Genomic DNA, 46,904 nt, shown 5'->3' on the forward strand with positions numbered 1-46,904 from the left:
GCGGCGGCTCCCGCCTGCTTGAACGCCCCGCCGAGACGGTCGAGCGTGTCGACGGTCGCCGGCGCGAGCCGCGTCGCGGCGAGATCGCGCATGCCGTCGCCCGACCCGCCGCTCGCGATCGCCTGCTCCTCGCGCGGCTCGGTCGGCGGCGCCAGCCCCGGCAGCGGCGCGATGTCGGCGTAAGCGTGCGCCACCCGCATGAACTTGTGCCAGGTCTCGGCCGGGAGCGAGCCGCCCGTCAGCTCCTTGGTCGGCGAGAAGTCGTCATTGCCGAACCAGACGGCGCAGGAATAATTGCCGGTGAAGCCGATGAACCAGGCGTCGCGATAACCCTGGGTGGTGCCGGTCTTTCCGGCCGCATTGATGCCCTGCAGCCGCGCGCGGCGGCCGGTGCCCGCCTGCACGACCGTGTGCAGCATGTCCACCATCTCCAGCTCGACCTTGTCGTCGAGCACCTTCTTCGGCTTCGGCTCCTTCGCCGCGTCGTAGACGACGTCGCCGGCGGGCGTGGTGATCTCGAGGATCCCGTGCGGCTGGACCCGGTAGCCGCCATTCGCGAAGGCGGAATAGGCGGTCGCCATGTCGAGCACCGTCACCTCGGACGTGCCGAGCGGCAGCGAGCGCGTCACCCGGACCGGGGAGGCGATGCCGAGCCGCGCCGCCATGTCGGCGACGGGCTGCCGGCCGAACGTGGTGGAGAGCCGGACCGGCACGGTGTTGATGGAGCGGGCGAGCGCCTGCCGGAGCGTCACCCGGCCGGCATAGCGGCGGCCGTAATTCTGGGGCGACCAGTTGCCGATCGAGATCGGCGCGTCGACGATGACGCTGTCCGGGGTCCAGCCGTTCTCCATCGCGGTCGCATAGACGAAGGGCTTGAACGAGGAGCCCGGCTGCCGGAGCGCGTTGGTGGCGCGGTTGAAGGTCGAGGTGCCGTAGTCGCGCCCGCCCACCATGGCGCGCACGGCGCCGTCGACATCCATCGCCACGAGCGCGGCCTGCTTCACGCGGAGCGCGTCGCCGCGCTCGCGCAGGGAGGATTCCACGGCCGCTTCTGCGGCGCGCTGCATCCTCATGTCTATGCTGGTGCGCGCGACGAGCACCTTGTCGGGGCCGGGCGCGAGGCGCTTCGCCTCCTCGAATGCCCAGTCGAGGAAATAGTCGGGACTTGCCACCTGGGCGCGCTCGACCGGCGTCGCGGGATTGCGTCGCGCGCTGACGACCTGGCCCTCGGCCATGTAGCCGGCATCGACGAGATTGGTGAGGACGTCGTTCGCCCGCGCGCGCGCCGCCGGCAGGTTGATGTGCGGGGCGAACTTGGTCGGTGCCTTGAAGAGGCCGGCGATCATCGCCGATTCGGCGAGATCGAGATCCTGCACCTCCTTGCCGAAATAGAACTGGGCGGCCGCCGTCACGCCGAACGTGCCGCCGCCCATATAGGCGCGGTCGAGATAGAGCTTGAGGATCTCCCGCTTGGTGAGGTTCGCCTCCAGCCAGAGCGCGAGATATGCCTCCTTGATCTTGCGCTGGAGCGTGCGCTCGTTGGAGAGGAACAGGTTCTTGGCGAGCTGCTGGGTGATGGAGGAGCCGCCCTGCACCACGCCGCCGGCCTTGGCGTTCTCGATGATGGCGCGGAAGGTCCCGACGAAATCGATGCCGAAATGGGTGAAGAAGCGCCGGTCCTCGGTCGCCAGCACCGCCTCGATCAGGTGGTCCGGCAGCTCGTCGAGCGAGACGAGATCGTCCTGGAGCACGCCGCGCCGGCCGATCTCGTTGCCGTAGCGGTCGAGAAAGGTGACGGCGTAATCGTCCCGCGCGAGCCAGTCGGAGCGGATCGAATCGAAGGCGGGCAGCGCGAAGGCGAGGAGGACGAGCGCGCCGGCGGTGCCGAGCGTGACGGATTCGGAGGCGACCTCCGCGAGCACGCGGGGAAAGCCCGTGAAGCGGAACCGGCGCATCGAGGCGACGAAGCGCTCGTAATAATCGCCCGCGCCCTGGCCCGCCTCGAACAGGGTCGAGTCGATCCAGGAATCGATGGCGAGCAGCCGGAACCAGACCTCTCGGCTCGCCAGCTTCCGGAACGGATTACGCATCTCGGAGCCTTGCACAGCGGGGCGCCGCCCTCAATCTATAGCAATTGGTGCAATGCGGTGTCGAAAGCAAGGTACCCGCGCGATCTCGAAGGGCCGTGGCTTGATGGATGACGAGCCGTTCTGGCGCAGCAAGCCGCTCGAATCCATGACCGCGGGGGAATGGGAATCGCTCTGCGACGGGTGCGGCCGCTGCTGCCTCAACAAGCTGGAGGACTGGGACACCGGCGAGATCGCCTGGACGGATGTCGCCTGCCGGCTTCTCGACGGGACGACCTGCCGCTGCAAGAGCTACGAGACGCGGCAGGCGGAGATCCCGGACTGCATCCAGCTCACGCCCGAGGAGGTGCGCACCATCACCTGGCTGCCGCCGACCTGCGGCTACCGGCTGGTGAAGGAGGGCCGCGACCTCTATTGGTGGCACCCGCTCGTCTCCGGCGACCCGGAGACGGTGCATGAGGCGGGCATCTCGGTGCGCGGGCGGACCGTGAGCGAGGAGGCCGTCCCGGAGGAGGCACTCGAGACGCGGATCGTGCGCTGGCCGGGCCGGCGGCCGAAGGCCCCGCGCCGCGCCTAGCGCCGCCTCGCCTTCCTCTCCGTCGTCATCGCCGGAACTTGATCCGGCGTCGCCTTCTTCATCGTCACCGCCACCCCTCCGTCGTCATCGCCGGACCTGGCGGGGTTCATCCGGCCGCGCCTCTCCCCTGTCGTCATCGCCGGACTTGACGGGTTCATCCGGCCGCGCCACCCCTCCGTCGTCATCGCCGGACCTGATCCGGCGATCCAGAGAGCGGCGAGGCGGAGCGGACGCCGCTGGATGCCCGGGTCGAGCCCGGGCAGGACGACAGAACAAGCGGCAGGGGCCGGAACAGAACAAGCGGCAGGGGCCGGAACGGGACGAGCGGCGGGGCCCCGAAAAAGAGAGCGGCAGCGCGCCGCATCTCGCCTGAGGGCGCGGTGGCCTGCCGGGAGAACGCGCCGGCGCAGCGGCGGCCGGCGGGGTGCGTCAAAAGCGGATTCACAGCTTCAAGTTGACAGCCGCTAGGCGCTCGCTAGTTTGTGCGCAGGCCCGGGGTGCTCGTCCGATCTGGGCGGGCTGAGATGAGACCCGTCGACTTGATCTGGGTAATGCCAGCGAAAGGAACGCCGCGTTGATCGACGACATCTGGAATTCGCTCCGCGAGGTCCGCGCCAAGGCGCCGCTGGTGCTCAACATCACGAACTACGTGGTGATGAACAGCACCGCCAATGCGCTCCTCGCCGTCGGCGCGTCGCCGATCATGGCGCATTCCACGGAGGAGGTGGAGGATCTCGTCGCCGTGACCGGCGCGCTCGTCGTCAATATCGGCACGCTCTCCCCGCCTTGGGTGGCGGCGATGCGGCTCGCGGCGCGCAAGGCGGCGGCGGTCGGGACGCCCTGGGTGCTCGATCCGGTCGGGGTCGGCGCGACCGCCTACCGGAACGGGGCTGCGGCCGGGCTCGCGGCCTTCCATCCGGCCGCCGTCAGGGGCAACGCCTCGGAGATCCTCGCGCTCGCCGGCGCCTCGGGCGCGGCCACGAAGGGCGTCGATTCGACGGTCCGGACCGAGGCGAGCATCGAGGCTGCGGCGAAGCTGACGGATGCAACCGGAAGTGTCGTCGCCGTGACCGGCAGGACCGACTACGTGATCTTCGGCGACCTCCGGCGCGCGATCCATAACGGCCATCCGATGATGGCGCGCGTGACGGGCCTCGGCTGCACGGCGACGGCGCTCATCGGCGCCTTCCTGGCCGCGGTGCGGGATCCGTTCGAAGCCTGCTTCCATGCCCTGGTCGTGATCGGGATCGCCGGAGAGGTCGCGGCCGAGCGGGCGGCCGGCCCCGGCTCGCTCCAGATGCATCTCCTCGACGCGCTCTACGCCTTCGACCGCGAGACGCTCGCGCGGCGCATCCGGATCGACTGACGCCGTGGCGCGGCCGTTCGATCCGACGCTCTGCCTCGTCCTCGGGCCGGCCGATGTCGGCCGCCGCGACCCGTGCGAGGTCGCCGCGGCGGCGATCCGCGGCGGCGTCACGCTGGTGCAGCTCCGCTGGAAGCATGCGCCCGAAGCCGACATCCGCGCGCTCGCCGCGCGCCTGCGGGCGGTGACGGCGCCGGCCGGAGTGCCGCTCATCCTCAACGACCGGCCGGAGCTCGTCGCCGAGGCGGGCGCGGACGGCGTCCATGTCGGCCAGGCCGACATGCCGGCCGTCGAGGCGCGGCGGCGCCTCGGGCCGGACGCGATCCTCGGGCTCTCGATCGAGACGCTTGCCCAGGCGGCCGCGCTCGATCCCGCCGGCATCGACTATGTCGGGCTCGGCCCGGTCTTCGCGACCGGCAGCAAGCCGGACCATGCGGTCCCGCTCGGGATCTCCGGCTTCGCTGAGGCGCGGACGGTGCTCGAAATCCCCGTCATCGCCATCGGCGGGATGAGCGCGGAGAACGCGGCCGCCATGCGGGCGGCCGGCGCGGACGGGCTCGCCGTCATCTCCGCGATCTGCGGCGCGCCCGATCCCGAAGCGGCCGCCCGGCGGCTCGTCGCGCGGTTCGGCCACGGGAGGGACGGCGGCGCTTCAGCCTGAGTGCCGCTGCCCCTGCCGCCCGAGAAGCCGGCCGACCCGTTCGGCAAGCCCTTTCGCGTCGAACGGCGCGCGCACCTTCGCGTCATTGTCGAAATAGATGTAGACGTCCCGGCGCGGCAGAGCCGGGGCGGGCCGCCCGCTCGCGCGCTCGTTCGCGGCCGGCTCGCCGCCGCGTGCCCAGCGCACGGCCCGCTCCGCCCAGAGATCGAGCGCGGCGTCGTCGTAGCCGCTCGCATAGAGCACCTCGGAGCCGTGCAGGCGGCAATAGACGAAATCGGCGGTGACGTCGAAGAGCCGGGGCCAGCCGACAGCGTCCGATACGACGAGCGCGACGCCGTGGCTGCGCAGGAGCGCGACGAATTCCTCGCAGGCGAATTCCGTGTTGCGGATTTCGAGCGCGTGGCGGAGTGGCCGCCGCGGTGCTGGCTCGAGCCAGGTCCGCCCGGCGACGCGATGGTCGTGGTGCGTTGCGAGCGCGCGCGCCGCGTCGGTGTCGCGCGGCAGGAGCTGCAGGAAGGCCTCGAGGCGCAGGGGGTCGAAGCGGAAATCGGGCGGCAGCTGCCAGAGCAGCGGCCCGAGCTTCGGGCCGAGCCGCAGGAGCCCCGAGGCGAGGAAGTTCGCGAGCGGCGCCTCCGCGTCGCGCAGGCGCTTGGCATGCGTGATGAAGCGGGGCCCCTTCACCGAGAAGACGAAGTCCTCCGGCGTCGCGGCCGCCCACCGGGCGAAGCAGTCCGGCGTCTGCAGGCGATAGAAGGTGCCGTTGATCTCGATCGACCCGAAGGTCCGGCCGGCAAAGGCGAGCTCCTCCTTCTGCGGGAGGCCGGCCGGATAGAACACGCCCCGCCAGGGCGGATAGGTCCAGCCCGAGATGCCGATCCTGACATTGCCGGCGCCGTTCCCGTGCCGTCTTCCGGCCGCCGGTCCGGTAGCCATTCCGCATCCTCCCAATCGGCGCTCCGCCTGGCCGAGGGCGACGGCCGCGGGCCAGGCGAACGACGCTCTTGCAAGGCGCGTTCCGCGCCGGCATCTAGGCTCGGTATGACGCTCACCGTGGACATCGACCAGCAGCTCGGCGGCTTCCGCCTCTGTTCGGCCTTCACGAGCGAGGGCGGGCTGACGGCCCTCTTCGGCCGCTCGGGCGCGGGAAAGACAAGCATCGTCAAGGCGATCGCAGGCCTGATGCGGGTCGGCCGCGGCCGCATCGTGCTCGACGGGAGGGTGCTCGTCGATACCGCGCGCGGCATCTTCGTGCCGCCGCACCGGCGCGAGGTCGGCTACGTCTTCCAGGACGCGCGCCTCTTTCCCCACCTCACCGTCCGCGGAAACCTGCTGTTCGGGCGCTGGTTCGGCCGCCGTTCCGGGCCGGACCAGCAGGTCGACCGGGTCGTCGACCTGCTCGGCCTCGGCGCCCTTCTCGAGCGCCGCCCGGCCGGGCTTTCCGGCGGCGAGCGCCAGCGCGTGGCGATCGGCCGTGCCCTGCTGTCGCGCCCGCGCATCCTGCTGATGGACGAGCCGCTCGCCGCCATCGACGAGGGCCGGAAGGGCGAGATCCTGCCTTTCATCGAGCGCCTCCGCGACGAGATCGGGCTCCCGATCGTCTATGTGAGCCACTCGATCCCCGAGGTCGTCCGCCTCGCCAACACGATCGCGATCGTCTCGGACGGGGCGGTGCAGGCCTACGGGCCGGCGACCGAGATCCTCGGCCGGCCGGATCTCTTTCCGCTCGTCGGCCGCTACGAGGCCGGCAGCGTGCTCGTCGGCCGCGTCCTCGGCCATGACGAGGCGGAGCAGCTGACCCGGCTGCAGGTCCGGGGCGGCGATCTGCTGGTGGCGCGCTTCGATGCTCCCGTGGGAAGTTCCGTGCGGGTCCACATCCGCGCCCGCGACGTGATACTGGCGACGGAGCGGCCGAGCCACATCAGCACGCTCAACATCCTCACCGGCGTGATTTCCGGCATCGCCGAGGCCGAAGGGCCGGCGGTCGAGGTGGCCGTCGACTGCTCGGGCGAGCGTCTCCTCGCCCGCATCACGCGCCGCTCCCTCCGGCTTCTCGATCTGGCGCCCGGCCGTCCCGTCTTCGCGGTGATGAAGTCGGTCGCGGTCGGCCGCCGCGACCTCGGCGTCGCCCCGCCCGAGAGCTAGGCCCTCAGTTCTCCCGGTCCTCGGCCGGCCGCTCCGGTTCGGGGCGGCTCCGCGGCGGAAGGACGGCCGCCGCCACGGCGGGAATGCCGATGCCGCTCCACTTGCGGGACGGATCGTCGGCCGTCCCGCGCCCGCGCCGCCTAGCGGGGCCTTCGCCGCCCTGCGCCGCCTTCTCTTCCTTCGCAATCATGGTGCCGTCGCCCGAAGGCGCTCCTCTTGCACGAAGCGCGCAAGCGGCGACGTCAGGCCGCCGCCCGCTCGTCCGCTTCCGGTAAGGCGACGAAGTCGAGGTCGGAGCGCAGCCGCTCGAGGACCTCGATCGACGATCGGGCGAAATCCCTGAGACTCGGGTCGATCGCCGCCTCGTCGCGGAATTCGAAGCCGTCGTCGGTCTCGCGGATCGAGACGAGCTTCGTCTCGTCGTCTTCACGGAGCCGCACGATGGCGCATTCCGATCGGTCGCTGCCGTCCTCGGCCGGGTCCGGCAGCACGAAGACGAGTTCGCCTCCGGCCGCCTCCGCCGCGTATCGAACCGCCTCCGTCCAGGCGCGGCCCTCGGTGTCCGCGATCTCGAGCGCCATCTCCAACTCCAGTGTCGCCATGGACCACTCCGCTCTCCGCTGTGCCGGGGGCTCGCCGCCCGGCAATTCCATGACGGGCATATAACGTGCCCCATGGGGCGACAGTTCGATCCGATTCCGGTTTTTCTCTGACCCGCTGCTCCGCTTGCGCGCCGCCGCGGAACGGCTTGAAATGGCCACAACCACAAGAACCGCCGGCGCGGCGACGCCGGACGGCACCCGGGAGGCGCGCAATGCGGGGTTTGATGCAGGATTGGCCGCTGCTCTGCCACAGGCTGATCGACCATGCGGCGATCTACCATTCCGGGCGGGAGATCGTCTCCCGCTCGGTCGAGGGACCGATCCACAGAACCAACTACGCGCGGCTGCGGGAACGCGCGCTCGCCTGTGCGAAGCGGCTCGACGCCGGCGGGATCCGCGCCGGCGACCGCGTCGCGACGCTTGCCTGGAACACCTGGCGGCACATGGAGGTCTGGTACGGCCTGCTCGGCATCGGCGCGCTCTATCACACCGTCAACCCGCGCCTCTTCGAGGAGCAGATCGCCTGGATCGTGAACGATGCGGAGGACCGGATCGTGATGGCCGACCTCACCTTCGTGCCGCTCCTCGAGAAGCTGCGGGACCGGCTGCGGAGCGTCGAGCGCTTCGTGGTCCTGACCGACGCCGCCCATATGCCCGAGACCGCGCTCGATGCCGTGCCCTACGAGGAATGGCTTGCGGAAGCCGATTCCGACTTCGCCTGGCGCGCGCTCGAGGAGAATGCGGCCGCCGGCCTCTGTTACACGTCGGGGACGACCGGCCACCCGAAGGGCGTCGTCTATTCGCACCGCTCGAACGTCCTCCATGCGCTCACCTGCAACGCGCCGGACATGCTGGGCGTGAAGAGCGGCGACCGCGTCATGCCGGTCGTCCCGATGTTCCACGCCAACGCCTGGTCGCTGGCCTTCACCGGGCCGATGTCGGGCGCGGCGATGGTCATGCCCGGCCCGAAGATGGACGGCGCCTCGCTCTACGAGCTCCTCGATGCCGAGCGGGTCACGTTCACGGCCGCGGTGCCGACCGTCTGGCTGATGCTCCTGCGACATCTCGAAGAGACCGGCCGCGGGCTGCCCCATCTCCGGCGCGTGGTGATCGGCGGCTCCGCCTGCCCGCGCTCGATGACTGAGCGCTTCCAGGAGCGCTACGGCGTCGAGGTCGTCCATGCCTGGGGCATGACGGAGATGAGCCCGCTCGGGACGCTCTGCTCGCTGCTCCCGGAGCACGAGGGGCTGTCGGCGGAGGAGCGGCTCGACATCCAGGTCAAGCAGGGGCGGCCGCCCTTCGGCGTGGAGATGAAGATCACCGACGACGAGGGACGGCCGCTTCCCTGGGACGGCAGGACCTTCGGCCGCCTCAAGGTCCGCGGGCCGGCCGTGGCCCGGGCCTATTTCAAGGCCGAGGACGAACAGATCCTGGATCCCGAGGGCTTCTTCGACACCGGCGACGTCGCGCATGTCGACGCCAACGGCTTCATGCAGATCACGGACAGGGCGAAGGACGTGATCAAGTCCGGCGGCGAGTGGATCTCCACCATCGAGCTGGAAAATCTCGCGGTCGGCCATCCCGACGTGGCGGAGGCGGCCGTCATCGGCGTGCCCCACCCGAAATGGGACGAGCGGCCGCTCCTGGTGGTCGTCGCCAGGAAGGAGGCGCAGCCGACGCGCGATTCGCTGCTCGACTTCATCCGGCCGCAGGTCGCCGGCTGGTGGGTTCCGGACGACGTCGTGTTCGTGGAGGAGATTCCGCACACTGCGACCGGAAAGATCCAGAAGAGCGCCCTTCGCGCGGCCTTCAGGGACTACCGGTTGCCAACGGCCTGACGCTCCTCCAAATCTCCCGTTCGGCCTCGGAGGTGGTGAATGGGAGTGCTCGTCGACGCCCGCCGGTCGCGCGCGGCTGTCCTGTCGCGTCGACTGGGTGCGGTCGCGCTGCCCGTCCTCGCCCTCGGCGCGCTCGGCCACAGGCTCGGCGTGGTCGGCTCTGACGAACTGATCATCGTGATCGTCCTGGGCTTCGTGCTCGCGACGGCCGCGTTTGCAGCGGGCGTCTATGCGATCGCGGACATCTGGGTGTCGGGTGCGGAGGGCGTCGGGCATGCGATCGCCGGCATCGTCTACGCCATGCCGGCGCTCGCCCTTCTCGGCCTTTCCCTCTATGCGACCGCCGTCTACCCGGCGCTCGGGGACATCTCGACCGACTGGTCCGACCCGCCGCAGTTCACGGCGACCCCCGATTCGCTGCCGAGCGACGACATGGCCGCCTATGCGGACGAGCAGAACGCCGGCTATCCCGGCCTGACGGCCCGGCTCTACGGGGTCGATGTCGACCGGGTCTTCCGGGCGGTGGGGGATCTCGTCGAAGACCGGAACTGGGAGATCGTCGCCAGCGTCCCGCCCGACCAGGACGGGGCGCCGGGCACGCTCGAGGCGATCGCCCGCACCCCGATCTTCGCGTTCCTCGACGACGTCGCGATCCGGGTGGAGTCCACTGCCGAGGGGACGCGCGTCGACATGCGTTCCCGATCCCGGATCGGCGACGACGATCTCGGCCAGAACGCCCGTCGCATCCGCGCCTTCCTGGCGGATCTCGACACGGCTCTCGCGGGCCAGATCGAGCCCGCCGACCCCGAAAGTCCCGCGCCGTCCGACTGAGTGCGCGACCGAGTGCGCTCAGCCCGGCGCGAGCGCGTATCGGGCGGCGAGGTCGGGCGCCGCGCCGCAGGCGACGAGCCCGCGCGCGACGAGGTCCTGCAGGTGGGCGAGCGTCGACAGGCCGGCGGCGCCGTGGAGCCGCGGATCGACGTCCCGGTAGATCGCAGCGACGATCTCCGGAACCGTCTCGTCGCCCTTGGCGAGGCGGTCGAGGATCGCCCGCTCGCGCATGCGGCGGTGCGCCTTGAGGCCGCGGAGATGGCTGTGGGCGTTGCCGACCGCGCCGCCATGGCCGGGAAGGTAGCGGCTCTCGGGGCGGGCGAGGAGGACGTCGAGCGAGGCCATGTAGTCGCGCATCGACCCGTCCGGGGGCGCGACGACGGTGGTCGCCCAGCCCATGACATGGTCGCCGGAGAAGAGGATGTCGGTTCCGAGAAGCGCGAAGGCGAGATGGTTGTCGGCGTGGCCGGGCGTTGCCACCGCCTGCAGCCGGAACCCTTCGCCTTCGATGATCTCGCCGTCGCCGACCGGGCGGGTCGGGACGAAGGCCGTGTCGCCGGCGGCGTCGAGCCGGCCCGATCCCCCGACCGGATGGGCGCCCGGCGCCGGCCTGTGCGGCCCCGCGCCGTAGCTGGCGGCTCCCGTCTCCGCGGCGAGCGCGGCGGCGTTCGGCGAATGGTCGCGATGCGTGTGCGTCACGAGGATCCGGGTGATGGTCTCGCCGGACAGCGCGGCGCGCAGCGCGTGGAGATGGCCGGGATCGGCGGGTCCGGGATCGATTACCGCGACGCGGCCTTCGCCGACCACGTAGGTGTTGGTGCCGGCGAACGTGAAGGCGCTCGGGTTCGCCACCGTCATCCGCCGGATGCCGGGCGCGATCTCGACGAGCCTCCCGTAGGCGGGATCGAAGTCCCTGCTGAACTCGAGCGTCATCGCGATGGCGCTCCTCGGCGCTTGCGGCTCCTTCCGGGCCATGTATAGGCTGCGGCCCACTCACGGAAGGGAGATCGCTGATGAAAGCAGTCGCGTCGAGCGCAACCATGATCGAGCGGGTGGTGCCCGAGGAGGGTTCCGCTCGCCTCGCAGCCCAGATCGGGCTGGTGTTTTTCGGAACCCTGATCCTCTGGGCGTCCGCCAAGATCAGCGTTCCGTTCTGGCCGGTGCCGATGACGCTGCAGACCGGCGCGGTCGCCCTCCTTGCGGCGGTCTATGGCTGGCGGCTCGGTACGGCGACGGTGGTCGCCTACCTGCTCGAGGGCGCGCTCGGAATGCCGGTCTTCACCGGTTCGCCGGAGAAGGGCATCGGCCTCCTCTACATGATGGGCCCGACCGGCGGCTATCTCCTCGGCATGGTGTTCCAGGCGGCGGTGGTCGGCTTCCTCGCCGAGCGCCTCGCCGCGCGCGACCCGATCCGCCTGTTCGGAGCCATGCTCGTCGGCGAGGTGGTGCTCTTTGCCTGCGGCCTCGCGTGGCTCGGCACCCTGATCGGCTGGGACAAGCCGGTCCTGCAGCTCGGCCTCTATCCGTTCGTGCTCGGCGACCTCGTCAAGATCGCGCTCGCGGCGGGGCTCGCCTCGGCGGCGGGAAGGCTCGTCAGGCGCTGACAGATCCGAGGGCGTCGACCGGACGGCCGGCGCCCTCGATCCAGCCCTCCACGATCCCGTGGCAGGTCACCTTGGTCGGCATCGGGTAGCGCTCGTCGACCACGACATCGACGAGGTCGGGACGGACGTCGATGCAGATTTGGCGCGCATAGGGGCAGCGCGGGTGGAAGGGGCAGCCGCTCGGCGGATCGAACGGTGAGGGGAGTTCGCCCTCGAGCTTGATCTGCTCGCGCTGCTGGTCCGGATCGGCGACCGGCGTCGCCGAGAGCAGGGCCCGCGTATAGGGATGCTGCGGGGCCTCGAAGATCGCCTCCACCGGCGCGATCTCCGCCGGCCGGCCGAGATACATGACGAGCACCTCGTCGGCGACGAACCGCACCACCGAGAGATCGTGGCTGATGAAGACGTAGGTCAGGCCGAGCTCGTCCTGCAGGTCGGCGAGAAGGTTCAGGATCTGCGCCTGGATCGAGACGTCGAGCGCGGAGACCGGCTCGTCGAGCACGACGATCCGCGGCCGGAGCATCAGCGCGCGGGCGATCGCGATGCGCTGGCGCTGCCCGCCGGAGAACATGTGCGGATACCGGCCGTAATGCTCCGGGCGGAGCCCGACGCGGCGCAGCATGTCGAGCGCGCGCTGCCGGCGCTCGCCGGCCGGAAGCCGCGTGTTGATGACGAGCGGCTCCTCGAGGATCGTCCCGATCTTCTGGCGCGGATTGAGCGACCCGTAGGGATTCTGGAACACGATCTGGACGGTCCGCCGCAGGTCGCGGAGGTCGGACCGGCCGGCATGCGCGAGGTCCTTTCCCGCGATCCTGAGCGTTCCGCCGGACGGCGGCTCGATCATCGTGATGAGGCGCGCGAGCGTCGACTTCCCGCAACCCGATTCCCCGACGATCGCGAGCGTCCTGCCCTCTTCGAGCGCGAAGCTCGCGCCGGCGACGGCGTGCACCTCGGCGGGCGGGCGGAAGGCGCCGCGGCTGACGCCGTAGACGCGCGTGACGTTCTCGGCCTCGAGAAGGGCGGTCATGCGGCGGCTCTCTCCGTGTTGCGCGGATAGTGGCAGAGCGCCTCGCCGAGGGCCGGCGGCTGGCGGGGCGGATCCACCGTGCGGCAGAGGTCGGTCGCGAAGGCGCAGCGCGGGTTGAAGAGGCATGCCTCGGGCCGGTCGCCCTGGCCGGGAACGACGCCCGGGATCGCCGGCAGCCGGTCGCCGGTGGCGCGGTCTGGCAGCGCGTCGAGGAGCGCCACGGTGTAGGGATGATGCGGCGCGTGGAAGAGGCCGCGCACCTGCTGCCGCTCGACCTGCTGGCCGGCATATTGGACGACGACGCGGTGCGCCGTGCCGGCGACGACGCCCATGTCATGCGTGATGAGCACGAGGGCCATCCCGGTCTCCGCCTGCAGGCGCACCAGCAGGTCCAGGATCTGCGCCTGGATGGTGACGTCGAGCGCCGTCGTCGGCTCGTCGGCGATGAGGAGCTTCGGGCGGCAGGCGATCGCCATGGCGATCATGACGCGCTGGCTCATGCCGCCGGAAAGCTGGTGCGGGAAGGCGGCGAGCCGCTTCTCCGGGTCGGGCAGGCCCACCTCGCGCAGGAGCTCCACGCTCCGCTGCCGGCGCTCAGCCCGGTCGAGGCCGAGATGCGTCTTCAGCGCCTCTCCGATCTGGAAGCCGACGGTGAAGCACGGATTGAGGCTGGCGATCGGCTCCTGGAAGATCATCGTGATGTCCTTGCCGATCACCCGGCGCCGCTCGCGCCCCGACATCGATCTGAGATCGTGGCCGCCGAAGGCGAGCCGGTCGGCGGTCACATTCGCCGTCTTCGGCAGGAGACCCATCGCCGCCAGCATCGCGACCGACTTTCCGGAGCCCGATTCGCCGACGATCGCCACCACCTCGCTCGGATCGACGGCGAGGTCGATGCCGTCGACCGCCTTGAAGGGCCCGGCGGCGGTGGCGAAAGTGACGGTAAGGTTGCGGATCTCTAGCAGCGGCATGGCTGTCCTATGCATGGCCCGGCCGGACCAGTATAGGCAATAGGCAGGTCTCTTGCCGGATGAACCGCGTGGCCCTGGGCATGGAATCGAACGATAGGTTGCGCTCGGCCCGGGAGGGGGCGGGCGGACCGGAACCGGCCCCGGTTCCCGCGGGGCGGGCATCCGGCTCCCGGACGCCCGGGATCGCGGTTCTGATCCCGTGCTTCAACGAGGCCGCGTCGATCGCAGGCGTGGTCGAGGACTTCCGGGGAGCGTTCCCCGACGCGGCGATCTATGTCTACGACAACAATTCGAGCGACGGTACGGCCATCCTCGCCGCCCGTGCCGGTGCGATCGTCAGGCGCGAGCGGCTCCAGGGCAAGGGCAACGTCGTCCGCAGGATGTTCGCCGACATCGAGGCGGACATCTATCTCCTCGTCGACGGCGACGGCACCTATGACGCCGCCGACGGGCCGTCGATGGTGCAGGCGCTGGTGTCGGAGCGCCTCGATCTGGTGAACGGGCGCCGCGCGGCGCTGACGGGCGAGGCCTACAGGCTCGGGCACCAGTTCGGAAACCGGGCGCTCACCGGCATGGTGCGGGCGATCTTCGGCAAGCGCTTCCAGGACATGCTCTCCGGCTACAAGGTGTTCTCGCGCCGCTACGTGAAGAGCTTCCCGGGCCTCTCCCGCGGGTTCGAGATCGAGACCGAGCTCACGATCCACGCCCTCGAGCTCGACATGGGGGTCGCCGAGCTGCCGGTCTCCTATCGCGAGCGGCCGCAGGATTCCCCGAGCAAGCTCAACACGATCCGGGACGGCTTCCGGATCACCTACACGATCCTGCGGCTGGTGCGCGCCGAGCGGCCGCTCTCCTTCTTCCTCGTGCTCTTCCTGCTGCTTGCGGCGCTCTCCGTCGGATTGGCCGCGCCGCTCGCCGTCACCTATCTCGCCACCGGCCTCGTCCCGCGCCTTCCGACCGCGATCCTCGCCACCGGGACGATGCTTCTCGGGTTCCTCTGCCTCTTTGCGGGGCTCATCGTCGCCACCGTCACCCGCGGGCGGCGCGAGGCCAAGCGGATGCGCTATCTCTCGATCCCCGCCCCGGGGGCCCGCGCGCCGTCATGAGCGGAGCCGGATGCAGGACGGAGTTCCACCGGCTTCTGCGCTTCTCGGTGGTCGGGACCGGCGGCTTCCTCGTCGACGTCGCGGTGCTCCAGCTCTGCCTGTCGCTCGGGCTCGATCCCTATTCCGGGCGCGCGGTCTCGTTCCTGGCGGCGGTGACGTTCACCTGGGCGCTCAACCGCGCCTACACGTTCGATCCGTCCGGGCGGCCGATCGCGGTCGAGTGGGTCTCCTTCGTGGCGGCCTGCAGCGCCGGCGGCGCCGTCAACTACGCCGTCTACGCCGTCCTGGTGGCGAGCCTCGCGGCGCCGCCCGGCCTCGCCGTTGCCGCCGGCTCGCTCGCCGGGCTCGCCGTCAACTTCCTCGCAGCGCGGCGGATCGTCTTCCGGTAGCCCTCAGCTCCGCTTGAGCTTCGGGTCGAGCGCGTCGCGCAGCCCGTCGCCGACGAGGTTGATCGCGAGCACCGTGATCAGGATGGCGAGGCCGGGGAAGGTCACCACCCACCAGGCGCGCAGGATGAACTCGCGCGCTTCGGCGAGCATCGTGCCCCATTCCGGCGTCGGCGGCTGCGCCCCCATGCCGAGGAAGCCGAGCGCGGCCGCGTCGAGGATGGCGTTCGAGAAGGAAAGCGTCGCCTGCACGATGAGCGGCGCGAGACAGTTCGGCAGGATCGTCTTCAGCATCAGCCGGATCGGTCCGGCGCCCGCCACCCGGGCCGATACCACGTAGTCCTTCCCGATCTCCGTCATCACCGCGGCGCGCGTGAGCCGGACGAAATGCGGCTGGAGGACGAGCGCGATGGCGATCATGGCATTGAGGAGGCCGGGGCCGAGCACGGCGACGAGCACGAGGGCGAGGAGCAGAGAGGGGAACGCCAGGATCACGTCCATGATCCGCATGATCACGGTGTCCACCCAGCCGCGGAAGAAGCCCGCGACGAGACCGATCAGGATGCCGCCGGTGAGCGCGATCACGACCACGACGACGCCGATGAAGAGCGAGAAGCGGGCGCCGTAGACCAGGCGGGAGAGAATGTCCCGGCCGACCGGGTCGGTGCCGAGCGGGAAGGCGGCGCGTCCGGCATCCGTCCAGGCCGGCGGCAGCAGGATCGCGTCGCGGAACTGGTCGTTCGGCCCGTGCGGCGCGATGAGCGGGGCGGCGAGCGCCGCCAGCACGAGGAGGCAGATGACGGCGAGGCCGATGAGAGCGCCGCGGTTCTCCGAGAAGTAGTGCCAGAATTCCGCAAGCATTGCGCGGCGGGCGCGCCGCTCGGATTCGACGACCGCGTTGTCTGCCGCGACGTCCGCCATGCGCCCTCAGAGATGCCGGATGCGGGGGTTGATCAGCCCGTAGAGCAGATCGACCGTTAGGTTGACGAGCATGATGATCCCCGCGATCACCAGGAGCCCTCCCTGGATCACCGGATAGTCGCGCCGGAACACGGAATCGACCATCCACTTTCCGATGCCGGGCCACGAAAAGATGGACTCGGTCAGGATGGCGCCGGCGAGGAGCACGCCTGTCTGCAGGCCGATCGTCGTGATCACGGGGATGAGCGCGTTCCGCAAAGCGTGGACGGAGACGACCCGGAACGGCGAGAGGCCCTTGGCGCGCGCGGTGCGGACATAGTCCTCCCCGAGCACTTCGAGCATGGCGGAGCGGGTCTGGCGGGCGATCACGGCGAGCGGGATCGTCGCGAGCACGATCGCCGGCAGGACGAGGTGGCTCAGGGCCGACCGGAAGGCGCCCGCCTGTCCGGAGATGAGCGAGTCGATCAGCATGAATCCCGTCACCTGCGGGAAGTAGTAGAGAAGCGAGATCCGGCCCGAGACGGGGGTCCAGCCGAGCACGCCCGAGAACAGGATGATGAGGAGCAGGCCCCACCAGAAGATCGGCATCGAATAGCCGACGAGGGCGATGCCCATGACGATCTGGTCGAACCAGGATCCCCGCTTCACGCCGGCGATCACGCCGGCGGGAATGCCGACCAGCACGGCGATCAGGATGGCGCAGATCGACAGCTCCAGCGTCGCCGGAAAGAGGGTGAAGAACTCCTGCAGAACGGGCCGCTTGGTCACGATCGACTGGCCGAGATCGCCCGTCAGAATGCCGCCGAGATAATCGAGATACTGCACGACGAGCGGCCGGTCGTAGCCGAGCGCGTGCATGATCTGGGCATGGCGTTCCGGCGACATCACCCGCTCGCCGGACATCAGCATCACCGGATCGCCCGGAAGCAGCCGGATGAACGAGAACGCGATGACCGAGACCCCGATGAAGGTCGGGACGAGGACCAGGACTCTTCCGAGCAGGAACCGGAGCATGAGAATGTTTCGAACGGAACGGCCGGCGGATCAAGCCGCCGGCCGCCGGGGAGGGGGCGGGGGTGCGGTCCCGCTCCCCTCCCGACCGCTCACTCGGAGATGTCGACGCCGTCGAAGCGGTGGTAGCCGAGCGGATCCTGGACGAAGCCGCTGACCTTCTTGCTCATGGGCATGAAGACGAGGGAGTGGTCGATGGTCGCCCACGGCGCCTCGCGCTTGAAGACGACCTGCGCCTCCTCGTAGAGCTTCGTGCGCTCGGCCTGGTCGGCGGTCGCCTTCGCCTTCGAGACGAGGTCGTCGAATTCCTCGTTGCACCATTGCGCGCGGTTGTTGCCGCCGACCGCGTCGCAGCCGAGGAGCGTGTCGAGGAAGTTGTCCGGGTCGCCGTTGTCGCCGGTCCAGCCGAGCATGACGGCGCCGTCGCGGTCCTTCGCCTTGGAGCGGTCGAGATATTCCGCCCATTCGTAGGTCACGATCTCGGCCTTGACCCCGACCTCGGCGAAATCGGCCTGGATCAGCTCGGCCGCGCGCCGCGCGTTCAGCATGTAGGGCCGGGCGACCGGCATCGCCCATACCTTCATCGAGAGGTTCTGGACGCCGGCATCCTGCAGCATCTTCTTGGCCGCTTTCGGATCGTAGGCATCGTCCTGCACGGCGTCGTTGTAGGACCACATGGTCGGCGGGATCGGGTTCTTGGCGACGGTGGCCGCGCCCTGGAACACGGCGTCGACGATCGCCTGCTTGTTGATCGCCATGTTGAGCGCCTTGCGGACGGCCACGTTGTCGAACGGCGCCTGCGTGGTGTTGTAGGCGAGATAGGCGACGTTCAGCCCCTCCTGCTCCATCACCTGCAGGTTCGGGTCCGCCTTGAGCCCCTCGACGTCGGCCGCGTTCGGGTAGGGCATGATGTGGCACTCGCCCGCCTTCAGCTTCTGCGCGCGCACGGCGGCATCGGTCGTGATCGCGAAGACGAGATCGTCGATCTTCTCCTTGCCGCCCCAGTAATCGGCATTGGCCTTGTAGCGGATCACCGCGTCAGGCTGATAGGCCACGAACTGGAACGGCCCGGTGCCGAGCGGCACCTGGTTGAGCTGTTCCATCTTGCCGTCCGCCGCGAGCTTGTCGGCGTATTCCTTCGACATGATGGAGGCGAAGTCCATGCCGAGATCGGCGAGGAACGGCGCTTCCGGATGGGTCAGCGTGAACTTCACCGTCATGTCGTCGACCTTCTCGATCGACTTGATGAGATCCGGGAAGCCCATGCCGGCGAAATATTCCCAGCTCGCGCCCGGCACGTACTGGTTCCACGGATTGTCGGCCTTCAGCTGCCGCTCGAACGAGAAGATCACGTCGTCGGCGTTCAGCTCGCGGCTCGGCGTGAAGAACTCGGTGGTCTGGAACTTCACGCCCGGGCGCAGGTGGAAGGTGTATTCGAGCCCGTCGTCGGAGACATCGTAGCTCTCGGCGAGGCCGGGTTCGAGCTCGGTCGAGCCGTGCTTGAACTCGAGGAGCCGGTTGTAGACGGTGCGCGAGGCGGCATCGAAGGTCGTGCCGGCAGTATAGAGCGCAGGATCGAAGCCTTCCGGGCTCGCCTCGGAGCAGTAGACGAGCGTCTTGGCCGAGGCTGCGCCGGCGAGGAGCGCGACGAGGCTTGCGCCGAGAAGCGCGGATTTCAGCGTTCGCTGGAACGTCATGGGGGGACACCTCCCGTCCGGGATTTCAGCGAGAGCAGGCACCCCGCCGGCTCTCCTGCCCCTAAACTAAGGCCGGAAGCCGGTGGGAAATCAATGGGAGGTGGCGGCAAAGCGCCGGCTATCGCGTTTCCGGAAGGTTTCCGCGTTTCAGCCGTGTTTCGTCCGTGTTTCGAGTGGGGCGAAGGGGCGGGACGGCCGCCGCCACCCCGCCCCTTCGCCGCGTCTCTCTCCCCCTCGCCGCAGAGACTACGACCGGCCGCCCGCCGGCACGGCCACCCACGACGCCGGCCGGGGCCGCCGCGGGCTAGGGCGTCGGCGGCACCGGGCCCACGACGCCGGCCATCGTCAGCAGATCGGCCATCCGGAACGCGCCGCCGTCCGGCCGCCATTTCGGGTGCTGGCGCAGATAGGAGCTGCGGTCGCCTTGGAGCAGCCCGACGAAGACCTCCGCGACGATCCGGCCGCCGACCTCGCCGAGACGCTCGCCGCCCGTCTGCACGGCCGCCTCGCGGAGGATGTAGAACCAGAGCGGCGTCTCCTCGGCGAGCCGGGGGTCGACCGCGCCTATGTCGGCGAGATCGGCCGCGCTCAGCGGATCGAGCCCGAGATAGCGGGCGACCGCCTGCCCCGACGGCAGCCCGAAGGCGAGCCCGCGCATCAGGTTGCGCTGCGCGAGCGATTGCGGCTCGCCCGCCGGGATGCCCGGCAGGTCGAAGAGCCCGCCGGAGAGCACGGTGTCGATCTTCTTGCTGTGGGCGAGATTGCCGTCCCCGAAGTCGAAGAAGCTCTGCCAGTCGACGAAGCGCCTGGCGGCGCGGCGGCCCCCGCGCAGATCGTTCGGGTCGGCGGGATTCTCTCCCGGCGGGAGGGGATCGTTGAAGATCGGCGCCGCGAACGGCCCGCCGTCCGGCGGTCCGAAATTCGCCCGGTAGCCGGGCCGCACCAGGCTGTGGCCGAAACGGTAGGTGGCGACCGAGAATTCCGCCGGGATGAAGGGCAGGTTGTCCCAGTCGAACACCTCGCAGGGGCGGGAGAGCACCGCCTCGACCGGTCCCGCGCCGACGATCAGCGGCAGGAATTCGTGCAGGATGATCCACTGATAGTGCCACCGCACCAGCCGCTGCGCCTCCTCGAAGCGGCGGTCGGAACCGCGGATCGTGTCCGGCACGGCGGCGAGCGTCGCATTGTGGAACTTGAGGATGGCGAGGTGGAGCTGCGAGATGATCAGGTTCTCGTCGTTCCGGGGGTCGCCGAGGATCGCCGTGTTCTGGCCGTTGCGGGGCACGTCGAAGCGGGGCGTCCCGTCATTGCTCGCCGCCTCCGAGCCGGGGATCGCCTCGACCAGCATCGTGGTGCGGCCGTCCTCGACGGTCTGGTCGTAGAGGTGCGGGGACGCTCCCGGCCCCGAGCCGTAGACGCTGTCGAGCTCGAAGGCGGGCGTCCGGAAATTGGTGATGGCCTCGGGATCCTGCTGGCGCTCCAGGCTCGACGTCGGATCGAAGGTGATGTCGTGGTCGAGGAACTGGCCGAGAAACGTGATGCCCGAAGGCATCGCCGGGTTGTCGGGATTTGCGGCTCCCCCGCCGTCCATGATGCCGCCCTTCTCGCCCACCTCGGAGAGGGCCGCCTTCATGGTCGGATCCTGGAAGTCGCCCTGCGGCGGCAGGGTCGGGAACAGGCGCCCGAACCGGCCCGAATTGTAGTAGCGCGATTGCGGCGGGTTCATGCCGCGGGTGAAGACCATTCCGTGTCGCAAGGTACCCTCCCTCCCGTCTGCAACAAGGGCGGGTAAGATACGCCTAATGCAACTAAAAATAAATGATCTGTCCGATTGCACGCGCCGCGTGTGGCGGCGGGGCGGCCCGGAATGTCAGAGCCAGCGGCGGCGCTTGAAGTACCAATAGGGCAGGATGGCGGATGCGATCATGAGCAGGAGCGCGAACGGATAGCCGAGCCGCCAGCCGAGTTCCGGCATGAGCTCGAAGTTCATGCCGTAGATCGACGCGATGAGCGTCGGCGGCAGGAAGATCACCGCCACGACGGAGAAGATCTTGATGATCGCGTTCTGCTCGATGTTGAGGAGGCCGAGCGTGGCGTCGAGCAGGAAGTTGATCTTCTGCGCCAGGAAGGTCGCGTGATCGGAGAGCGGCGCGATGTCCCGCGCGACGGTGTCGAGACGGGCCCGCAGCGAATCGGTGACCTGGGGGACCGTCGCGGCGGCGGCGAAATGGGTCAGCCGGCCGAGGCTCACCAGCGCCTCGCGCACCTTCGAGGTGAGATCGCCCTTGCGGCCGATCTGCCGCAGGACCTCTTCGAAGTCCGGCCGGTCCTGCGCGCGGATGCTGGTGTGCTCGAAGATCGTCCGCGACAGGCCGTCAACCTCCGAGGCGACGACTTCCAGCACGTCGGCCAGGCGGTTCACGATCGCGTCGAGGAGACCGACGAAGGCGGTCTCCACGCCCGTCTGCCCCGCGCCCGGCCGGGCCGCCATTCCGGCGAAGATCTCGAACGCCTTCGGCGCGGCGTGGCGGACGGTGATGAGCCGCTCGGGCGAGAGGATGAAGGTGACCGGCGTCCCGACGGGCATGGAGGTCTCCGTGCCCGCGAGGACGGTCGCCGTCATGTAGAGCGTGTCGTTCTCGTGATAGAGCCGGGAGGAGACCTCGATCTCGGCCATCTCCTCGGGCGTCGGCACATTGATCCCGAGCGTGCCTTCGAGAACGGCCTCGTCCTGCTGCGTCGGCGCGAGGAGGTCGATCCAGACCGCCCGCCGGATCGTCTCCGGCGAGACCTCGCAGGGAACGAGGGTATCGGGTCCGCAGGTGTAGAGCCGGATCATCCGGCCCTTTTCCTCGAAACGGAAGCCGCCGTCGAGTGGCCCGGAGAGGCCGCGTTCCGGGCCGGCACAGGGGGCGCCCCGGGCGTTCCCGCGCAGGCTTGCAGGGCATCGGAACTGTCGTTATATGACCGCTCCGGTTGGCGGAGTGTAGCGCAGCCTGGTAGCGCACCTCGTTCGGGACGAGGGGGTCGCAGGTTCAAATCCTGCCACTCCGACCATTCGGATCGCCTTGGCCGTTTCCCGAGAACGGCCCCCCAGGGACAGTCGAATTCGCGCCGTCGCGGCGCATCCTTCCGCAAGGAATGCGCATTCCTGCCTGTCCGGTCCCGCCCTGTCCTTCGACTTCGATCCGTCGACCGGGAACAGTCATCCCCGCCCGGCGGCGCGTTGCGGAAACATTCAATTAAGTAGAATCCGAGCGGATCCGTAGACGCACTGTTTGCCAGCGCCGTACGCTCGCCATGCCGGACTAGTATACGGCTTCGGCGATCCGGACGGACTGAAGACATGGCGATACGGGAACCGGCAGGCCGCGACCTGCCGGGTGCAATTGTGCTCGGCGGGGCGCTCGGAAGTCTCGCGGCCGCGCGGTCGCTCGGGCGGCGCGGCATTCCCGTGGCCTTCCTGACCCACGACAACGTGCTGCCGCGATTCTCGCGCTACGTGGTGCGCTTCGCCTCCTGGCCCGGCCCGGAGGATCCGGCGGCGGAGGCCTTCCTGCTCGGCCTTGCCGCGCGCGAGAAGCTCCGGGGCTGGGTCGTGATCCCGGGCGGCGACGCGGAGATGCGCTTCGTCGCGGAGCACCACGCGCGCCTCTCGACGGCGTTCCGGCTGGTGACCCGCCCCTGGGACATCATGCGCTGGGCCTACGACAAGCAGCTCACCTATGCGCGCGCCGCCGCCGCGGGCCTCGACTTTCCGCGGAGCTTCTATCCGCGCGACCGGAGCGAGATCGAGGGGCTGCCCTGCCGGTTCCCGGCCATCCTGAAGCCGAGGAAGCGGGAGGTCCGGAACGCCTTCACGCTCGCCAAGGCGTGGCGGGCGGACGACCGCGAGCGGCTGCTCTCCCTCTACGACAAGGCGGTCGCGCTCGTCGGCCCGGAGGCGATCGTCGTCCAGGAGCTCGTCCCGGGCGACGGTTCGACGCAGTTCTCCTATGCGGGCCTCTGGCGGAACGGCGCGCCGGTCGCCTCCATGGTCGCGGTGCGCCGCCGGCAATATCCGATCGAGTTCGGCTACACGAGCACGCTCGTCCGCTCGGCGGAGGAGCCGGAGGTGACGGCCGCGGCCGAGCGGTTCCTCCGCCCGCTCGGCTATCACGGGCTGGTCGAGATCGAGTTCAAGCGCGACGGGCGCGACGCGCGCTTCAAGCTGCTCGACGTCAATGCGCGGATCTGGAACTGGCTCTCGCTCGGCGCCGCGGCGGGCGTGGATTTCGCCTATCTCGCCTGGCAGCTCGGGGTCGGGCTCCCGGTCGAGCCGGCGCAGGGGATTGCCGGGACGAGCTGGGTGCACGTGCCGCGCGACATCGCCGCCGGCCTCTACGAAGTGGCGGCCGGGTGGACGCGCCTCGGCGATTGGCTCGGCAGCTATCGCGGGCGCGTCGAGCCCGCGGTCTTCGCCTGGGACGATCCGCTCCCGGCCGTGATGGAGCTTCCGCTCGTCTGCTACCGGGTCCTGACGCGGCGCGCGCCGGCGGCAATCGCAAACCGGTTCGGCATGCGCTTCCGCGCCGCCCCGCCGGACACGCTCTCCGCGCCGCGCGAGTGAACGGGCCGGCCGGGTGGCCTCAGCTCACCCGGTTGGCCGCGATCGTGAGGTGGGGGAAGGCGCCGGCCGCCGCCGCAGCGAGATCGGGCGTGACCGCATCGGCCCAGCGCATGCCGAGAATGCCGCCCTGCGTCGCCCCGGAGACGAGATTGTTCGCGACGAGCGCCGCGCCGGCGCCTTCCACGACGCTGACGGCGATGCCGATCCGCACGCGCCGGATCGTGTTGCCGGTCGCGGTCACGTCGCGGAGATAGGGCCCCCAGCCGAGCTGCAGCCCGAGCCAGGCGTTCTCGACCACATTGCCGGTGATCGCCATGTCGGCTTCTGCCGAAATTCCCGCCCCGGATGGCTCGCCGCCGTTCGGCAGCCGCGTGTGGCCGCGGATGTTGCGGACGACGTTGCCCGAGCAGGTCCCGAGCCTGCCGCCATATTCGAGGAAGTTCGCGAACGAGATGCCGACGGCGGCATCGTCCACGAGATTGTTCGCGACGATCGCGCCCTCGAAGGCGAATTCGACATAGAGCGCGGTCTCGCCGGAGCGGGTCAGGATGTTGCCGGTGACCTGCAGGTTGTCGGACGAGAAGCAGCGGATTGCGGAGAAGTCGCAATCGTCGACGCGGTTGTCGGCGACGACGACGCCGTTCGCCTTGGCGAGGTTGATGCCGTTGCCATGCTGGCCGGTGCCGCCGGACCGGGCGCGGATCCGGCTCACCCGGTTGCCGCGCACGATCGTGTCGTCCGCCCCCGCATCGAGCCGCTGGACGAGGATGCCGCCGTCGCCGCAATCGGCGACGACGTTGCCGGCGACGGTGAGGCCGCGCGAATCGACGAGGTCGATCCCGGCGGCGCGCACCGCGCCGACGCGCGTGCCCTCGATGCGCCCGGCGCAGCCCGTCAGCGCTATGCCCGCGCCGGCGCTCGCCGCGACGTCGCAATCGTCGATGGCGAGGTCGCCCACGTCCCGGCAGTCGACGAGCGCCTTCACGTCGCCGCCGAGCGGCCGGTCGCCGCCTTCGATCGAAAGCCCCTGCAGCCGGCATCGCCTGGTATGCGCGGCCCTGAGCATGTGGCGGCCGCCGCCGAACACCAGCCGGGTCTCGCCCGGAATGCCGATGATGTGGGCGCTCGGGGTGAGGTCGATCTCGGCGATCTCGTAGCGGCCCGGCGGCATGAAGACCGGCCGGCCGGTGGCCTCCGCCCGCACCAGCGCGTCGCGCAGCGCCGCGCTCTGGTCGCGGCCGGCATTGGGCCTGACGGCCTCGCCGGGGTCGAACGTGCCCCTGATGTCGGCGATCCTCGAGCCGGCGCTGCTCGCGCCCGCCGCCGCGGGACCGAGGCACAATCCGGCGACGAGCGCGCGTCGGCTGAGATGAACGGACATTGCCGTGTGATGCCGCATCCGGCGCGCGGATGCATGCGCCGGATTAGGACATCGTTAACCGCCGCGGTTCTGCCCGCGCGCGCCGAGCAGGGAGGCGACCGCCTCCTCGACTGCGGCCGGCGCGGTCGTGCGTCCGTCCGCCACCGCCTGCTCGAGCCCGCGGAGCGCCGCCCTCTGCGCGGGCGGGACGAGCGCCTGCCGCATCCGCTCGTCGAGAAGGCTTCGGAACCAGCGCACGGACTGCTCGGCGCGGCGTGCCGCGAGCGAGCCGTCGGCGCGCCGGCGCGCGGCGATGTCCCGGATCGCCGCCCAGAACGCCTCGATGCCGATGCCCGCGAGGCCGGACAAGGTGAGGACCGGCGGCGCCTCGCCGGTCCGGGAGAACAGGATGCGGAGTGCCGCCCGGTACTCGGCGGCGGCCGCACCGGCGCGCGCGGCGTTCTCGCCCTCCGCCTTGTTGATGGCGATGAGGTCGGCGAGCTCCAGGAGGCCCTTCTTGATGCCCTGCAGCTCGTCGCCGGCGCCCGGGAGCATGAGCGCCACGAACACGTCGACCATGTCGGCGACCACGGTCTCGGACTGGCCGACCCCGACTGTCTCCACCACCACGACGTCGAAGCCCGCGGCCTCGCAGAGGAGAAGCGCCTCGCGGGTCTTGCTCGCGACGCCGCCGAGCGTGCCGGCCGCGGGCGAAGGGCGGATGAAGGCGTTCGGGTCGACGGCGAGCTTCGCCATCCGCGTTTTGTCGCCGAGGATCGAGCCGCCGGTCCGGCGCGAGGAGGGATCGACCGCGAGCACGGCCAGGCGGTGGCCGGCGCCGGTCAGCATGGTGCCGAAGGCTTCGACGAGCGTGGACTTGCCGACCCCCGGCACGCCGGTCAGGCCGATGCGGACAGCCTGCCCCGTCCGGGGGAGCAGCCGCTCGAGGAGCGATGCTGCCGCGATCCTGTGGTCCGCGCGGCGCGATTCGACGAGGGTGATCGCGCGTGCGAGCGCGGCACGCGAACCGGCCGCCACGCCTTCCGCAAGCGCGCCGACATCGGGTCCGGTCGGGGCCGGCCCGGCCGGATCGCGCCTATCCCGCATCGGTCGCCGCCGCTCCGTCCCGGCGCCTCACGGTGAGCCTTATGCCGTTCGCGGAGCGGAGCGTCAGCCGCCCGATCGGCTCCGGCACATGGCCTTCGACGGGCGCGAAGCGGAAGTCGCGGCAGAGCGCGGCGATGATCAGCACCGCCTCCTGCATGGCGAAGGACGCGCCGAGGCAGACGCGCGGTCCGGCGCTGAAGGGAAGATAGGCGCAGCGCACCGATTCCTTCGTCTCCGCCCGCTGGAACCGGTCCGGATCGAACACGTCGGGCCGGTCCCAGAGCCGCCGGTGCCGGTGCAGCATCCAGGGCGCGATCATGACGACGGAGCGCGGCGGCAGGACCTTGTCCCGCATCGTCTCGCGGCGCGTCGCGTCGCGCCCGTAGAGATAGACGGGTGGATAGAGCCGGAGCGTCTCGCGGAAGACGTCGCGCGCGAAGCGCAGCTTCCGCATGTCGGAAAATTCCGGCTTGCGGTCGCCGAAGGCGGCGGCGGCCTCGCGATGGAGCCTGTCCTGCACGTCCGGCCGCATGGCGATCAGGTAGAGCGCCCAGGCGAGCGCCGAGGCCGAGGTCTCGTGGCCGGCCAGGAACAGCACACCGACCTCGTCGACGAGCTCCCTGCGGCTGAACCGCTTGCCGGTCTCCGGATCCTGCGCATCGAGGAGGGAGGCCAGGATGTCGCGCCCGGGCACCGGAGCGCCGGCCGCCCTTGCGGCAAGGCGCTCGTCGATCGCCTGCTCCAGCAGCCTGCGGATCACGCGGCCGGCGCGGGCGGCGCGCCAATAGCCCGGGAAGATCAGCGCCGGCAGCCCCGCCATCGCCCAGAGGCCCTGGACATAGGCGAGTTCCTGGAACTTTCCGAACGAGCGGAAGATGAGCTCGGCCTCGTGCCGCTGGAACGGACGCGAGAAGATCGTCCGGAAGATGATGTCGGCGGTCACGTGCGTGGTCTCGACGTCGATCGCGACCGGCTCTCCCGGCGCGGCACGGCCAAGCCTGTCGGCCATCGCGTCGACCGCGTCGCGCATGAGCGTGAAGACGTCCTGCACGCGTGCGGCCTCGAAGGCGGGGTTCAGCATCCGGCGCTGCCTTCGCCAGGCCTCGCCGTTGGCGATGAAGATGCCGTTCCCGATCAGCGAATCGAGCATCCTGCCCATCGAGTCGCTCTTCGGGAAATGCTCGGCGTCGGTGACGAGGACGCGGTCTATGAGCTCGGCCTCATTGACGAAGTAGACGCTGCGGAGCGGCGTCCAGATCCGGCCCATGCGCATCCCGTAGCTGCGCTCGTAGACGACGGAAAGCGCCGAATGGCGGACCTTGCCGAGGCGCGCCAGGAGCGAGAGCTTCCTTTCCTGGGCCGGCGGCTTGGGCGGGCAGAACTCGGTCATCGGCGGAAGAGCTTCAGCCCGGCATAGTCCTTGACCCCCTGCCGGTGCGCGTACCGCCCCGGCAGCGTCAGCGGGCCGGCCGTGATCGCGAAGAAGTCGTACTCGCCCCGCCGGTCGCCCGCCATCAGATACTGGAAATGCATGCGCGCCCAGTCGCGCTTGATGCGCGCATAGGTCTTCGCCTCGATGATCTCGGCCATCCGCATGTTGAGGAGCTTCGGCCAGGCTTCGCGCCCGTCCGGCCGGACGAAGGAGGGATCGAAGATCCGCACCGGATCGACCATCGCGTAGCAGGCGCCGTCGGTCGGCGCGGAAAAGTCGAGCCAGGGCACGTCGCTCGATGCGAGCTCGCGGACCTCGCGGCGGAACCGCTCGGCTTCCGGCATCAGGCTCAGCATGGAGACCGTCGTGCCGAGCGTGAGCACCGCCAGCCGGGTGTCCTTCCCGGCGATGCCGGGATCGATCCGCAAGGCTCGGGCCGCGGCCGAAACGGCGAGCGGCGTGCCGAGGCTGTGCCCGACGACGAGCACCTCGTCGGCGTCGCCGGAATTCACCGCCTCCACGATCATTCGCGCGAAGGCGTCCCGGCGGTCCTCCAGCCCGGCCACCCGGTCCCGTGCATCGCGCACCGTGAACGCGTAGATGCGGCCGAGCCAGTAGACGTTGAGCCGCTTCTCGTAGCGGTGTCCGAGCACGAGCACGGCCGCCACCGCGGCGAGCGAGGCGGCCCACCGCAGAGGTTCGGGCGTCCCGAAGGCGGCGAGTGCCGTCCAGATGCACCAGGCTGCGAGCACGGCCAGCGCGACCTGGAGCAGGATGTAGAGGGCCGCGAGCGAGCCTGTGATCGCGAGCGGCCAGCTGATCCTGCCCGAGCGGCCGATGACGCCCGTGCGCATCATCGTCCAGTAGGCCCAGAGGGAATCGAGCCAGATCCGGACCTGGCTGCGCGGCCAGTGCGCCCGTATGATGTCGTCCCAGCGCAGGAAGTCGTAGCGGGTCTCCGTCGGCATCCCGCCGATCTCGGCCTTGACCGTCCAGGTCTGGACCAGCGGGTCCGTCGTCTTCCTTCGTCCGACCTCGATCCGCTCGCCGGTGGCTTCCGCGCGTCGCGCGGCTTCGGATCGGTACAGCCGGTGATAGAAGGCGGGTCCGCGCGGATCGAACCCGCTCAGATAGAGAACGTGCCGCCGCCGGACGCGGGCAAGCGTCGTCTCGGCGCTGTCCGGATCGCGGTCCGGGGCGACGACGGCGCGCTCGTTCATTGCGACCGGCACGGGAAGGGCGGCATCATGCCCTTCGCTTACCAGAACGGCACACGCTCACAAAGCCGGGTGGGGCGCCGCTCCGGCGGACAGGGCAGGTGGTCCGGCGCCGTTCCTACAGGAAGCGCACGGGGCTCCCGAGCTCGACGCCGGGGAACACGGTCTCCGCGACCACCTGCGGGCTCACTTCGAACATGTCCCGGATCAGCCAGCCGAGATAGCGCCTGACGTCGTCCGTCGGCATCAGGTCGCGGTCGTCGAGAAGATTGCCCTCGGCGAGCCCGGGCCAGCGCGTCGTCAGAACTTTGCCGCCCGCGCCGCCGGCAATCGCACCGCCGGCGACGATCATGGCGCCGCCGGTGCCGTGGTCGGTCCCCAGATTGCCGTTGAGGCGGACCGTCCGCCCGAACTCGCTGACGGCCACCACCGTGGTGCGCGCCCAATCGGGGCCGAGCCTGTCGCGCAGGGCCGTGACGGCGACGTTGAGGCTCTTCAGCGGCGCGCGGATGGTGACGTCCTGGCCGATATGGGTGTCCCATGCCGGCAGCGAGAAGACGGCGATCCGCGACGAATCGGCGAGCGCGCGCCCGGCGAGGTCGGCAAGCGCCTGCAGGCCCCTGACCCGGTCCGCCTCCTCGCTTCCGCCTTCATCGTCCGCCGCCGCCATCGCCTCCGCGAAGGCTCCGGAGAAGGTCGCGTCGTCGTGGTAGAGCGCCTGCAGCCAGCGCGCGTTCTCCTGGACGGTCGAGACCCGCGTGTTGGGGCGCCAGCTTCGGACCGGCGCCTCCCCGCTGAGGATCAGCGAGGGCAGATCGGAGACGTCGAGCGCGGTCGCCTGGCCCTCCGGGAGCTTGGTCAGGAGCCGGTTCAGCCAGCCGTCGTTCTCGGGCCGCCCCTCGCCGCCGGTCTCGAGAATGTCCTGCCCCTCGAAATGCGACCGGCTGCGGTAGGGGGTCGATACCGAATGCACGATCGCCATCTCGCCCTTCCGGTAGAGGGCGGCGAGATCCGCGAGTTCCTCGCGCACGCCGAAATGTCCGTCGAGGTCGATCAGCCCGTTGTCCGGCGTGCGCGCGCGGTCGCCGCGCAAGGCATGGAAGGCCGGGTCGCCGTAGGGCTGGATCGCCTCGAGCGAATCCATCGCGCCGCGGAGGATGATCACGACCAGCCGGTTGTCGGTCGCCGCCTGGGCGAGCGTCAGCTTCGGCGAGGCGACGGTGATCCCGCATCCGAACAGGCCACCGAGCACGGTCCTGCGTGTGATCATGGCCTATCTCCTGTTGAAGGCAGGGCTGGCGAGGGCGAGGAAGATGCCCTGCTCCCGCGTCGGCGCGGTCGCGATCACGCGCAGCATCTCGTCGGAAGCCGACGATCCGAGCGTCTCCTTGGCGAAGGTCACCGGGTCCCGGTTGCGGCCGAGCTGGTGGGCCGCATAGAGCAGCCAGTTGAGGCGTGTCGTCAGCATCAGGCCGTTCAGCCATTGCGCGTTGGTGTCCGGCCAGCCGTCCGGCTGGCTCGCCATCCAGAGCGGCTGCAGCATGCTGCGCATCCCGGCGACCGTCCAGGGATTGTCGCGCGGCCCGTCCGGAACCGGGTCGGCGAGCTTCGCAGGATCCGGGTCGAGCGCCCTCAGCGTGGAGATGACCAGGTCGAAGGGCGACTTCACCTTCGAGCCGAAGGCGGTCCAGGCCTCCTCCAACCCGACGAGCGCCTCGTAGACCGGCATGAGCGCGCCGTCATGCTCGATGAACGCCTTCTCGAGGGCGGCGACCGTCTGCTCGGGCGGGTCGTCGGCTACGAAATGCCGCGCGAGCTTGGTCGCGACGAAGCGGGCGGTCGCGGGATGCCGCGCTATGTCGCGGAGCGCCGTCTCGGCATCCTCCGGCGAGGCTTCCGGTCCGGAATAGGTCTTGCCGAGAACGGTCTTCGGTCCGGGCTCGGCCGCCGCGATCGCGAAGCGGGCGAGGCCCGTGTCCCGTGCCACGGTCCAGCCGCTCAGGACGAGCGCGAGCTGCACGACGTCGTTCTGGTTGTAGCCGCCCTCCACGCCGAGGCTGTGCAGCTCGAGAATCTCGCGGGCGAGGTTCTCGTTGTAGCCGCGGCCGGTCCTGCGTCCCGCCCGCGAGTTCGGTCCGATCGAGGTCACCTGGTTCAGGTAGTACATCATGATCGGGTGCAGGCTGGTCGCCACCAGCATGTCGGCGAAGGAGCCCTTGACGTGGGGGCGGATCGCCTCGACCTGGTAGGGGCCGACCCAGCCGGCAAGCGGCACCTTCGCGCTCACCGTGAAGTGGTTGGTCCAGAACGCGACCAGCCGCTCGAAGAACGGGGAGGGGCTCTCCACGACGGCGGTGACGTAGGTATGCTGCTCTTCCGTGCGCGCGGCGGTCAGCTTGAGGCGCGCGGCCATCTGCGCTTCCGGATTGTCCTTCTGGCCCTGCACCTCGCGGATGAAGGCGAGGATGCGCTCCGGGCTCCTCATGCCGGCGAGCGCTTCCGGAACGGGCTCGGCGTCCGCGAGCTGCCGCATCAGCGAGGCCGCGCCCGGCGGCGGCACGACGCCGGGCGAAAGGCCGTAGCCGAATCGGATCGCGGCGACATCGGGCATGCTCACCATGAGCGGCTCCCACTCTCCGGGCGCGCAGTCTGGCCCCCCGGCACGCGGACCATTCCGCAGCGCAGCAAAGCAATGCTGTTTGGCCGAAATGTGGTCGTGGCCGGCGCCCGGGAGCCGTTTGCGGCGGCGGGCCGGCAGCCCTGTCCGCCAGGGAGCCTCCGGCCGTCCGCCGGGCCGGCTTCGCGGCTCAGAGATCGCGTGTCTGCGGCCGGCCCTCGCCCGTGAAGCGCACGCCGGCCTCCAGCCCGTTCTGCCAGGCGAGCTCGGCCGGAACGATGCGGCGCTCGCCCGGGATGAAGATTTCGAAGGCGGAAGGAAGCTGCGTGAAGGCGCCGAACTTGAGCCGCGCGCCGTGGCCGCTCATGTCGCGGATCAGGCAGTCCAGCACCAGCCGGTCGGAAAGGACGATCCGTCCGGCCTTCAGCGTGCGGTGCCGCTCCTCCTCCCGTCCGTTCGCGTCTTCGCGTCCGTTCACGTCGAAACCTCCTGCCGCCACGAGCGCGCGGGCCCGAACCGTGCGGGGCGATCCTGATCCGGAGGGGTTAACGGACGGCAAAATCGATGAAATTCCAGCGCCGTGCGCGCCGGCGACGCGCCCGGGCCCGTCCTCCTGCCGCTACCGGTAGAAATAGTCCACGAGCCCCATCGGCACGATCGGCACGTAGGTCACGAGCAGCAGCACCGCGGTCAGCACCGCGATGAACCAGACGTTCACCCGCGATACCTCCCAGATGTCGGCCTTGGCGATGGAGCAGGCGGTGATGAGGACGCTCGCGACCGGCGGCGTCTGCTGCCCGATCGCGAGGTTCAGCGTGACGATGAGGCCGAAATGGACCGGATCGATCCCGACCGCGGTGATGAGCGGGATGACGATCGGGATGACCAGGATGATCGCCGCGGCGGAATGCAGGAAGAAGCCGATCACCAGGAAGAAGAGGTTGAGGAGCGCGAGGATGACGTATTTGTTCTCGGTCATCCCGAGGATCGCCTGCGCGAGCTGCTGCGGCAGCCGCATCTCCGTCAGGTAGACGCCGACAAGCGCGGAGGCCGCGACGAGGAGCATGACGACGGCGGTCTGGACGGCGCCGTCGAGGATCGCCTGGCGCAGGAAGCGGAGGTCGAGCTCGCGGTAGACGACGCCGCCGATCAGGAGCGCGGCCACGACCGCGAGGCCCGCGCCCTCCGTCGCGGTGACGAAGCCGCCGAAGATCGAGCCGAGGATGATGACCGGCATCACGAAGGCCCAGATCGCCTCCTTGAAGGTCCGCCAGACGCGCCGGAGGTTGAAGATCTCCTCGACCGGCCAGCCGTAGCGCCGGGCGAAATAGTAGCAGAGCAGCATCATCGAGAAGCCGCCGATGACGCCCGGAACGATGCCTGCCACGAAGAGCTGAACGATCGAGGCGTTCGCCATCACGCCGTAGAGGATCATCGGGATGGAGGGCGGGATGATGATCGCGAGCGAGGCCGCCGAGGAGGTGACGGCGGCCGCGAAGGCGCGCGGATAGCCGCGCTTCTGCATCGAGGGGATGAGGATCGTCCCGACCGCGGCGACGTCGGCCACCGCCGATCCGGAGATCTCGGCGAAGAACATCGAGACGCCGATATTGATCATCGCCAGGCCGCCGCGGACGAAGCCGAAGAGGGCCGAGGCGAAGGCGATCAGCCGCCGCGAGATGCCGGACGCGTTCATGATCGCGCCGGCGAGGATGAAGAGCGGGATCGCCAGCAGCGGGAAGCTGCGCGACCCGTCATACATGACCAGCGCGACATTCGGGAGGATGTCGAGGCCCTGCGTCGCCACCATCGCCACCACGGCGACGGCGCCGAGCGCGACGGCGATCGGCACGTTGATCATGATGAGGGCGAACAGTCCGAGGAGCATCAAGGCGAGCGTCACGGCCGCGCCCTCCCGGCCTGGCCGCGCAGGAGCGCTTCGACATCCGCGCCGTACTCTTCCCTGGCGGTCGCGACGGCATGCTCGACCTCCTCGTGCTCGACCGAGATCCCGGCCCTGAGCTTGGCGAAGTAGCCGGGCATCGACAGGAGCTCCGCCACGATGAAGAGCACCGCGCCGATCGGGATCACGGACTGCGTGAGCTGGACCGGAACCCAGGTCAGCGAGACGAGGGTCGAGCCCTCGAGCACGTCGAGGACGACCATCCCGGTCCAGGCGAGGATCGCGAAGAAGGCGAGGACGATGATCTCGGCGAGCGCCGCGAGAGCAAGCCGGGGTCCTGGCGAAAGCGCCATCAGCACGCCGTCGAACCCGATATGCCCGCGCTTCAGGGCGGCGAGCGCGCTCGCGTAGTAGGTCAGCCAGGCGAGGAGCACGGAGGCGACCTCGTCGTACCAGCTCGGCGAGAAGCCGAGCGTCCGGGTGACGACGGCGTAGACGACGATGGCCGTGAGCGCGACCACGATCACGCCGGCGACGATCTCGAGCACGAGTTCGAGGGCACGCGAAGCCCAGTTGACGAACGTCATCGGGTATCCTGCGGCTGGAAGTGCTCCCGCCGGGGCGGGAGCACGCGGATCATCCGGGCGTCAGCGGCGCTTCACGAGCTCTTGCCGAGCGCGAGCGCCTTGTCGATGAGGTCCTTGCCGCCGCTCACCTCCTTGGCGAATTCGTCGTAGACGGGCTGCGAGGCCTTGATGAAGGCATCCTTGTCGACCTCGTTCACCTTGACGCCGGCATCCTCGATGACCTTCGCGAGGTCGCGGTCGAGCTCCGCCGCCTTCTCGTAGACGAAGGCCTGCGTCTCGCGCGCGGCGTCCTCGAGCGCCTTCTGCACGTCGGCATCGAGCTTTCCGAACTTGTTCTTGCCGACGACGACATAGGCCGGCGTGTAGACGTGGCCGGTCATCGAGAGGTACTTCTGCACCTCCTGGAACTTGGCACTCGCGATCTGCGCGAGGGGGTTCTCCTGGCCGTCGATGACGCCGGTCTGGAGCGCCACGAAGACTTCCGAGAAGGCCATCGGGGTCGGATTGGCGCCGTAGCTCTGGAACATCTTCACGCGCCAGACGCCCTTCGGCACCCGGAGCTTGATGCCCTGCAGGTCCTCCGGCGTGTTGATCGGGTGTTTGTTGTTGGTGATCTGCCGGAAGCCGTTCTCCCACACGGCGAGGATCTTGTAGCCCTTCTCCTCGGCCGCGGGGGCGAGCGTCGGCCACACGATCTCCTGCTCGATGCGCTTCATGTGGTCCCGGTCCTTGACCAGATAGGGCATCTCGAAGACGCCGAAGGCCGGAACGACGGAGGACATGACGGTGGAGGGCAGGGCGAAGTCGACCGTGCCGAGCTTCAGCTTCTGGAGGAGCTCGTCGTCGCCGCCGAGCTGGCTCGACCCGTAGACGACCACCTTCGCCTTGTCGCCGAGCTTGGCATTCGCGATCTCGGCGAACTTGTTCGCGGATGCCTCGAAGAGCGAGCCCGGCTCGCCGACATGGCCGAACTTCAGCTCGGTCTGCGCCAGCGCCGGTGAGAAGAAGCCCGCGGCGAGCACGATCCCCGCGAGCCGTAGCGTGAGTCTCATCGTCTTTCCTCCCGTTTCGGGTTCAGGTCCCGCCGGCTTTCCGCCGGTCTGGTTCAACTCCTATTCGGCGGCCTCCTTGCGAGCGTCGCCCGCGCCCGCCGTCGCGGCGAGGTGATCGAGCGCGGCCTGCACGCCGCCGCGGCGGTGGGGCACGCCGGCGAGCGCGAGCCCCATCTCCACGCCGGAAAGCGTGCCGGCGAGCATGAGGTCGTTGAAGTCGCCGAGATGCCCGATCCGGAACACCCGGTCGGCGATCTTGGAGAGGCCGTTGCCGAGCGACATGTTGAAGGTCTCGGCCACGATCCGCCGGAACCGGTCGGCGCTGTGCCCCTCGGGCATCAGGACGGCCGTCAGCGAGCCGGAATGGTTGCGCGGCTCGCGGCAGAACACGTCGAGGCCCCAGGCGGCGACCGCGCGGCGCGTCGCCTCGGCATGGCGCGCGTGCCGCGCGAAGACGGCGTCGAGCCCCTCCTCGTGGAGCATGTCGATCGCCTCGGCGAGCCCGTAGAGGAGGTTGGTGGCCGGGGTGTAGGGGAAGAAGCCCTTCTCGTTCGCCGGCAGCATCTCCTCCCACGACCAGAAGGACCGCGGCAGCCGCGCCGTCCTGGAGGCGGCAAGGGCCTTCGCGCTCACCGCGTTGAAGGAGAGGCCGGGCGGCAGCATCAGGCCCTTCTGCGAGCCGCCAACGGTGACGTCGACGCCCCATTCGTCCTGCCGGAAATCGATCGAGGCGAGCGAGGAGATCGTGTCGACCATCAGGAGCGCCGGATGGCCGGCGGCGTCGATGGCGGCCCGGACCTCGGCGATCGACGCGGTGCAGCCGGTCGAGGTCTCGTTGTGGACGACGCAGACGGCCTTGATGCGGTGTTCCCGGTCCTCCCTCAGGCGCTCCTCGATCGCGCCCGGGTGGACGCCGGTCCGCCAGTCGCCCTGCAGGAACTCCGGCTCGAGCCCGAGCCGGAGAGCGAGCCCGCGCCAGAGCGTGGCGAAATGGCCCGTCTCGTACATCAGCACCGCATCGCCGGGCGAGAGCGTGTTCACGAGCGCGGCTTCCCACGCGCCGGTGCCGGAAGCGGGATAGATGAACACCGGGCCGGAGCACTTGAAGATCGTCTTCATGCCCGCAAGCACGCGCAGCCCGAGCGCGCCGAACGCGGGGCTGCGATGATCCATCGTCGGCATATCCATGGCCCGCAGGATCCGGTCCGGCACGTTGGTCGGTCCGGGGATCTGCAGGAAGTGCCGTCCGGGCATGCGCATCGGGAGCTCCGTCGTCGGCCGCGCCAGGCGCGCCGCTGCATCGCTTGCAACTGAATTATGAATTCATTATTCGAGTCAAGCGCGATCTAGGGGAGCCGATGGCCGTTCACTCCTTCCACCCCGCGCTCGAGCGCAGGCTCCGCAACGCGCTTCAGGGCGAGGTCCTGTTCGATCCCTTTTCGCGCGGGCGCTACGCGACGGACGCGTCGTTCTACCAGGTGATGCCGCTCGGGGTGGCGGCGGTCCGGGGCGAGACGGACCTCGCGGCAGCCCTCGCGATCGCCCGGGAGGAGGGGGTGACCGTGCTGGCGCGCGGCGGCGGCACCTCGCAATGCGGCCAGACCGTCAACGAATCGCTCGTTCTCGACACCTCGAAGCACTTCGACCGGATCCTGGAGCTCGACGTCGCCGGGCGCCGCTGCACAGTCGAGCCGGGCATCGTTCTCGACGAGCTCAACCGCGCCCTGAAGCCGCACGGCCTCTGGTTCCCGGTCGACGTGTCGACCTCGTCGCGGGCGACGATCGGCGGCATGGCCGGCAACAATTCCTGCGGCACGCGCTCGATCCGATACGGCATGATGCGCGACAACGTGATCGCGATCGACGCGCTGACCGCCGACGGGCGCGCGCTCCGATTTGCCGAAGCGCCGCGCGAGACGATCCTGCGCAACGAGCCGGGTGTGGACGGCGGGCTCTTCCGCGACCTCCTCGCCCTCGGCGCGGAGAACGCGGACGAGATCAAGGCAAGGTTTCCGCAGGTGATCCGCCGGGTCGGCGGCTACAATGTCGACGCGCTCGTGCCGAACGGGCCCACGAACAATCTCTCCCATGTCCTCGTCGGCTCGGAAGGCACGCTCGCGCTTTCGACGCGGATCGAGCTGAAGCTTTCGCCGCTGCTTCCGCCGAAGCTCGTCGGCGCCTGCCATTTCGCGCGCTTCTACGATGCCATGGACGCGGCCCGGCACCTCGTCACGCTCGGGCCGACGGCGGTCGAGCTCGTCGACCGCACCATGATCGAGCTCGCCCGCGACATCCCGATGTTCCGCCCGACCGTGGAGCGCTTCGTGACGGGCGAGCCGGAGGCCGTGCTGCTGGTCGAGTTCGCGGAGGAGGAGCCTGGCGAGAATCGCCGCCGCCTCGCCCGCCTCGGCGAGATGATGGGCGACCTCGGCTACGGCTTCGACCGCGAGGGACGGCATTGGGGCGGCGTGGTGGAGATCGAGTCGCCCGCGCTGCAGGCCGCGATCACCGACGTGCGCCAGTCCGGCCTCAACATCATGATGTCGATGAAGGATGCGCGGAAGCCGGTCTCCTTCGTCGAGGATTGCGCGGTGCCGCTCGAGCACCTTGCCGACTATACCGAGCGGCTGACCGCCATCTTCGAGAAGCACGGCACGCGCGGCACCTGGTACGCCCACGCCTCGGTCGGCTGCCTGCATGTCCGCCCCGTCCTGAACCTCAAGCTCGACAAGGACGTGAAGGCGATGCGCGCGATCGCCGAGGAGGCGTTCCAGGCGGTGCGCGACTACAAGGGCTCGCATTCCGGCGAGCACGGCGACGGCATCGTGCGCTCCGAGTTCCACGAGATGATGTTTGGCCGGCGGATGGTCGAGATCTTCGGCGCGGTGAAGGACCGCTTCGACCCGGCCGGCGTCCTCAATCCGGGCAAGATCGTGCGCGCGCCGCGCATGGACGACCGGAGCCTCTTCCGCTACGGGCCGGGCTACCAGCCCGCCGGCATGATGCCCGTTCTCGACTGGTCGGACTGGAGCGGGCCGGCGGCCGGCCTCCAGGGCGCCGTCGAGATGTGCAACAACAACGGCGCCTGCCGGAAGCTCGAGGGCGCCGTCATGTGCCCGTCCTACCGGGTGACGCGGAACGAGCGCGACGTCACCCGCGGCCGGGCGAACAGCCTGAGGCTCGCCCTTTCCGGCCAGCTCGGCCCGGATGCCTTCGCCTCCGACGCGATGATGGAGACGCTGAAGCTTTGCGTCTCCTGCAAGGGCTGCCGGCGCGAATGCCCGACCGGCGTCGACATGGCGAAGATGAAGATCGAGGTGCTGGCGGCGCGCGCGGCGGAGCGCGGGATCGGCCTGCGCGAGCGGCTCGTCGCCTGGCTGCCCCGCTATGCGCCCGCCGCCTCGAGGCTCCGCCTCCTCATGAACCTCAGGGACCGCATTCCGGGTTTGCCCCACGCTTCGGAACGGATCGCCGGCTTCGCCGCAAGGCGGCCGCTGCCGGTCTGGCGCGCCGACCGGTTCGACCGGATCGGCGAGAGCCTCGGGCCGGAATCCGGCCGCGAGGTCGTCCTCCTGCCGGACACCTTCAACGTCTGGTTCGAGCCGGAAAACCTGCGCGCCGCGCTCGGCGTGCTGCAGGCCGGCGGATACCGGGTCCATGTCGCCGGTCCGGCAAGCGGTCGGCCGCTCTGCTGCGGCCGCACCTTCCTGTCCGCCGGGCTCGTGGAGGAGGCGCGCGCCGAGGCCCGCCGGCTCGTCGCCGCCGTGCTCCCCTTCGCGCGCCGCGGCGTGCCGGTCGTCGGGCTCGAGCCGAGCTGCATCCTGTCGCTCCGCGACGAGCTCGGATCCATGCTGCCCGGCCCGGACGCAAGGACGCTCGGCGCCCATGCGCTGCTTTTCGAGGAATTCCTCGCGCGCGAGGCGGAGGAGGGCAGGCTCGACCTTGCGCTCGCGCCGCTCCCCGCAAGCGCCTATCTCCACGGCCACTGCCACCAGAAGGCATTCGGCACCATGGCCGCCGTCGAGACCGCGCTGAGGCTCGTCCCCGATCTGCAGGTGAAGACGATCGCGTCCTCCTGCTGCGGCATGGCCGGAGCGTTCGGCTATCAGGCCGAGACGTACGAAATCTCGATGGCCATGGCCGAGCTCGGCCTGCTGCCGGCGGTCCGGAAGGCGGAGCCGGACGCCCTGATCGTCGCCGACGGCACCTCCTGCCGCTACCAGATCGAGCACGGCGCGGGCCGCCCCGCCGTCCATGTCGCCCGCGTGCTGGAACGGTCCTTGCTTGCCGCGGCGGCGGGGAGGGCATGACCATGAACGCTCCGGAAGCCGAGTTCATCCCGCGCCGCTCGCTGCACGACGAACTCACCGCGCGCGTCCGCGCCCTCATCACCGAAGGTGCGCTGGCGCCGGGCGAAAAGATACCCGAGAAGGAGCTCTGCGAGCGCTTCGGCGTCTCGCGCACGCCGCTGCGGGAGGCCCTCAAGGTCCTCGCCTCGGAGGGGATCGTCACGCTCCGGCCCAATCGCGGGGCGCGCGTGAGCGCGCTCACCGCCGCCGAGCTGGAGGAGGTCTTCCCGGTGATGGGCGCGCTCGAGGCGCTTTCCGGCGAGATCGCCTGCCGCCACATCAGCGACGCGGAGATCGCGGAGATCCGCGCGCTCCACGCCCGCATGGTGGAGCACTGGCGCGCCGGCGAGCGCGAGCCCTATTTCCGGCTCAACCAGGCGATCCACGAGGCGATCCTGGAGGCGACCCGGAACGAGACGCTGAAATCCATGTATCGCGGCCTCGCCGGGCGGCTGATGAAGGCGCGCTACATCGCCAACATGTCGCCCGAGCGCTGGGCGGCGGCCGTGGCCGAGCACCAGGCGATCCTCGCCGCGCTGGAGCGGCGCGACGGGATCGGCCTTTCGGCGATCCTGAAGGCCCATCTCGCCGGCAAGCTGGCGACGGTGAAGGACTGGCTCGAGCGGCAGGAGCCGCCCGGGAACGGCGCCGCCCGGCAGGCGGACTGAGCGCGCCGGTGCGGGCCGCGCCCGGCGTTCTCAGAAGATGTTGAAGACGTAGAGCAGCACGATCACCGAGATCGGTACGCCGAGAAGCCAGAGTATTCCCGCCTTGAGCATTGGAGCCTCCCAAGTTGGCCGCCCCTGCCAACGCGGCAGCGGTTACTTGGTTGCGGCGGCGCCCGAAGCGGGCGTCAGCTCTTGTCCAGGCTTCGCAGCGCGGCCCGCCGTCTCGCGGTCGCCCAGGCCCAGACGAGCACGACGCCGACGGAGCCGGCGAGGATCGGGAGACGGAGGCCGAAATGCTCCGAGGCCGCCCCCATCAGGAGGGCGCCGAGCGCCGGGCCGCCGCGGAAGAGCAGCCCGTAGATCCCGAGCACGCGGCCGCGCATGGAAGCGTCGACCGAGACCTGGATGAGGGTCTGCGCCGCCACGCCGCTGGTGGCCATCGCGAAGCCGGTGACGACCAGCAGCGGCACCGCGACCGCGAGCCGGTCGGTCGCGGTGAAGAGCGCGCTGGTGAGGGCCACGAACGCGGTGCTCCACATCAGGATGCGGCTCAGTCCGGGCACGCCCGAGCGCCCGCCGAGCCAGATGCCCGAGAGGATCGCCCCGCCGCCGACCGCCGAGGTGAGCATCGCGAGGCCCGAGGCGCCGGACCGGAAGATCTCGGCCGCGAAGCCGGGCAGCAGTTCGAGCAGCGGACGCGAGCCGACATTGCTGGCGATGAGCAGGATGAGGACGGTCGCGATGCCCTGGTGCGTGACGGTGTAGCGGATGCCGTCTGCGAGATCCCGCAGGAATCGTTTGCCCGCCGGCTTGACCTCCTCCTCGGCGGAGAGCCGTATCTGCGCGAGGACCAGCAGGAAGGCGACGAAGCTCAGCGCGTTGACGGCATAGGCGATCGAGATGCCGCCGGTCGAGATCAGGATGCCTGCGGCGGCCGGGCCGAGGAAGCGCGCGAGGTTGAAGACGATCGCGTTCACCGCGACGGCGGTCGAGATGTCGGCGCGGGGAACGAGCGCCGGGATGAGCGCGAGCCGGGCGGGCTGGTTGAAGGCCGCTACGACGCCGAGGAAGGTGGTGAGCGTGATGAGCAGCGCCGGCGTGATCCGGTCCGTCGCGGTCAGCCCGAAGAGGGCGATCGCCTGCAGCATCGACAGGAACTGGGTGAACCGCGTCACCCTCAGCCGGTCGGTCCGGTCCGCCACGGCGCCGGCGAACGGCCCGAGGATCACGGTCGGGAACAGGTCCGAGAAGGCGACCAGCCCGAGCCAGAAGCCCGACTGGGTCAGGTCCCACATCAGCCAGCCGGTGACGATGCGCTGCATCCAGGTGCCGGTCAGGGAGATGAGGTTGCCGGCCGTGTAGAAGCCGTAGTTCCGGTTCCGCAGGACCGCCGCGATCGGCCGGAAGCCCGAAAGGACGTTCATCGGCGAGCCCTCGGTCGCATCGGAATCAGTGGGGAGCGCATGGCAAGCTCCTGCCGCAGGCTCGGGTCGCTGGAAAGGGTGCGTCCGGAGAGATGCCCGTCTTGTATCCCAAGGTTGCGTGTTCGTGCATGCTTTGCCGGAAAAGGCGTTGTGCCGGTCGTCCGGCCCGGGAAGATGCCGCGCGCCGGCGAACAGGCCGTTGACATGTCCGATATTACGATCACACAATCATCCTGGCTCAACGAAAAAGAACCGTAGAGGGAACGTCGGGCTGCCGGGGAAGAGAGCGGAAGGCCGGCCCCGGCTCTGATTGCCTCCGTCACGTCGGCGGAGCGCTGGAGTCGAGCGGAGGAATGAGCTTGCGGGCGGACTGGCGGACGATCGACACCGACCTCCTCGTCATCGGCGGCGGGGTTGCCGGAAGCATGGCGGCCATCCCGGCGCTCGAGGCGGGGCTCGACGTGGTGGTATGCGAGAAGGGCCGCGTGCTCGACAATTGCGGCAGCGTCGGCTGCGGCGTCGACCATTACCTGACGGTGATGGAGAGCGGGCCCGAATGGGACACGCCCGAGTTCCTGCTCCGGCACCTGCCGCAGCTCACGGACGGCATCGTGGACATGGCGGTGGCGAGCCGCGTCATCCACGAGATGCCCCGCATCCTGCGCAAGATCGAGGGCATGGGGGTAGACTTCAAGGATCCGCGGACCGGCGATTACTCGCGCCACCGCTCGTTCGGCCTGCCCGGCGCCTATCACATCAATTTCGACGGCACCGACTTCAAGCGGAAGATCGGCAAGCACGTCCGCGCCGGCAAGGCGACCGTGCTGATGCGGACCATGGCCGTGCAGCTGCTCGTCGAGGAGAACAGGGCCTACGGCGCGCTCGCCTTCAACTTCCGCACCGGCGAATGGATCGCCATCCGCGCCAAGGCCGTCGCCCTCACCGCCGGCGACGTCAACCGGCTCTCGGAGAACGCTTCGGGGCTCGCCTTCGACAGCTGGCACTTCCCCTACAATACCGGCGATGCCCAGGCGATGGCGTTCCGGGCGGGCGCCGCGCTGACGAACATGGAGTTCACCGAGGCGACGCTCACGCCGAAGGGCTTCTCGGCGCAGGGCCTCAATGCCGTCGTCTCGATGGGCGCCTATTTCCTGAACAAGCACGGCGAGCGGTTCATGTTCCGCTACGACGAGAAGGGCGAGAACGCCCGCCGCGCCGTGCTCGCCGACGCCGTCATCAACGAATATCTCCTCGGCAACGGCCCGATCTACCTCGACTGCCGCCATCTGCCGGAAGAGGAGCTCGACCACATGGAGGAGACCCTCCAGGTGGACCGCTACACGCTGCCGGCCTTCTACCGCCAGAAGGGCGTGAGCTTCCGGACCGACCTCATCGAGGTCTCCATCTCCGAGCTCTCGATCCGCCGCAGCGGCGTCTATTTCCGCGGCAGCGGGCTTGCCGTCGATACGACCGGCGAGACCTCCGTCGAGGGCCTCTTCGCTGCCGGCGACTGCGCGAGCGTCTCCGGCGGGATCGCCGGCGCCGCCGTGCTCGGCCACATTGCCGGCGAAGGCGCGGTCGTGCGCATGCGCGCCACCTACGGGGCGCGGCCCGACATCGATTGGGCCGACGCGGAGCGCATCCGGGCGGAGGCGGAGGCCGCGCTCGGCCGCGCGGGCGGCATGCCCTGGAAGGCGTTCGAAGGCACGATCCGCCGCACCGTCAGCGACTATGTCGGGGTGCGCCGCAGCGAGCGGGGCCTGCGCCTCGCGCTCGAAACGCTCGCCGCTCTCGCCGTGAAGGAGGGCGAGCTCGCCGCCTCCGACCTGCACGGCCTGATGCGCGTGCAGGAATCGAGGAACATCCGGCTCAACACCGAGATCATGGCGACCGCCGCGCTCGCGCGGACGGAGACGCGGACCCGTTCCGCCCATCGCCGCGTCGACCATCCGGAGCCCGACAACGAGAACTGGCGGAAGTTCGTGCTGGTCGAGAAGGGGCCGGACGGCCGTCCGTCCGTCCGCGCGATCGACGCCGGCCGGCCGCTCGCCGATTCTTTCGCGCGCCGGTCCCAATCGCAGACTGAGGGGAGCTTGCCTTATGCTGCCGGTCTCTGACCCGTCCGTGCACAACCCGATCCAGATCGATCCGGAGCTCTGCATCCGCTGCAATCTCTGCGACTGGATCTGCCCGGGCGACATCATCTACAAGGAAGAGAACAACAAGCAGACCATGCCGGTCGTCGCCTACCCGGACGAGTGCTGGTACTGCGGCCTCTGCGAATCGACCTGTCCGACCGACGCCATCACGGTCGTCTTCCCGGAGCGCATGCTGCGCAACCAGACGGATGTTGTGACACTGCTCGGAAAGGTGGTCTGATCGGAAGAGCCGGCGTCCGCGCGCGGCGGCCGGCAGGCCGCGGGACGGGGACGCGGGCGAGGGGGGCACCGCCAGAACAAGACCAAGGGCGGGCCGCAGGGAGGAGCTTGGAATGGTTGATGCCATCTGGGCCGGGCTGGCAGCGCTCGCTGCGCCGCAGGCGCTCGGCTTCATGGTCATCGGGGTCTGCTACGGAATCGTGATCGGCATCCTGCCCGGGCTCGGCGGGATCGTCGCGATGGCGCTGCTCCTGCCCTTCACCTGGGACATGGATTTCGCGCCGGCCATGGGCCTGCTCCTCGGAGCCCATATCGCGACGATCTGGGGCAGCTCGGTCACCAGCATCCTGTTCCGGGTTCCGGGGGCCGCGAAGAGCATCGCGCTGATCTTCGACGGCTTCCCGATGACGCAGAAGGGCGAGGCGAGCAGGGCGCTCGGGGCGTCGGCCGCCGCCGCGCTCATGGGCGGCGTGATCGGCGCCGTCTTCCTCGCCGTCTCGATCCCGATCACGCGGCCCGTCATGATGGCGCTCGGCCCGGCCGAGTTCCTGATGCTCGCGCTCTGGGGCCTGACCGTCCTCGCGACCTTCAGCGAAGGCTCGATCCTGAAGGGGCTCGCCGCCGCGGGTCTGGGGCTCCTGACCGCCTTCATCGGCATGGACCTGGTGACGGCGACCCCGCGCTTCACCTTCGGAAGCATCTATCTCCTCGACGGGATCTCGTTTCCGGTCGCCATGATCGGCCTCTTCGCCATCGCCGAGATGATGAAGCTCTTCGCCACCGGCGGAGCGCTCGTCGAGCGCGACCTCACCGCCGAATCGAGCTCGGTCTGGCAGGGTGTGCGCGACGCCTTCAGCCACTGGGGCCTGGTGTTCCGCTCGAGCCTGCTCGGGCTCTGGATCGGCGTGCTGCCGGGCATCGGCGCGAGCGTCGGCGGCATCGCCGCCTACGCGCAGGCGCTCCGCACCTCAAAGAGCCCGGAGACCTTCGGCAAGGGCAATGTCGAGGGCGTCATCGGCCCGGACGCGACGCTCGGCGCCAACGAGGGCGGCGGGCTGCTGCCGACGCTCGCGCTCGGCATTCCGGGCGGCGAAGGCATGGCGATCGTGCTCATCGCCTTCATCGGCCTCGGCGTGGTGCCGGGCCCGAAGATGCTCACCGACCATCTCGACCTGGTCTTCACCCTGGTCTGGGTGATCGCGCTCGCCAGCATGGTGACCGCGGTGATCGGCCTCATCATCTCGCCCTATCTCGCCCGCGTGCCGAGCCTCAACAACAACATCATCATCCCGCTCGTTCTGTCGGTCTGCGTGATCGGCGCCTATGCCGCGCGCGGCCAGGTGTCGGACGTGATCGTCGCCGCCGTCTTCGGCGTGATCGGCTACGTCATGGACAAGTACCGCTATTCCCGGGCGACCTTCGTGATCGGCATGGTTCTCGCCGTGATGATCGAGCGGAACCTGCATCTCTCGATCTCGCTCTACGGCGACTGGTTCATCTTCAAGCGCCCGGTCGCCGCGATCATGCTCGTCTTCATCGTCGTGACGACGGCCTGGCCGTTCTATCGGAACTGGAAGCGCGACAGGGAGCTGCGCAAGCTCGCCCTCGCCGAGACGGGGAGGGCCACGTGAGCCGCCGGATGCAGGAGAACGTCGTCGCGTTCTTCGTCCTCTTCATCTTCATCGCCGCGATCGTCGCCTCGACGGGCTACGGGCCGCGGGCGCGCCTCGTGCCGATCCCGATCGCGGCGATCGGCGCGCTCATCATGATCGCCCAGATCGCGCTGCAGAACCTTCGCTCCGAGCAGGACCTGAAAGTCGACCTGCTCGAGTTCATCTCGCGCAAGGCGACGGGCGACCACGAGGAGGAGACGGCGGGCGAGGGCGGATCGGCCGAGCCGGCCCGGCGCCGCACCGCCGCGCGCGAGTTCGGGGCGCTCGGCCTCCTCGTCCTCATCGTCGGGATGTTCCTCGTGATCGGGCCGATCCCGGCCATGTTCCTGTTCACCGCGGGCTATTTCGTGCTCAGCCGGCACTATTCCGTGCCGCTCGGCCTGCTCTACGCGCTCGCCGGGACGGCCGCGGTCTACGTGCTCTTCGATCTCTGGCTCGGCGTCGACATGAATGCCGGGATCTACGACCTTGGTTTCGGCCTCTTCTGAGGAGGGGCGCCCCGTGCACGGGCGGGCAATGACCCGGCGCAGGCAGAAGATTGGGAGGAAGGAATGCTGAGGAAGTGGAAATCCGCGGCGGCGGGGCTCGCCGCATCGGCGCTGCTTGCGGTGCTGCCGCTCGCGGGGGCTTCGGCCGGGCCGGTCTATGACGGCAAGGACGTCACCGTCATCGTGCCGAACTCGGCGGCGGGAACGATGTCGCGCTATGCCCAGATGCTGGCGCCGCACCTTGCGAAGAATCTCGGGGCCGACAACGTCCGGATCGACAACCAGCCCGGCGCCGGCAGCCTGAAGGGCACCAACGCGCTCTGGAATTCCAAGCCCGACGGCATGACGATCGGGTTCACGAACATCCCGACCCTGCTCATCGCGCAGATCGCCGAAAGCCCGGGCGTCCGCTTCGACGCGACGAAATTCGTCTATCTCGGCCGCGTCGCCGCGGAGCCGAGGCTGATGCTGGTCGGCGGCAACAGTCCGATCAAGTCGGTCGACGACATCCGCAATCTCGGCCGTCCGTTCGTCTTCGCCTCCCAGGGCACCGACGAGGATTTCTACACCATGGTCGTGCTCGCCAGCGCGCTCGGCTACGAGCTCAAGATCGTGACGGGCTACGAGGGCGAGGCGGACACCTCGCTCGCCGTCATCAAGGGCGACGCCGACGGCCAGATGACGAGCTGGACCGGCTCGCTCCCGCAGATCCAGGCCGGCGACAAGCGGCCGATCGTGTTCGCGACCCGGGAGCGACAGGACGTCGCCCCGGACGTGCCGACCGCGATCGAGCTCCTCAAGGACGAGACCAAGAAGGGCCAGGTCGAGGCGATCGCCGACATCCTCAACCTTTCCCGCGGCTTCTTCGGCCCGCCCGGGATGGACGAGGCCGCCGTCGCGGAGATGCGCGCGGCGATCGAGAAGACGCTGACCGATCCGGAGGTCGTGAAGGAGATGGCCGCCAAGGACCTGCCCATCGTCTTCGCGCCCGGCGAGAAGCAGCAGAAGACGGTCGGGCAGGTGTTCGCCGCGGCGAAGGACCTCACGCCGACCTTCAAGCAGGCGCTCGCGCAGATCAAGTAGCCGGCCCGACCGGGCCGGAGCGGGCTCAGGCCGCGCGCTCCGGCCAGAAGGCCCAGAGCAGGAGCGCCGCCGCCGCCAGCCAGACGGCGACGATGGCGGCGGCGCCGGCCGCGCTGGTCGGGCGCTCCGCGCG

The 46,904-nt window shown here is 69.8% G+C and carries 41 protein-coding genes, 1 tRNA gene and 1 riboswitch; of the genes, 18 read left to right on the forward strand and 24 right to left on the reverse strand.

Annotated features, from left to right (window positions below; translation table 11 throughout):
• The coding region (locus E4O86_RS09260) for a transglycosylase domain-containing protein (RefSeq protein ID WP_161140251.1) at window positions 1-2,090 on the reverse strand (2,090 nt) is incomplete at its 3' end.
• Between the two features lie 103 nt (window positions 2,091-2,193).
• On the opposite strand from E4O86_RS09260, the gene E4O86_RS09265 reads away from it, so the two are divergent.
• The 3 genes from E4O86_RS09265 to thiE all read left to right on the forward strand — a co-directional run bounded on the left by E4O86_RS09265 (window position 2,194) and on the right by thiE (window position 4,688).
• The gene (locus E4O86_RS09265; RefSeq protein ID WP_161140252.1) at window positions 2,194-2,664 is read left to right on the forward strand and encodes a YcgN family cysteine cluster protein; all 471 of its coding nucleotides are present in this window, start codon (window positions 2,194-2,196) and stop codon (window positions 2,662-2,664) included.
• Window positions 2,665-3,147: 483 nt separating this feature from the next.
• A riboswitch (TPP riboswitch) is annotated at window positions 3,148-3,248 on the forward strand.
• Complete coding sequence (thiM, locus tag E4O86_RS09270) at window positions 3,239-4,030, forward strand: hydroxyethylthiazole kinase (protein WP_161140253.1); 792 nt, start codon at window positions 3,239-3,241, stop codon at window positions 4,028-4,030. Its footprint overlaps the riboswitch before it by 10 nt.
• A 4-nt stretch (window positions 4,031-4,034) precedes the next feature.
• Complete coding sequence (thiE, locus tag E4O86_RS09275) at window positions 4,035-4,688, forward strand: thiamine phosphate synthase (protein ID WP_161140254.1); 654 nt, start codon at window positions 4,035-4,037, stop codon at window positions 4,686-4,688.
• Here thiE and E4O86_RS09280 read toward each other — a convergent pair.
• Entirely contained in the window at window positions 4,680-5,621 is a 942-nt protein-coding gene (locus E4O86_RS09280) for a DUF72 domain-containing protein (RefSeq protein WP_161140255.1), read from the reverse strand. The genes thiE and E4O86_RS09280 overlap by 9 nt on opposite strands.
• A gap of 105 nt (window positions 5,622-5,726) precedes the next feature.
• On the opposite strand from E4O86_RS09280, the gene modC reads away from it, so the two are divergent.
• Window positions 5,727-6,830 (forward strand): molybdenum ABC transporter ATP-binding protein, encoded by a 1,104-nt coding sequence (gene modC, locus E4O86_RS09285; protein WP_161140256.1) that lies wholly within the window; start codon window positions 5,727-5,729, stop codon window positions 6,828-6,830.
• A gap of 4 nt (window positions 6,831-6,834) precedes the next feature.
• On the opposite strand, the gene E4O86_RS09290 is transcribed toward modC, so the two are convergent.
• Window positions 6,835-7,020 carry a hypothetical protein gene (locus E4O86_RS09290; protein WP_161140257.1) on the reverse strand — a complete coding sequence of 62 codons (186 nt, stop codon included), beginning with the start codon at window positions 7,018-7,020 and terminating at the stop codon, window positions 6,835-6,837.
• Between the two features lie 52 nt (window positions 7,021-7,072).
• Window positions 7,073-7,432, reverse strand: a complete 360-nt coding sequence (locus tag E4O86_RS09295) for a hypothetical protein (RefSeq protein ID WP_161140258.1) — start codon at window positions 7,430-7,432, stop codon at window positions 7,073-7,075.
• Window positions 7,433-7,644: 212 nt separating this feature from the next.
• Here E4O86_RS09295 and E4O86_RS09300 point away from each other — a divergent pair, with 212 nt between their 5' ends.
• Window positions 7,645-9,270, forward strand: coding sequence for a long-chain-fatty-acid--CoA ligase (locus E4O86_RS09300; RefSeq protein WP_161140259.1), 1,626 nt, complete (start codon window positions 7,645-7,647; stop codon window positions 9,268-9,270).
• 39 nt (window positions 9,271-9,309) lie between these two features.
• A complete protein-coding gene (locus tag E4O86_RS09305) occupies window positions 9,310-10,101 on the forward strand; it encodes a DUF1499 domain-containing protein (protein ID WP_161140260.1) in 792 nt (263 codons plus the stop codon).
• An 18-nt stretch (window positions 10,102-10,119) separates the two neighbouring features.
• On the opposite strand, the gene E4O86_RS09310 is transcribed toward E4O86_RS09305, so the two are convergent.
• The gene (locus E4O86_RS09310; protein ID WP_161140261.1) at window positions 10,120-11,034 is read right to left on the reverse strand and encodes an MBL fold metallo-hydrolase; all 915 of its coding nucleotides are present in this window, start codon (window positions 11,032-11,034) and stop codon (window positions 10,120-10,122) included.
• An 80-nt stretch (window positions 11,035-11,114) separates the two neighbouring features.
• Between E4O86_RS09310 and E4O86_RS09315 the strand changes: the two genes are divergently transcribed.
• Window positions 11,115-11,705: a biotin transporter BioY gene (locus tag E4O86_RS09315; RefSeq protein ID WP_161140262.1), complete on the forward strand. Its 591-nt coding sequence runs from the start codon at window positions 11,115-11,117 to the stop codon at window positions 11,703-11,705.
• Here E4O86_RS09315 and E4O86_RS09320 read toward each other — a convergent pair.
• Both E4O86_RS09320 and E4O86_RS09325 read right to left on the reverse strand, forming a co-directional pair.
• Window positions 11,695-12,732 (reverse strand): dipeptide ABC transporter ATP-binding protein, encoded by a 1,038-nt coding sequence (locus tag E4O86_RS09320; RefSeq protein ID WP_161140263.1) that lies wholly within the window; start codon window positions 12,730-12,732, stop codon window positions 11,695-11,697. The genes E4O86_RS09315 and E4O86_RS09320 overlap by 11 nt on opposite strands.
• Window positions 12,729-13,703, reverse strand: a complete 975-nt coding sequence (locus tag E4O86_RS09325) for an ABC transporter ATP-binding protein (RefSeq protein ID WP_161140264.1) — start codon at window positions 13,701-13,703, stop codon at window positions 12,729-12,731. Before E4O86_RS09325 ends, E4O86_RS09320 begins: the two co-directional genes overlap by 4 nt.
• A 68-nt stretch (window positions 13,704-13,771) precedes the next feature.
• Here E4O86_RS09325 and E4O86_RS09330 point away from each other — a divergent pair, with 68 nt between their 5' ends.
• Window positions 13,772-14,809, forward strand: a complete 1,038-nt coding sequence (locus E4O86_RS09330; RefSeq protein ID WP_343039132.1) for a glycosyltransferase — start codon at window positions 13,772-13,774, stop codon at window positions 14,807-14,809.
• The gene (locus tag E4O86_RS09335; RefSeq protein ID WP_161140265.1) at window positions 14,806-15,198 is read left to right on the forward strand and encodes a GtrA family protein; all 393 of its coding nucleotides are present in this window, start codon (window positions 14,806-14,808) and stop codon (window positions 15,196-15,198) included. Before E4O86_RS09330 ends, E4O86_RS09335 begins: the two co-directional genes overlap by 4 nt.
• A gap of 3 nt (window positions 15,199-15,201) precedes the next feature.
• Here E4O86_RS09335 and E4O86_RS09340 read toward each other — a convergent pair whose 3' ends face one another.
• The 5 genes from E4O86_RS09340 to E4O86_RS09360 form a co-directional block, all read right to left on the reverse strand.
• A complete protein-coding gene (locus E4O86_RS09340) occupies window positions 15,202-16,116 on the reverse strand; it encodes an ABC transporter permease subunit (RefSeq protein ID WP_161140266.1) in 915 nt (304 codons plus the stop codon).
• Between the two features lie 6 nt (window positions 16,117-16,122).
• A complete protein-coding gene (locus E4O86_RS09345; protein ID WP_161140267.1) occupies window positions 16,123-17,130 on the reverse strand; it encodes an ABC transporter permease subunit in 1,008 nt (335 codons plus the stop codon).
• 89 nt (window positions 17,131-17,219) lie between these two features.
• The gene (locus E4O86_RS09350) at window positions 17,220-18,824 is read right to left on the reverse strand and encodes an ABC transporter substrate-binding protein (RefSeq protein WP_161140268.1); all 1,605 of its coding nucleotides are present in this window, start codon (window positions 18,822-18,824) and stop codon (window positions 17,220-17,222) included.
• 304 nt (window positions 18,825-19,128) lie between these two features.
• Window positions 19,129-20,580, reverse strand: coding sequence for a peroxidase family protein (locus E4O86_RS09355; RefSeq protein ID WP_205520805.1), 1,452 nt, complete (start codon window positions 20,578-20,580; stop codon window positions 19,129-19,131).
• 114 nt (window positions 20,581-20,694) lie between these two features.
• Complete coding sequence (locus E4O86_RS09360; protein WP_161140269.1) at window positions 20,695-21,663, reverse strand: magnesium transporter CorA family protein; 969 nt, start codon at window positions 21,661-21,663, stop codon at window positions 20,695-20,697.
• A 141-nt stretch (window positions 21,664-21,804) separates the two neighbouring features.
• Between E4O86_RS09360 and E4O86_RS09365 the strand changes: the two genes are divergently transcribed.
• Window positions 21,805-21,881, forward strand: a tRNA-Pro gene (locus E4O86_RS09365).
• A gap of 289 nt (window positions 21,882-22,170) precedes the next feature.
• Complete coding sequence (locus E4O86_RS09370) at window positions 22,171-23,433, forward strand: carboxylate--amine ligase (RefSeq protein WP_161140270.1); 1,263 nt, start codon at window positions 22,171-22,173, stop codon at window positions 23,431-23,433.
• 19 nt (window positions 23,434-23,452) lie between these two features.
• On the opposite strand, the gene E4O86_RS09375 is transcribed toward E4O86_RS09370, so the two are convergent.
• From E4O86_RS09375 to E4O86_RS09425, 11 genes are all read right to left on the reverse strand, one after another.
• On the reverse strand, window positions 23,453-24,814 hold the full coding sequence (locus E4O86_RS09375; protein WP_161140271.1) for a TIGR03808 family TAT-translocated repetitive protein: 1,362 nt from the start codon (window positions 24,812-24,814) through the stop codon (window positions 23,453-23,455).
• Between the two features lie 54 nt (window positions 24,815-24,868).
• Window positions 24,869-25,900, reverse strand: coding sequence for a methylmalonyl Co-A mutase-associated GTPase MeaB (gene meaB / locus E4O86_RS09380; RefSeq protein ID WP_161140272.1), 1,032 nt, complete (start codon window positions 25,898-25,900; stop codon window positions 24,869-24,871).
• Window positions 25,890-27,290: a cytochrome P450 gene (locus tag E4O86_RS09385; protein WP_161140273.1), complete on the reverse strand. Its 1,401-nt coding sequence runs from the start codon at window positions 27,288-27,290 to the stop codon at window positions 25,890-25,892. The genes meaB and E4O86_RS09385 overlap by 11 nt, the downstream gene beginning before the upstream one ends.
• A complete protein-coding gene (locus E4O86_RS09390; RefSeq protein ID WP_161140274.1) occupies window positions 27,287-28,564 on the reverse strand; it encodes a hypothetical protein in 1,278 nt (425 codons plus the stop codon). Before E4O86_RS09390 ends, E4O86_RS09385 begins: the two co-directional genes overlap by 4 nt.
• A gap of 103 nt (window positions 28,565-28,667) precedes the next feature.
• Window positions 28,668-29,819, reverse strand: coding sequence for a DUF1501 domain-containing protein (locus tag E4O86_RS09395; RefSeq protein ID WP_161140275.1), 1,152 nt, complete (start codon window positions 29,817-29,819; stop codon window positions 28,668-28,670).
• 3 nt (window positions 29,820-29,822) lie between these two features.
• Window positions 29,823-31,169 (reverse strand): DUF1800 domain-containing protein, encoded by a 1,347-nt coding sequence (locus E4O86_RS09400; protein WP_161140276.1) that lies wholly within the window; start codon window positions 31,167-31,169, stop codon window positions 29,823-29,825.
• 187 nt (window positions 31,170-31,356) lie between these two features.
• Window positions 31,357-31,644 carry a PilZ domain-containing protein gene (locus E4O86_RS23790; protein ID WP_161140277.1) on the reverse strand — a complete coding sequence of 96 codons (288 nt, stop codon included), beginning with the start codon at window positions 31,642-31,644 and terminating at the stop codon, window positions 31,357-31,359.
• Between the two features lie 141 nt (window positions 31,645-31,785).
• A complete protein-coding gene (locus E4O86_RS09410) occupies window positions 31,786-33,069 on the reverse strand; it encodes a TRAP transporter large permease subunit (RefSeq protein WP_161140278.1) in 1,284 nt (427 codons plus the stop codon).
• Window positions 33,066-33,656 carry a TRAP transporter small permease gene (locus E4O86_RS09415; protein WP_161140279.1) on the reverse strand — a complete coding sequence of 197 codons (591 nt, stop codon included), beginning with the start codon at window positions 33,654-33,656 and terminating at the stop codon, window positions 33,066-33,068. Before E4O86_RS09415 ends, E4O86_RS09410 begins: the two co-directional genes overlap by 4 nt.
• A 71-nt stretch (window positions 33,657-33,727) precedes the next feature.
• Window positions 33,728-34,708, reverse strand: a complete 981-nt coding sequence (locus tag E4O86_RS09420) for a TRAP transporter substrate-binding protein (RefSeq protein WP_161140280.1) — start codon at window positions 34,706-34,708, stop codon at window positions 33,728-33,730.
• Between the two features lie 60 nt (window positions 34,709-34,768).
• The gene (locus E4O86_RS09425; RefSeq protein WP_161140281.1) at window positions 34,769-35,968 is read right to left on the reverse strand and encodes a pyridoxal-phosphate-dependent aminotransferase family protein; all 1,200 of its coding nucleotides are present in this window, start codon (window positions 35,966-35,968) and stop codon (window positions 34,769-34,771) included.
• Window positions 35,969-36,066: 98 nt separating this feature from the next.
• Here E4O86_RS09425 and E4O86_RS09430 point away from each other — a divergent pair, with 98 nt between their 5' ends.
• Together E4O86_RS09430 and E4O86_RS09435 are read left to right on the forward strand one after the other, a co-directional pair.
• Entirely contained in the window at window positions 36,067-39,018 is a 2,952-nt protein-coding gene (locus tag E4O86_RS09430; protein ID WP_161140282.1) for an FAD-binding and (Fe-S)-binding domain-containing protein, read from the forward strand.
• Window positions 39,019-39,020: 2 nt separating this feature from the next.
• Window positions 39,021-39,725, forward strand: a complete 705-nt coding sequence (locus E4O86_RS09435) for a GntR family transcriptional regulator (protein ID WP_343039133.1) — start codon at window positions 39,021-39,023, stop codon at window positions 39,723-39,725.
• A gap of 185 nt (window positions 39,726-39,910) precedes the next feature.
• Here E4O86_RS09435 and E4O86_RS09440 read toward each other — a convergent pair whose 3' ends face one another.
• Window positions 39,911-41,149 (reverse strand): MFS transporter, encoded by a 1,239-nt coding sequence (locus tag E4O86_RS09440; protein WP_161140284.1) that lies wholly within the window; start codon window positions 41,147-41,149, stop codon window positions 39,911-39,913.
• Between the two features lie 353 nt (window positions 41,150-41,502).
• Between E4O86_RS09440 and E4O86_RS09445 the strand changes: the two genes are divergently transcribed.
• The 5 genes from E4O86_RS09445 to E4O86_RS09465 all read left to right on the forward strand — a co-directional run bounded on the left by E4O86_RS09445 (window position 41,503) and on the right by E4O86_RS09465 (window position 46,771).
• Complete coding sequence (locus E4O86_RS09445; protein WP_161140285.1) at window positions 41,503-43,266, forward strand: FAD-binding protein; 1,764 nt, start codon at window positions 41,503-41,505, stop codon at window positions 43,264-43,266.
• Window positions 43,250-43,528, forward strand: coding sequence for a 4Fe-4S dicluster domain-containing protein (locus E4O86_RS09450; RefSeq protein ID WP_161140286.1), 279 nt, complete (start codon window positions 43,250-43,252; stop codon window positions 43,526-43,528). Before E4O86_RS09445 ends, E4O86_RS09450 begins: the two co-directional genes overlap by 17 nt.
• A 112-nt stretch (window positions 43,529-43,640) precedes the next feature.
• Complete coding sequence (locus E4O86_RS09455) at window positions 43,641-45,158, forward strand: tripartite tricarboxylate transporter permease (RefSeq protein WP_161140287.1); 1,518 nt, start codon at window positions 43,641-43,643, stop codon at window positions 45,156-45,158.
• Window positions 45,155-45,688, forward strand: a complete 534-nt coding sequence (locus E4O86_RS09460; protein ID WP_161140288.1) for a tripartite tricarboxylate transporter TctB family protein — start codon at window positions 45,155-45,157, stop codon at window positions 45,686-45,688. The genes E4O86_RS09455 and E4O86_RS09460 overlap by 4 nt, the downstream gene beginning before the upstream one ends.
• Window positions 45,689-45,751: 63 nt before the next feature.
• Window positions 45,752-46,771 carry a Bug family tripartite tricarboxylate transporter substrate binding protein gene (locus E4O86_RS09465; RefSeq protein ID WP_161140289.1) on the forward strand — a complete coding sequence of 340 codons (1,020 nt, stop codon included), beginning with the start codon at window positions 45,752-45,754 and terminating at the stop codon, window positions 46,769-46,771.
• Window positions 46,772-46,904 lie beyond the last annotated feature (133 nt).

The organism is Propylenella binzhouense (assembly GCF_009866965.1).
In the GTDB taxonomy this organism is placed as follows: domain Bacteria; phylum Pseudomonadota; class Alphaproteobacteria; order Rhizobiales; family Afifellaceae; genus Propylenella; species Propylenella binzhouense.

What these genes read in the sequence shown, in the direction of transcription:
- E4O86_RS09345 (WP_161140267.1), bottom strand. Translation starts at nt 17,130, where the DNA reads ATGCTCCGGTTCCTGCTCGGAAGAGTCCTGGTCCTCGTCCCGACCTTC.
- E4O86_RS09310 (WP_161140261.1), bottom strand. Translation starts at nt 11,034, where the DNA reads ATGACGCTCGAGTTCAGCAGGGACTTCGATCCCGCCTACGGGAGGCTC.
- E4O86_RS09290 (WP_161140257.1), bottom strand. Translation starts at nt 7,020, where the DNA reads ATGATTGCGAAGGAAGAGAAGGCGGCGCAGGGCGGCGAAGGCCCCGCT.
- E4O86_RS09415 (WP_161140279.1), bottom strand. Translation starts at nt 33,656, where the DNA reads ATGACGTTCGTCAACTGGGCTTCGCGTGCCCTCGAACTCGTGCTCGAG.
- meaB (WP_161140272.1), bottom strand. Translation starts at nt 25,900, where the DNA reads ATGCGGGATAGGCGCGATCCGGCCGGGCCGGCCCCGACCGGACCCGAT.
- E4O86_RS09370 (WP_161140270.1), top strand. Translation starts at nt 22,171, where the DNA reads ATGGCGATACGGGAACCGGCAGGCCGCGACCTGCCGGGTGCAATTGTG.
- E4O86_RS09295 (WP_161140258.1), bottom strand. Translation starts at nt 7,432, where the DNA reads ATGGCGACACTGGAGTTGGAGATGGCGCTCGAGATCGCGGACACCGAG.
- E4O86_RS09300 (WP_161140259.1), top strand. Translation starts at nt 7,645, where the DNA reads ATGCGGGGTTTGATGCAGGATTGGCCGCTGCTCTGCCACAGGCTGATC.
- E4O86_RS09440 (WP_161140284.1), bottom strand. Translation starts at nt 41,149, where the DNA reads ATGAACGTCCTTTCGGGCTTCCGGCCGATCGCGGCGGTCCTGCGGAAC.
- E4O86_RS09435 (WP_343039133.1), top strand. Translation starts at nt 39,021, where the DNA reads ATGAACGCTCCGGAAGCCGAGTTCATCCCGCGCCGCTCGCTGCACGAC.
- E4O86_RS09400 (WP_161140276.1), bottom strand. Translation starts at nt 31,169, where the DNA reads ATGGTGAGCATGCCCGATGTCGCCGCGATCCGATTCGGCTACGGCCTT.
- E4O86_RS09425 (WP_161140281.1), bottom strand. Translation starts at nt 35,968, where the DNA reads ATGCGCATGCCCGGACGGCACTTCCTGCAGATCCCCGGACCGACCAAC.
- E4O86_RS09315 (WP_161140262.1), top strand. Translation starts at nt 11,115, where the DNA reads ATGAAAGCAGTCGCGTCGAGCGCAACCATGATCGAGCGGGTGGTGCCC.
- modC (WP_161140256.1), top strand. Translation starts at nt 5,727, where the DNA reads ATGACGCTCACCGTGGACATCGACCAGCAGCTCGGCGGCTTCCGCCTC.
- E4O86_RS09395 (WP_161140275.1), bottom strand. Translation starts at nt 29,819, where the DNA reads ATGATCACACGCAGGACCGTGCTCGGTGGCCTGTTCGGATGCGGGATC.
- E4O86_RS09350 (WP_161140268.1), bottom strand. Translation starts at nt 18,824, where the DNA reads ATGACGTTCCAGCGAACGCTGAAATCCGCGCTTCTCGGCGCAAGCCTC.
- E4O86_RS09450 (WP_161140286.1), top strand. Translation starts at nt 43,250, where the DNA reads ATGCTGCCGGTCTCTGACCCGTCCGTGCACAACCCGATCCAGATCGAT.
- E4O86_RS09280 (WP_161140255.1), bottom strand. Translation starts at nt 5,621, where the DNA reads ATGGCTACCGGACCGGCGGCCGGAAGACGGCACGGGAACGGCGCCGGC.
- E4O86_RS09305 (WP_161140260.1), top strand. Translation starts at nt 9,310, where the DNA reads ATGGGAGTGCTCGTCGACGCCCGCCGGTCGCGCGCGGCTGTCCTGTCG.
- E4O86_RS09375 (WP_161140271.1), bottom strand. Translation starts at nt 24,814, where the DNA reads ATGTCCGTTCATCTCAGCCGACGCGCGCTCGTCGCCGGATTGTGCCTC.
- E4O86_RS09455 (WP_161140287.1), top strand. Translation starts at nt 43,641, where the DNA reads ATGGTTGATGCCATCTGGGCCGGGCTGGCAGCGCTCGCTGCGCCGCAG.
- E4O86_RS09335 (WP_161140265.1), top strand. Translation starts at nt 14,806, where the DNA reads ATGAGCGGAGCCGGATGCAGGACGGAGTTCCACCGGCTTCTGCGCTTC.
- E4O86_RS09465 (WP_161140289.1), top strand. Translation starts at nt 45,752, where the DNA reads ATGCTGAGGAAGTGGAAATCCGCGGCGGCGGGGCTCGCCGCATCGGCG.
- E4O86_RS09340 (WP_161140266.1), bottom strand. Translation starts at nt 16,116, where the DNA reads ATGGCGGACGTCGCGGCAGACAACGCGGTCGTCGAATCCGAGCGGCGC.
- E4O86_RS09385 (WP_161140273.1), bottom strand. Translation starts at nt 27,290, where the DNA reads ATGACCGAGTTCTGCCCGCCCAAGCCGCCGGCCCAGGAAAGGAAGCTC.
- E4O86_RS09445 (WP_161140285.1), top strand. Translation starts at nt 41,503, where the DNA reads ATGAGCTTGCGGGCGGACTGGCGGACGATCGACACCGACCTCCTCGTC.
- E4O86_RS09325 (WP_161140264.1), bottom strand. Translation starts at nt 13,703, where the DNA reads ATGCCGCTGCTAGAGATCCGCAACCTTACCGTCACTTTCGCCACCGCC.
- E4O86_RS09430 (WP_161140282.1), top strand. Translation starts at nt 36,067, where the DNA reads ATGGCCGTTCACTCCTTCCACCCCGCGCTCGAGCGCAGGCTCCGCAAC.
- E4O86_RS09420 (WP_161140280.1), bottom strand. Translation starts at nt 34,708, where the DNA reads ATGAGACTCACGCTACGGCTCGCGGGGATCGTGCTCGCCGCGGGCTTC.
- E4O86_RS09360 (WP_161140269.1), bottom strand. Translation starts at nt 21,663, where the DNA reads ATGATCCGGCTCTACACCTGCGGACCCGATACCCTCGTTCCCTGCGAG.
- E4O86_RS09320 (WP_161140263.1), bottom strand. Translation starts at nt 12,732, where the DNA reads ATGACCGCCCTTCTCGAGGCCGAGAACGTCACGCGCGTCTACGGCGTC.
- E4O86_RS09265 (WP_161140252.1), top strand. Translation starts at nt 2,194, where the DNA reads ATGGATGACGAGCCGTTCTGGCGCAGCAAGCCGCTCGAATCCATGACC.